Below are 57,671 nucleotides of genomic sequence, written 5' to 3'. Positions count from 1 at the left end.
ATTCATCCGGCCCATAAACTGGCGGGCATAAGATGATAAACTTTCTACATACCTACGTTGTCCTTCTGCATATAACGTATCGAAAGCCAGCGACGATTTGCCCGAACCCGACATACCCGTAACCACCACAAGTTTATTTTTGGGAATGGCAACATCGATATTTTTTAGGTTGTGCACGCGGGCACCTTTTATGATAATATTTTTATGCGGATCTTTTTCGGCCTCTTTTTTGCTCATGTATTGTAAAGAATATATTGTATAACCCCAGAATGTGGTTAGGGTTTTTGGAATTACAAAAATAGGGTACTCAAACGGTTAATTTATTTTTTAACATTTTATTTTTTGTTTTTTGATAAAAAAATAACTTTCTTTGGATATTAACAACCTCAAAACCAAACTGACACATTCAAAAAACATAGGAGAAGAGCTATAGAAATTAAACATCTACAAATTAATTTTTGGCAAATAGTAAGGGATTTAGTGTAGGTAAACCTATGAATTTACAATCATATAACGATCAGGACCTGGTAAAGGTATATATTACCGGGAACGAGAATGGATTGCAGGAACTTTTAAGAAGACATAAAAGTAAAATTTATACTTCTATCTACTTATTGGTTAAAGACCAATATCTGGCGGAGGATATTTTTCAGGATGCTTTTATAAAAGTAATCAATACCCTGCGATCAGGAAGATATAACGAAGAAGGTAAGTTTTTACCCTGGGTAATGCGTATTGCGCACAACCTGGTTATCGATTATTTCAGAAAAGAAAAAAGAACACCCATCATCACCAGTTCCGACGGAATGGATGTATTCAATATGCTACACTTTTATGATGAGAGTGCAGAAGACAGAATGCTCCGCGATCAGACCCATAAAGATTTAAAGGCAATGATCCATTTATTGCCCGATGAACAGAAAGAAGTGCTTTTAATGCGCCACTACGCTGATTTGAGCTTTAAAGAGATCGCCGATTTAACTGATGTAAGCATTAATACAGCCCTTGGGCGTATGCGTTATGCATTGAGTAACCTGCGTAAAATGCTCAAGACGAAGGAGATGACCTATAAAGGGTAGCGAAATTGTTACATAAAATGTTTTAGGGGTTGAAATAAAGCATCTGAACAATCGTTAAGTTTATAAAACTTATCACATTCAGTTGCTTATGACAAAAACCTCTACATCAAAAAACAATGTAAATTTACCTACACCTAACATGTTTCAGCCTAAAACTGATATTGAATCTGACGCAGAAATCGACTTATTTTATGATCAAATAAAAGGTAAGTTAGATAGACTGGCTAAAAATCCTCAAGATGAAACCATCAATAAGATTTTAGCTTACAGCAGAGCGAAGTAGTAAAACTTTACAAAGACAAAAAAGCTTGTTTCACAGGGTGGGGCAAGCTTTTTTTTATGGACGGAAAATGGAAGAGGTAAGATGGATGATGGTTAGGTAATTCAGTTGCTCATTCGGCATTGGTTCATCGGTAGCTGCAATGTTGGTTAATCGGTTAATTGTTCGAATTTGTTAACTGTGACTGCCACCGGATTGTTTTATTGCTGGATGGCTAAATTGCTAAAGCAAACTGTTAATTAAAACTGTAGTGTTGATTAATCGGTTAATTGTTTAAACTGGTTAACTGTATTATGATGACAATTGTTCAATTGTGGGATTGTTAAATTGTTAACCGCAAATTGCCAAAGAGAAATAATTCATAATTTATTCGGCACTAGTTTATTGGTAATTGCAATTTGATTATTGGTTGTTGCATATCATCCATCAGCTATGAACCATCCAACTATCAACCATAAAACAATTTAGCAATAAAGCAATCTAACAACAAACTACTCTGCTTTGAACTACAAACAATCCAACAATAAAGCAATCGAACAGTAACAGCCATCATCCATAATCCATCCCACATCTTCCATCCCTCCATAAATGTCCTAATTTTTACAATCCCCTAATTAAAAAGCCTTACCTTTGCATAGTGTAATTTTAACACTAAGGACGCTATGAACAAGAACTTACTACCACTCACTTTAGGCGGTTTAGGCATCGGAATCACTGAATTTGTAATGATGGGCTTATTGCCTGATATCTCAAAAGATTTAGCCGTAACCATCCCGCAAGCCGGACATTTAATTTCTGCTTATGCCCTGGGTGTGGTAATCGGTGCCCCTTTGCTGATCATGATTGCAGGTAAATATCCACCAAAATTGATATTGATTGCCTTAATGATCATGTTCACTGTTTTTAATGCCTTTTCGGCCTTTGCCCCTACTTTTAATACCTTATTTATTGCCAGGTTACTTTCTGGTCTGCCCCATGGTGCATTTTTTGGCGTAGGCTCGGTAGTGGCCAGCCGAATTGCAGAAAAAGGAAAAGCTGCCCAGGCCGTATCGTTAATGTTTATGGGTTTAACCATTGCCAATATTGTAGGCGTGCCGCTGGGTACTTTTATCGGCCATAATTTCTCATGGCGTATCTCGTTCGCGGTGGTGGTATTTGTGGGCCTGGTTACTTTACTGGGTTTAAAATTATGGTTACCTGCTTTAGAAGCTACCAAAAACCGCGATTTAAAAGCCGAGTTAAGTTTCTTCAAAAAACGCGATGCATGGATCATTATTTTTATGATTTCTATCGGAACCGGTGGACTATTCACCTGGTATAGCTACATCGCCCCATTAATGACAGATGTTGCAGGTTTTTCTTCAAATGCTGTAACCTATATATTAATGCTGGCAGGTTTGGGCATGATGTTCGGCAACTATGTTGGTGGCCGTTTGGCTGATAAATTTTCGCCTGCAAAGGCTTCTGCGGCTTTGCTATTAACCATGGTGGTTACCCTAACCATTGTACATTTTGTATCGGCCAATCAGCCACTGGCATTAATCATGACTTTTGTTACCGGTGCAGTTGCCTTCTCATTGGCTGCCCCTATCCAGATGTTAATGATCCAAAGCGCCAAAGGTTCCGAAATGCTGGCCGCATCGGCAAGTCAGGCGAGTTTTAACATTGGCAATGCTCTTGGTGCTTTCTTCGGCGGACTTCCGCTGGTTTATGGTTTCGATTATACTTCGCCAGCTTATGTGGGTGCAGCAATGGCCTTGGTTGGTGCTTTCTTCGCATTTTGGTTAATTAAGAGTAATCAGGGCGTAGCAGAAGAAGTTAAAGTACCAGTTACCTCTTTTCATTAAAGAAATGATTGAATGAGAGAATTTTTAATGATTGAATTAAAGTCCTCGTCATTCACTCATTCAAAATTCAATCATTAAAACTAGGTACCAGTTAACTTTGTAGAAAACAAAGGTCTGTGCAATTAAAAATGTTCAGTCCTGCTGTTTGCTGTAGTCCCTCCTGAAGTCGGGAGCTGCCGCGTCCATCAGGTTTACAATGAAAGGTCTGTGCTGTTAACAAAACCCACCGTATTAAAATAAACTTATCCTTTTGAAACTATTTTGGGCTTAACCTTATCTTTCAACCGGCCAACCACCATTCCTAATGATATTCCATAAAAAGATTGCACACTGTTCAGATTTGCGGAAAAACCGGCAGTAACAGCTGCTGTTCTATCCAGATAAATGCCGTACTTTATTTCGAGCGGCAAACCGATCGGCTTTTTCCTTATGGTTTCATATACATTATTGCTAAAAAGGCACCCACCTGGCTTATTACAATCGTTGTATAGAAATGCGCCACGGCTTATCTGGTTCACCAATGATAAACCGGCACCGAACTTTAAATAATGATAACGGCTAAAAGTATAATTCTTGCCCACTAAAATACCGATGTCGGAAACACGTGGCTCTGGCAAACCGCCAAAATAAAAGATCCTGATGTGCTCTACTTCCGATACTTTAAGCGAAATATAACTGTTCTTTTTCTGCAGATAAAAATCAAGATCAGCATACAGGCCGTTTTCGCCCCCATTGCCCAAACTAAAACCAATTCCAAAATAGGTTTTACGTTTTTGGTGCAGGGTATCCTGCTGTGCCCTGGCGTCTGTAAAGAAGAACATGCTAAAGCATAATATCAAATATTTCATAACTTTTATATTTACTTTTAGGCAGCCTCCCCCATTTTTTTGAGCAATCTTAAATGCGATTTTATCCCACCAATATAGCTGGTACAATTTGGCGCTATTCCCTTTTCAGTTAACATTTCGTACAATATCCTGCTGATTTTAGGATAATACAAATGGTGGTAATGCGGAAATAAATGATGTGCAATATGGTTATTAAAACCACCTAAAATAAAATTCGCCGTTCTGCTGAAAGGATGCATATCATTCGAACTTTTTACCTGGTTCATCAACCACGATGCATTGATATATCCCTGATCATCTGTTTTCGGATACTGCGTTTCTTCCACATGGTGCGTCATAAAAAAGGTAAACAATAAAAAAAGCGATTGGCTTAAATGCATTAACAAAAAGCCAATTGCTATTACGTACCATGGCTGCACAGAAAAAAGCATGAGCAATACCAAAAGTAAAATGATATATACTGCTTTCTGGATCGCGAAAGAGAGGTAATATTTAAAGTCTTTTTTAACCTGATAACCATCGTCGCTAAATAGAATTACAAAATCCTTTACGAAAATCCAGAAAAGCGAATAAGTGGTGTAAGCCAACGGTGCATACAGGTGCTGGTAAGCGTGGAACCAATAATGTTTGCTATCGGGTACTACGCGGATGAGCTTTGATATTTTAAGGTCCGAATCATAGTCTTCTACATTGGGTGCATAATGGTGCGAATTAACGTGCCGCAGTTTCCACGCCTCCGCATGTGCGCCAACTATGGTATAAATGGCCACAAAACAGATGTGGTTAAGTTGTTTACGCTTAAAAATCGTATTATGCGAGAAATCGTGGGAGAAGTTGAAAGCAAAGAGCAACGATATAAAACCATAACCCATAAAACAAAGAACAAATACCAGAGGATCGTTAGTTTTATATAGCGCCAGGTAAAGCAGTAATGTAAGCGAGAAATACACTAAGAATTTGAATAAAATCTGCAACACAAAACGCTGCTTGTCCATAATCAGTTCCTGATCTACCCGTTTATATATCGCTTTTAGCAACTCACTATGAGCCGCTACATGAATATGTTTATCTTTCATATCTCATCGGGATTAAATGTTCATTTCTGCCCATTATTTTTAAAAACCTGAAGTGCGAGGCGAGCGACTCGCCGTACGACATCTCCATATAGATAAGCTTATGTTTTTTGGCCAATTGTTTAAAAATCGGGATAATTTTAAGGTAATGTACATGGCAAACATTCGGCAGCAGGTGATGCACCGCATGGGCATTAAAGCCACCAAGTGTCCAGTTTAAAAACTTACTTTCAGCATGGAAATCTATAGAAGTAAGCAACTGTAACTTTGGCCAGCTCACATTCAGTTTATCGTCTACATCTGGTACCGGGTGTAATACATAATCGGATAAATGTGCTACACCCAACACTGCTACAAACAATATCGAAATGATAAAATGGTTTAGCAGAAAGGCCAGTAAAACCACCGGCCAGCCGAATGGCAGCAGGTAAACCGGTAAAATAATCATATAGCCTATATATAAGAGCTTGTAAACAACCAGTTTTACAGCTTCGATGCGCGGGATCTCAATTTTAATGGTACGACTTGATAAATTGAATAACATCAGGCTTTCCCTAAAAAAGAACCAGTTAATAGAGTAAAACAGGTATAAAAACGGCGCATAAATAAACTGGTAGCGGTGATACCATTTCAGTGGCTGCGATTCAGTCATCCTGAACAGCGGATTATTCAGCACATCTATATCACTGCCTTCAATATTCGTATATAAATGGTGCGATTCGTTATGGTTTTTGCCCCAAACGTAGGCATTGTTGCCCTGCAGATTAAAACTGAGCGAAAATAACAGTTGATTCCAGAATTTACTTTTTACTGCAACCCCATGAGCTGCATCATGCGAAACATTAAATGCGGTTAGCAGAACAGAAAGCCCCATGAGCAGGTAAAACATATAGAATGTAAATACCGAATGGCTGGTAATCATTAAACTGTAAAACAGGATATCCAGTCCGAAGTAAAATAAAATTTTGAAAAACATTTTTCTGTTCCCTGTTTTCTGCAAGCCGTTTTCGGCAAAATACTGTTCTATCTGCTCGTTCAGTTCTTTATAGAATATCGAGCCTTCATCTTTAATAAATCTTAATTTGTTCATAGCGATATTGATTTAAAATGATGAGAAGTGTTTTCAACTATATGATTGCCATATTTCATAATATTTTGGATTAAGTTTATACCCAAATATCGCCAGTCACAAAAAATAAAATAATCTCAAAAGATTCTATAAATACCTATATTTAATCTTTAAAGAATATTTTCCGAATAATATATTCTTTAAAGCGAATTATTAAGGCATAAATAATTTCGTAATACTTAATTGATGAGAGATTTTTATTAAATTGAACTCATAAATTAATCTTTATGGAGAATCAGCAGGTATTATTTTTTCAGGCGATTAAAGCTACACTACCCGATTACCAGAATTTGGCCCTTAGCGTGGCCGAAGAACTCGGCATCAGTACCAACGAAGCATATAAAAAAATACGGGGCGACAGCAGTCTCACTTTTCAACAGATTATTAAACTGTCCGACTGTTTTGATGTACCTTTTCTCTATAGCCCGAAGAAATCATTATCGGTAACCTTTAGTTATTTGAGTGTAAATGAAGATCTCGACATGGTAAATTACCTGCGTAATCTCTTAGATAACCTCAAAGCCATTAAAAACAGTAAAGAGAAACACATTACCATTACTACAGATGATATTCCGGTATTCCATTTCTTTAAATATCCTGAATTAACCAGTTTCAAACTCTTTTTCTGGGCAAACAGCGCCAATAATATCGAGGTACCTTTTAATTCGGCTTTTCTTTCTGATGAAATCATTGAAATTTCGAAACAACTTCATAATACCTACCTCGAAATACCAAGCACCGAAATATGGTCGAAAGACACCATTACAGGCACACTCGAGCAAATCAGGTATGCATTCGAAGCCGGGCACCTAGCCGATACCGAGCTGGCCGTAAAAATTGTAGAGCAGGTAAGGTATTGCCTTACGGATATGAATATGTATGCCATCAGCAGCAAAAAAACCATCGATCCGGCACACACTTTTAATTGGTACAACTGCGACGTTTTGGGAAGCATTTCCTATCTGGTCGATTTTAAAGACCGCATGAGCTGCTACAACAGATTCAACACTTTCAACTATTTAAGAACAGAAGACCAGCCTTATTGCAAGCAAACCAAACAGTGGATGCAGGGCCTGATCATGAAATCGGTTTCCTTTAGCGGCCAGGGTGAAAAACACCGTAATAAATACCTGTATCATGCTTTTGCCGAATGTGATAAGCTATTGAGGGAAATGAATGGAGGTTAGTCATGAGTCCGTAGTCCCGAATGGATTAATCACTAATAGTGGATTAATCACCGATAATCAAATTACAATGTTCAAACCCAAACAATCGGCCAATCTAGCAATTTACCTATACACAAGTTCAGTATTGCCGTTTGGAGCTTAGCGTCAATTAATCCAATTGGCTGTTTACAATTTTCAGTTAATCAAAAGTCAATGCACCTCCGCTCGAGTTACCGTCATTTCGAGCGAAGTGCAACGCAGCCGAGAAATCTATCGAAGCAGATCTCTCCATTCCACTGCGTTCCAGTCGAGATGACGGCTCGTTTATTAAGTTGTAATCCTGAACGTAGTGGAAGTTTCTCGATTCCACTGCGTTTCTTCCGATAGTTATCGAAACTAGATGACGATACGTTTTATTGGAATCTATTAAGTACAAATTCTGCATTTCGGTATTCGAAATCAACTACATCAATCTTAACAATAAAACAATTAAGCAATGAAACAATGTAGCAATTACAAATGAACGAATGACGAATGACCAATATACGAATGACCAATAAACAAATGAACGAATTACCTATATTTGCGCATGCTTAAAAAAGAACGCTACAAACTTTTTGTAGAACATTTTTCGGCCAAGCAGCCAGATGCAGAAACCGAGTTACATTACAACAATCCATACCAGTTATTGGTTGCCGTAATCCTTTCTGCACAATGCACCGATAAAAGGGTAAACATGGTTACCCCTGCCCTTTTTCAACGTTTTCCTAATGCAAAAGCTTTGGCAGAAGCCACTCCGGATATTGTGTTCGATTACATCAGGAGCATCAGCTATCCTAACAATAAAGCCAAACACTTGGTGGGCATGGCCAATATCCTCTTGAACGAATTTAATGATGTAGTACCTTCGAGCGTTGATGACTTGCAAAAAATGCCTGGTGTTGGACGTAAAACGGCTAATGTTATTGCTTCTGTAATTTATAATGCACCAGCAATGGCTGTTGATACCCACGTTTTCCGCGTGGCCAACCGTTTAGGGTTAACCAATGGAAAAACACCCCTCGCGGTAGAGAAAGACCTGGTTAAACACCTGCCTGAACACGATATTCATATTGCTCACCACTGGTTGATTTTGCACGGCCGCTATGTTTGCGTGGCACGTAATCCTAAATGTGATGTTTGCGAAATCACTTACATGTGCAGGTACTTCGAACGCTTAACCGCACAAAATGAGCGTGATAAATTAAAAGCTTAAAAAAATATTTCAATTTACTATTGACATTAGCTAAAAAACATTTACCTTAGCTAAATATATTAGTATTATAAATATCAACATTTGAGCATATTAGCCGATAATCGATTATATTTACGAAATCAATGAAAAAAGAAATGAGTACAGCAAATCCAGATAAATTAAAAGCCTTACAACTTACTTTAGATAAGCTAGAGAAATCGTACGGTAAAGGTACCATCATGAAACTTGGCGATACCGCTATCGAACCTATAGATTTTATTTCTACAGGATCAATTAGCTTAGATATTGCTTTAGGTATTGGTGGTATTCCAAAAGGACGTGTGATCGAAATCTATGGACCGGAATCTTCTGGTAAAACAACTTTGGCTACCCATATTATTGCCGAAGCACAGAAAAAAGGCGGTATTGCAGCATTTATTGATGCGGAGCATGCTTTCGATCAGTTTTATGCAAAAAAATTAGGTGTTGATACCGATAATCTTTTGATCTCTCAGCCAGATAATGGTGAGCAGGCATTAGAAATTGCTGATAACCTGATCCGTTCAGGAGCGATTGATGTAATTGTAATTGACTCTGTTGCGGCTTTGGTTCCTAAGAGTGAGATTGAAGGCGAAATGGGCGACAGTAAAATGGGTTTACATGCCCGTTTAATGAGTCAGGCGCTACGTAAATTAACCGGAACCATTTCAAAAACAGGATGTTGCTGTATCTTCATTAACCAGTTACGTGATAAAATTGGTGTAATGTTCGGTAACCCTGAAACCACAACAGGTGGTAACGCCCTTAAATTCTACGCTTCAGTACGTTTAGATATCCGCCGTATTTCGCAGATCAAAGATTCTGACGAAGTTTCTGGTAACCGTGTGAAGGTAAAAATCGTTAAAAATAAAGTGGCCCCTCCTTTCCGTATTGCGGAATTTGATGTAATGTTTGGTGAAGGTATTTCTAAAAATGGCGAAATCATCGACTTAGGTGTTGATTTCGGCATCATCAAAAAAGCAGGGTCATGGTTCTCTTACGGAGATACTAAACTTGGCCAGGGTAGAGATGCCGTAAAACAGTTGTTGAGCGACAATCCTGAATTGGCAGAAGAGCTTGAAATTAAAATCAAAGCAGAAGTAACCGGCGAGCATTTAGCAGAAAAATAAACCGGATCAATTCCGTTTGAACATAAAAAAAGCGTCCCGATTTAAAAATTGGGACGCTTTTCTATTTTAGAATCTGGTTAATAACTAACCGAAATGCCAAAGTTTACCGAAGTTCCCCTTCCTTTCGAATAAAAACCCGGTTGCATAAACCATTGTGCCCTTGCAGGGAAATAATCCTGGTTAAAAATATTGTCGATACCTAGCGTAAGTTTGGTATTCTTTTTCACCTGATAAATTCCGGCAAAGCTGAATAAATGATATGCCTTTACGGCACCTTCATTTCCATTATATACGCCACTGGCATTTTTCTCAAACCTGTTACGCGAATTGATGCCGGTATAATTCAATGTCAAGTCTAATACCTTTAACGGACTATAGGTAACTGATCCTGTAATCTTTGGGGCAGAAATGCGGCGTCCGTTAAGGTAAAGATCTACCGGGTCGTTAAATTTACCGTTTTTGTCAATATCACGTTTTCCTTCGGTATAGCTATAACTCGCCGATAAACTCAAGGCATCAAGCAAACGGTAATCGGCAGCAAGTTCAAAACCATATATTTTTTCAGGGTTTCTGGCGGTATTAAACAAACCCGTAGCCGGATCGTAAACCACTTCGATCCCTAGTTTAGAAGTGCTGATGTAAGCCGAAGCGGAGAAAGTTAATCCAGCAATCCTGCTTTCGAAACCCGCTTCATAATTATTAACTTTTACGGCATCGGTATTAATCTTATCGATGCTGTTCACTTTAGCATCACGTAAGGCCAGGCCTATATCCATTACAGAAAAGCCCTGAGAGAAGCTCACGAAAGGACTAAAAACATTAAATTTATTATACCTTAAACCTGCATTAAAAAGGTAGGTACTGTATTTCAAATTTCCTCCTGTTACATCAAAAGATGGCGTAATGGTGGTATTGTTGGTACCGGTAGTCCGCAGGGTACGGTAATCATCAACTGCAATATTTACGTTTTCGTAGCGCAAACCGGTTTTAAATACCAGGTTGTTTAAAATATTAAAGTTCGCCTGTGCAAAAGGAGCAATATTGGTCATATCCATAGTTGGTACCCACACCCTGCCATCAACCAAAGGTTGTGCCGTTTTATCCTTCATAAAATCAGCTCCGTAGGCAATCCTGGCTTTTAAAAAGTCGAGGTTCAGCAATGGCGTTTCCAAAAATAACCTTGCGCCTTTTTTATCGTTTTTAGCCAAAGATTGTCCGTCGCCACCATCAAAGCGCCCCAAAGAAACATAAAATACATCTTTACGGGTTTCGTAATAAACGTCAGCATTTAAACTCGAATTAAGGAAAGTGCTGTCTATCTTATACGATAGGTTTAAATTGTGGTTGTAATTAACCCCTGTTGGGATACCAAGTGGTTTACCCAATACACCGGTCGCTTTTTGGCCCGTTGCCAGATTACCGTTTACCAGAGTAAAGTTACTGTTCTGCAAGCTGCTGTAAGTATTATAGGTAAGCTGTATACGCTGATTTTTGGCAGGTGCATAACCCAGTTTGGCAAAAGCATTATAGCTGTCTGTTTCGCCTAAGCTATAGTTAGGCCCAACCACATCGCCCTTTGCATCCTTATATTCACCGGTTTGCTCATACATTCCACTCACCACATAATCAAACTTACCAAGCTTTCCATAAAACATCTGGTTAATCCGGCCGCCTTCGGAGTTTTTAACCTTCACCAGCGATCCGTTCAGGTTGATCTGGGTTTTACCTGCAAATTTCGCAGCAGTATCAGGCACCATGGTGATGTAATTTACCAGTCCACCGGCAGCGCCGTTGCCGTAAATAGCAGTTGCCCCTTTTACCACTTCGATACGCTCCAGCACCGACGGGTCAATCGATCTTAAATCAACCTCCGCATTTCTTAATGGTGAAGATTGTGAAACCCCGTCTATCATGACCAGCATCGGACGGCCGCGCAAATTCTGGCCCACATTATTACCTGTTTGTGCAGTTGGTGCAAAACCCGGAACCTGGTTAGCCAGAATGGTACTTAAATCGGGTGTAATGGCAATTTCACGCTCCAATTTCTTCTTGTTTACGATACTTACCGAAGTGGTAACGTTTTTAATATCTTCGGGTTTTCTTGAAGTAGAAATCACCACATCACCAAGTGTATTGGCAACAGCTTCCAACGCGATATTGATGGTGGTATCGTTTTTTATGGCGGGAATATACTGTGAAAATGTTTTATGGCCAACAGCATTTACGCTGATACTAACAGGAACACCACTCCTGATATATAAAGAATAATAACCTCTGCTATCTGTCTGAACTTTTTGTCCCAACAGCGATAAAGTTGTGTAAGGAATTTCGCTTTTTTTGTCTTTAACATGCCCTTCTATCTTAATATTCTGTGCACGCACAATAAGAAGATTACAGAGCAAGACCGTAACGATTAGTATAATTTTTTTCATCTATCTTAAATTTTGGCAAAGATAGAAAATAGACACTAAATCGAATAGGTCTAAATAAGAATTAAAACAAGCTATTTAATTCTGGCTAAAAACAGTATCAAAGTCTTTGGTAACATATACAATTACCAAAAGTGCAGCAATAACCAGTGCGCCTAAAATAATCACGCCCCAACTTCCTTTGAGTTTGTTTTTATCTTTCCTGATTAACCAGTAAATGATACCGATAAGCGGTATCGCACAAACAATCCAAAATATTAACGATGCTCCAGTCATATATAATTTTTAATTCCGGTATCGGAGATCCGAAGCCGGAAGGTTTATTGGCAGTAATATCTGCCGGTTTTTATTTTTTTCGCCACGGAGGCACAGAGAACACAGAGAGGGATTCGCAATTTTCTTTCTCTCTATTTCATGCCCTCTCACTTCGCGATCGCAATCCTTTGCCACGGAGGCACAGATAACACGGAGAAGTATTTTCCGCAATTTTCTTGCTCCGCTACTTTACGCTCCCCTCGCGATCGCCATCCTTTGCCACGGAGGCACAGATAACACGGAGAAGTATTTTCCGCAATTTTCTTGCTCCGCTACTTTACGCTCCCCTCGCGATCGCCATCCTTTGCCACGGAGGCACAGATAACACGGAGAAGTATTTTCCGCAATCTTCTTACTCTGTTATTTTATACTCCCCTCATGATCGTCATCCTGAACTTGTTTCAGGATCTTTTCAGTGCCAGTTAGCTATTCAATTTTCTATCGTATTAGGATTGCTTCCTCGGCTGAAAAAGCCTCCTCGCAATGACGATTTGGCGAGAACAAATGACCAATTATCAATTTCCAACAAACCAATCATTACTGAATCAATACCAATTAATCAGTTTACAGTTGGCAATTTGCTTTAGCAATTTAACAATCCTTCAATTTAACAATTATCATCATAACACAGTCCTCCCCTGAGCGTAGTCGAAGGCGTGGGCTAACAGTTAACCGATTTAAACAATTAACCAGTTAACCACCTTATTAAAACTCCATTCTCGCCATCGGCGAAACGTCCTGTCCTACAAAATCCTCTTTCAAAAATTTATGGTATCCTGCAATGGCAATCATACCCGCATTATCAGTACAGTACTGAAAGGCAGGGATATAAATATTCCAGCCCAACTCATCAGCCGTTTTCTGCAATCCGTCTCTTAAGCCAGAGTTTGCCGAAACCCCACCGGCAATGGCAATTTCTTTTATATTATACTGTTTTGCAGCTTTCTTTAACTTGTTTAACAAAATCTGAACAATGCTATGCTGAACCGAGGCGCAGATATCATCCAGGTTTTCGGCAATAAAATCAGGATTCTGTTGTTCCTGTTTCCTGATGAAATACAGGATGGAAGTTTTAAAACCGCTGAAACTAAAATTCAGATCGGCAATTTGTGGCTCGGCAAATTTAAACGCCAAAGGATTGCCCATTTTAGCATGTTTATCAACCAATGGTCCGCCGGGATAAGGCAGGTTTAACAATTTAGCCGTTTTATCAAAAGCTTCGCCCGCGGCATCATCCAGGGTTTCGCCCACAATCTCCATGTCGAAATAATCTTTCACCAGTACAATCTGTGTGTGGCCGCCCGAAACGGTAAGGCACAGAAAAGGGAAACTAGGTTTAGGATCATCAATAAAATGCGCTAAAATATGCGCATGCATGTGATTCACAGAAATTAAAGGTACATTTAGGGCTAATGCAAAAGATTTTGCAAAAGAAACGCCAACCAATAACGATCCCAATAAACCAGGACCGCGTGTAAAGGCAACGGCATTTATGTCCTGTTTTGTTACATTGGCATTAATCAAGGCCTGTTGTACGGCAGGCACAATATTCTGTTGATGTACCCTCGATGCCAATTCGGGGATTACACCACCATAATTTTGATGAATTGTTTGGTTTGCAATAACATTGGCAGTAATTTTGCCGTTGTTACAAATAGCAACGGAAGTATCATCGCAAGAGGACTCAATAGCAAGTATAACAGACAAATTATTAATATTTAAGCTGCAAAATTATTAAAAAACTATTTAAAATACTCCTTTGGGTAATCGCATCAATAATTTTGCTGCTCGCGCTTATTATTTTCTCGCTGCAATTTAAGCCTGTTCAAACTTATTTTGCGCAGAAAGCTGCTGCATACTTATCAAAAGAGCTCAAAACTACCATAAAAATCAAGAGTCTTTACATCAAACCTTTTAAATCCGTAGTACTGGAAGATTTATTGGTGTTGGATTTACAAAAAGACACTCTACTCAGCACGCCACAATTTATGGTGGATATCAATCAATTATCAATTGATAAAAAGATTATCGATATCAATACCGTACAGATCAATAACGGGCAGTTTTTCCTAAAGGATTTCAAAGATAAGTCTTCTAACCTCGATTTCATCATTAACTACTTCGATTCTGGTAAACCTACTGTAAAGAAAAAGAAGAGCAAACCTTTTGATGTAAAATTGGGCCGTTTGATTTTAAACAAATTTGCTTTCAGGTATATCAATTACAATGCAAAAGACATCTCACAAGGCAAAAGTGTAAACTTTGATAATGTTGACGTTAAACAACTGAGCGGTATTTTTGAAGGGCTTGATATGAAAAACCACCTGGTTAAAACCAATATCAAAAACCTCACCTTTAAAGAGCGCAGCGGATTTTACCTGAAAAACCTTACCGCCCAAACCACCATCGATAGCAATGCAATAGAATTAAAAAACCTCCTGCTCGAAACCAACCAGAGCCGTTTAACGGATTATTACCAGATGCGGTTTAAAAGCTACAGGGATTTTAACCACTATGTTGATAATGTGAGGATGAAGGCTATTTTTAAAGATAGCCACATTACCTCCAGGGATGTTGCCTTTTTTGCCCCGGAGCTGAATACAATGAAGCTCGACCTGGATGTAGACGGACAAATTACGGGCTTGGTAAACAACCTTAAAGCCAAAAAACTATCCATCAGAACAGGAAAAGCCACACACATTAAAGGTGATTTCATTATAAAGGGACTACCAAAATGGAGAGAAACTTTTATGGACCTGAACATCGAAATGGCGGGCACGAATAAAACCGATCTTGATGAGGTACTGGGTGGTATTACCAATACGAAAAAGAAAATGATACCCGCTATTGTTAACAAATTCGGCAATATTAACTTTAACGGGAGTTTTACGGGTTTCCAGAACGATTTTATTGCTTACGGCGAATTTAAGACCAAACTGGGCCGTATTGTTTCGGATGTGAACATGAAGATCGACAAAAACGATGTGCCTTCGTACACCGGTAATGTAAAAACATACGATTTCAATATCGGCAACCTGCTTGATGAGAAAAGCCTGGGACGTATTAGTTCTTCATTATATGTAAAAGGCCGCGGAACGGAGCTTAAAGACCTCACCGAGAAAATAAATGGCGATGTAGATTATATCGATTTTAACAATTACCGTTACCACAATGTGAAGATTGATGGAACTTTTGATAAAAAGTATTTTGACGGCAAACTGAGCATTAACGACCGTAATGTAAAACTGGTTTTCGATGGTGGTGTAAACCTGAACCCTAAGTTACCGGTATTCAATTTTAATGCAACCATTTCTAAAGCGAAGTTGAAAGCCTTAAAACTGCTGAAAGATTCGCTGATGGTTGACGCCAAGTTTACCACCAACTTTTCGGGTACGAACCTCAATAACATTTCAGGCAAATTATTAATCGAAGAAATCAGTTTAAAAAACCCTAAGGGTACCTATAGTGTAGATTCGGTTCAGCTTACGGCCAATGGTACCGGTGCCAACCGTGTGCTGGATATCCGCTCAGATATTCTAGATGCGAACATTAAAGGCGAATACGACCTCAATTCTATTGTTTCGTATTACAAAGCGATTGCCAAAACCTATATCCCATCTTTACAGGCGGATATTATCAAATACAAAAATCAGATTTTTGAGTTTAACCTGATGGTTAAAAAGTTCGAACCGCTGGCACAGCTTTTCGCGCCTGGTTTAGAACTGGAAGAAGGCGCAACGCTAACCGGCGAATTTGATTCGAGGAACAATAAGGCCACCTTAAACGGGTTTGTGCGGAAACTGAAATACAACGGCATTGTGGTAAACAACATCATCCTGGATGAAAACACCACCACGCAACAGCTCCAGCTGATTGTAACTTCCGATCGAGTGCAGATTAACGACAGTTTATTTATTAAAGATGTCAACATTTCGAACATCCTGCGGAGCGATAGTCTGGCTTTTAACGTAAAGATGTCGAATTCGGATGAGGCCAATCAGCTCGATTTGAACGGTTTGGTAGAGTTTACGAAAAACCAGGATACTACGGCCCGCCTGAGCATATTGCCATCTATTCTGAAAATCAATAATGAAGAATGGCGTATCCAGGAGAAAGTGCGTATTGTGCTGAACAATGGTAAAACAGAAATCACCAACTTCGACCTCACCAACGGAAAACAGCAACTGATTATTGATGGATTGATTTCGGAAGACCCGAAAGACCTCATCAGCGTAGGTTTTAAAGATTTTAACCTCAAAACACTTAACCCTTTTACCAAAGGTTTTGGTGTTAAGCTGGGCGGAAATGCCAATGGAACAACGGATTTGTACGGCGTGTTAAAAGCCCCAAGGGTAACCGACGATTTAAAAATCGACTCCCTGAACTTTAATGATATTTACATCGGAACCTTAACCGATACCTCATCATACAATAACGAGAGCAAAAAAATAAATGTGTTTACCCGCGTGGTAGCAGACGATTCGGAAACTTTTAAACTTACGGGAAACCTCGACCTTAAAGAGAAAGAAATAGACCTCGGACTTAAAATGAGCGAGAGCAAACTCACCATCCTGGAGCCTTTTGTAAAAGAGCTGGTATCGAATTTAAAAGGAAACATCTCTGCTGATTTAACCGTTAAAGGGAAGTTTGATAAACCGGAGATTAACGGAAGTGTAGCCCTGGATAAGGGACAGCTGATGGTAAACTACCTGAAAACTACCTATGTAATTACCGATAAGGTAGAGGTAAACAACAGCGTAATCAAATTAAATAACTTTACAATAAACGACCTGGAAGGCCACGAAGCTACCGTAAAAGAAGGTACTGTTGATTTAAACGACATCAATTACCCTACTTTAAATGTAAAGGTGGAAGCCAATAATTTAATGGCCCTGAATACGACAGCTAAAGACAACTCGGTTTATTATGGCCGCGCTTATGGTACCGGGGTATTTACTTTTACGGGACCAACGAATAAGATGAAAATTGATATTAAGGCGAAAACCGAAAAAGGAACGGTTTTTAACCTGCCTTTAAACAGTTCGGAAACGATCTCCGATAAAGATTTCATCAATTTTGTGAGTCGCGATTCTTCTGTTGTTGTAAAGAAAAAGACCAATTTCGATGGTATTACGCTTACGTTCAAGCTCACCATCGACCCGAATACCACAGCAAATATTTATACCACACTGGGTAACCTGAGTGGCAAAGGTAATGCTGAACTGAACCTGAACATCAATAGTTTTGGCGATTTCGAGATGTCGGGCGATTACATTATTGAAACCGGAAGTTTTGATTTTACGGCCCAGGAGGTTATTAATAAGAAGTTCGACATCAGGCAGGGCGGAACCATCCGCTGGACGGGTAATCCTACGGCTGCACAGATCAATTTAAGGGCAGTATATGCTTTAAGGGCAAGTTTGAACGATTTATATAAAGCAGCTAACCGCGATGCGAGTAGCAATGCCAACCAGCGGGTAAATACCGAAGTAGAGATGGGATTAACCGGACTACTGCTAAAACCTGATATTAAACTGGACATCAATTTCCCTTCACAGCCATCGATCAAAGAGGAGCTTCAGACTTATTTCAGCGACCAGAACAACCTGAATTTACAGGCTTTCAGTTTAATTATCAGAAGGAGTTTTGCGCCTGGTAATGGTGGAGAATCGATCGGAAACCAGCTGAGTTCTACCGCAACCAGTACAGCTACCGAACTGGTATTTAACCAGTTTAACAATGTACTGTCGTCGTTAAATTTAAACTTTGTGGATTTAAACGTGCGCTCACTGAGCGAGGCAAATGCATCGTTCAAATTCTTTAACGACCGTTTAATTATCAACGCAGGTATTGTAGACAGGAACAGTGTAAACGATTTCACCCTGATCAACTTTGGCGATAATAACGTAGGTAGAGAGGTTGAGGCCTTATTTTTATTAAGGAAAGATGGTAGTTTAACAATCAAAGCGGCCAACAAACCACCCACCCAGCAAAGTATTTTCTTAAACAGCGGAATCAGTCCGACGGCGAATGTAACTTCGTTCGGTTTATTGTACACGCAACAGTTTGATACGTTTAAAGAGTTTATCCAGAAAATTTCGGGTGCGTACCGCCGTAATTTAAAGCGTAAACAAAGCGAAGCCCCTGTTAAAACGAATAAATCGATCAATAAGGACGCGATTATTAATCAGAGTAAAGGGAAAGAGAGAAGGTAGGTTTAGTTCACTGGGCATTGGTTCACTGGTCATTGGCCATTGGTCATTGGTTTACTACCGCTACACGTCATCCTGAATTTATTTCAGGATCTGATAAAGAAAGCTTTTAACCGGTTAATTGGTAATTGCTTACCCTTCGACTACGCTACAAATGGCAGACTCCAATAGAAAATTCGTCATCTCGACCGGAGCAAAGCGAAGCGGAGAGATCTATCTCGAGATAGATTTCTCGACTTCGTTGCACTCCGCTCGAAATTACGAATTGCGTGGGAGGATGACCCACACTGGGAGGTTGATTCGCGACGGACAAAATGGAACAGGTTTCGGAATTGCAATGGTTTACTCCCGCCACACGTCATCCTGAATTTATTTCAGGATCTGATAAAGAAAGCTTTTAACCGGTTAATTGTTTAAATTGGTTAATTGGTAATTGCTTACCCTTCGACTACGCTACAAATGGCAGACTCCAATAGAAAACTCGTCATCTCGACCGGAGCAAAGCGAAGCGGAGAGATCTATCTCGAGATAGATTTAGCTTCGCTGAGCACTTCGTGGTTCTCGACTTCGTTGCACTCCGCTCGAAATGACGACCGCGAGTGAGATGCCCCGCATGGGGAAAACCCCTACATAAAACCAAAAAAGCCAGTAACTGAACATCAATTCAATCACTGGCTTTTTTATTACTATCCTGATATTGGCATTATGTTTGGAAGCGCCTAACGCCAAACCCAATACGCCAGACTCAATCCTTATCCTTTCATAATCGAGTGCCCCATTTTGTCTCTTTTGGTGGCCAGGTAACGCTCGTTATGTTTGTTGCTTGCAATCTCGATCGGAATATTTTCTACCACCTCTAAACCATAACCTATTAAGCCGGCCCTTTTGGTTGGGTTGTTGCTCATTAAACGCATTTTGGTTACCCCTTCTGAGCGGAGGATCTGTGCACCTACGCCATAATCGCGTTCGTCGCCTTTAAAGCCTAACTTAATGTTTGCCTCTACCGTATCGAAACCGGCATCCTGTAAGTTGTACGAACGTAATTTATTAATCAGGCCAATACCCCTTCCCTCCTGGTTCATGTAAACCACAATACCTTTGCCTTCTTTCTCGATCATCTCTAAAGCTTTGTGTAACTGCGGACCACAATCGCAACGGCACGAACCGAAAATATCGCCGGTGACGCACGAGCTGTGTACACGGGCCAGAATCGGTTCATCGGCATTCCAGCTTCCTTTAGAAATCGCCAGGTGGGTTGCATTATTATCCAGCTGCGTATAAGCAGTCATTTTAAAATCGCCCCAGGCGGTAGGTAAATCGATGGTTACTTCCTGTTTGATTAAACTGTCTATCTTTAAACGGTAAGCAATCAGGTCTTCGATTGATATAATTTTTAACTGGTGTTGTTCTGCAATTTTGAAAAGATCCGGTAAACGGGCCATTTCGCCATCTTCCTTTAAAATCTCTACCAGTAAACCTGCAGGTTTCATTCCGGCCAAACGGGCTAAATCTACCGCAGCTTCGGTATGACCTGCACGACGGATTACACCACCATCTTTCGCAATTAATGGAAAAATATGTCCGGGTCTGCCCAGTTCTTCAGGATCGGTTTTAGGATCAACCAAAGCCAGCATGGTTTTAGAACGGTCGCTGGCCGAAATACCGGTAGTACAACCATGCCCAACAAGATCAACCGAAACCGTAAAATTGGTTTCGTAAGCCGCGGTATTCTTGCCCACCATCAGGTTCAGGTTTAACTCTTTGCAACGCTCTTCTGTTAAAGGGGCACAGATTAAACCACGACCATAAGTGGCCATAAAGTTGATGATCTCGGGGGTTGCATTTTCGGCAGCCGTTAAAAAATCACCTTCGTTTTCTCTATTCTCGTCATCTACAACAATAATCACTTTACCAGCTTTTATATCTGCGATGGCTTCTTCTATTGTGTTTAATTTTGTTTGCATTTTATATAGCATTATGGGGCAAAGCTTGCGTAAAGTACATTAAATGTAGTTTTACGTTGTTGCAAAAACCCATACAAATGTACAACCTTATTGAGCATTATTCGGATTAAAATATCATTTGTAAGTAAAGGAAATAGCGCTTATTTCGCCTTCTTTTTAAACACTTTAGTGATGAGTTCCTTGTAGTAATTTACATCAAAAAGTGCCGAATCAACCGTAGCCTTATAGGTTAAAAATGCGGCCAGTGGCGAGAGCACAATGATGGCGAGCCACATTCCGAATATCGGGTTTAAGTTGCCTTCGCGCGCCGATTTTTCGGCAACCGTGGTAATGATGTGGTATACGAGGAAGAAACAGATGGCCACTACTACGGGTAAACCCATGCCCCCTTTTCTGATAATAGCGCCTAAAGGTGCACCAATAAAAAACAAGAGGATACAGGAAGCCGCCAGGGTAAACTTACGCTGGTATTCTACCGTGGTAAAAATAATTTCGCCTGTTAAATCGGTTTGCCTTGGCCCCCAGTTGGGGATATGCTGCATCATACCCGCAACAACATTGGTAGCATTATCGAGCGCCAGTTTCCGCGATCCGTTAGGGATATCTTTCAGTATTACATCATCGATCTTTTTCGGTACGGCTTTTATCTTCGTATACCCCACAGCGGTATTAAACTGCTTAAAGTTACTGACCAGGTTAGCCATGGTCCTGGTTTGTATGGTATCGAGCTGTTTGGTAAGCGAATCGCGTTTTTTCACAATACCCTTTAAGTTAAGCATGGGTGTACTGTTGCCAAAAGCATTCGGGTCGGTACTGCTCTGGTTAAAAGAAGAAAGGTCGAAACGGGGTTCGGTTTCCTTAAAACGGTTCCGGGTGAAGATCTGTCTTGGGTTATACATCCCGTTTTTCGATGCCTGTTCTTCATACTGTACCCCGTTTTTAAGGTTCAGCACCAAAAATTTACCATCGGCAGTTTTACCCATTTTGCCTTCTTTCGCCAGGATAATTTTTGGAATGCCATTGTTTTCCCTGTGGTCGTAAATCATGATGTTATGCAGCGTACCATCTTCTTCTTTTGAATCGACACGGATGGCATAACCCGGGATGGCATTGTTAAACACACCCGGTTTAATCAGGAAAGAAAGTTTTTTATTACGGATATCGTAAAGCAGGGAGCCGAATTTTAAATTGGCCTTGGGCAGCATGTAATTGGCAAAAAAGAAGGAGCTTACGGTAAGGATCAAAATCACCACAAATAAAGGCCGCATGGCTTTTTGCAGTGAAATACCTGCTGATTTGATGGCCACCAGTTCGTAGTTTTCGCCCAGTGTACCAAAGGTCATGATAGACGAAAGCAGTACCGAAAGTGGCAAAGCCATAGATACATTTGCCGCCGAAGCATAATACATCAGCTCTAAAATGGTATACCATTCGAAACCTTTACCTATTAAATCATCAATCCATTTAAACAGGAAGAACATCAACAGGATGAACATCATAACAAAAAACGTTGCTATGAATGGCCTTATAAATGCTTTTACTAATAGAAGATGTATTTTTTTCACCCTACAAAGGTAAACAATGCCGAGTTAATATTATGCACCCAATACGCTAATCAGGTAATCGATCTGGTTGTCCCAGATTAATTTTTTCTCTGAAAGGAGTTCGTCTGTGGTAAAATCAGTGATCGAGAGGGCTACATCATTGGTTAGTTCGTCCTGAACAATTTCCATCTCAAAATAACATTGAGGTTCATCATCAAGCCATTTAAACTTTACCAGTTTATTTTCTTTCGCCAAAACCATTTTGGCCTTTAACTGCTCATCATCCCAGGTAAAAGTATATACCTGATCGCGGAAATTTACATCATCGGCAAACCATTGCGATAAGCCATTAGGTTCACTAATAAAACTATACAATATTCTTGGCGACGATCTAACTTCGTACTCGAGTGTAAATTTTTTCTTTTCTGCCATGTTAGTACTCTACCAGGATAATTTCCGGAATTTTTTAATATTATTTTTCTAAAGAAAGGTAATTTATTCTACATCTGCAACAGTTACTTAATTTGGTTGATTTATTCGCTCGTTGGTTCACTTGTCATTGGTTCATTGGTCATTGGTTTACCCCTCATTGGCTCACTTGTCATTCGTTCATTTGTCATTCGTTTACCGCTTATTGGTTCATTGTTTTATTGCCGGATTCCATTTCAAATGCCATTGGTTTGTTTGCTATTGTTTATTGGTTCACTTCTCATTGGTTAATTATCATTCTTTCATTGGTCTTTTGTTATCCTTCATTCGTTCATTGCTTAATTGTTTTATTGTTAAGATTGATGTAGTTGATTTCGAATACCGAAATGCAAAATTTGTACTTAATAGATTCCAATAAAACGTAATGTCATCTAGTTTCGATAACTATCGGAAGAAACGCAGTGGAATCGAGAAACTTCCACTACGTTCAGGATTACAACTTAATAAACGAGCCGTCATCTCGACTGGAACGCAGTGGAATGGAGAGATCTGCTCGATAGATTTAGCTTTGCTGAGCACTTACGTGGTTCTCGACTGCGTTGCACTTCGCTCGAAATGACGATAACTTGAGGGGGATGCATTGACTTTGATTAACTGCAAACTGTAAACCAGTTAATTAACGCGAAACGCTAAACGCCCGACGCCAAACCCATTCCCATTTTCTTTTTTCCTAAAAAACAATTATATTCACTTGTGTTTTACCGGGAATCACCGTAGAAAGCATTATCCCATTTTTTATCCCAGATAAATTTCAAATGCAGCATGGCCGTATAGTCGGTTTTGCTGAAGCTCCGTTTGAAGAATTTGTTAGCGTTTTTGGCGAAACCCTGCCGCCCTGGCCGCTATTGGTACCGTTTGCCTTAACATTTATTTATAACTTAAAAAACAGGATTATGAGTTCGAAAAACAGAATTTCGACGGTGATTACACCAGAGCAGGTACAAAAAAGCACAGATGCAATACTTGCATTTAAGGCCAACCTAAACAATGTATTAACGATTAGTTTGGCACCTGAAGAGCGCAGGAAGATGTTAAAAATGGGTAACAAAACCCTTAGTTTCGTCGAAAAAACGCTGGAATATGCCAGGCATAACCCAAGCCTGGTACCCATATTTATGGACCTGGAAGAACCCATAAAAGATTATGAACTGGCCGCCATCCTGTATGATATTTTTCAACAGTTAAATACGCTGATTACATCTGTAGAAGATGCAGGAATGGCGGCTGGCAGCGAAGCTTACGAAGCCGCCCTTATTTTCTATCATACGGTAAAGGGTGCAAGCCGGTCGAGCGTGCCAGGATCGCAGGCCATTTACGACGACCTTAGTCAACGTTTCCCTGGACAGCGAAAAGCAAAAACCTTTACGCCACCACAACCATAGTAAAATACATCCCCGGTGGCCTGTATGGTTTGCCGGGGAATATTTTTTATTGAACATCGCTTAAATCACCCTGATTACCGCTAAACGGCGCACTGCCAATCAAGCTATTTTAGGAAGGGTCTATTTCACCCTCGTTGACACATATTTCACCCTCGTTGATACTTATCTCACCCTCGTTGACACATATTTCACCCTTGTTGGTACTTATTGCACCCTCGTTGATACTTATTTCACCCCCGTTGATACTTATTTTACCCTCGTTGATACTTATTTCACCCTCGTTGGAACTAAACAAGCTCGGTTTCGAACTTATTTCACCCTCGTTGACACTTATTTCACCCTCGTTGGAACTAAATAAGTCCGGCGCCGACCTTTTGTCACCCCTCGTTGACACAAAATAAGCCCTGTTTGGAACTTATTTCACCCTCATTGACACTTATTTCACCCTCGTTGGAACTAAATAAGTCCGGCGCCGACCTTTTGTCACCCCTCGTTGACACAAAATAAGCCCTGTTTGGAACTTATTTCACCCTCATTGACACTTATTTCACCCTCGTTGGAACTAAATAAGTCCGGCGCCGACCTTTTGTCACCCCTCGTTGACACAAAATAAGCCCTGTTTGGAACTTATTTCACCCTCATTGACACTTATTTCACCCTCGTTGGAACTAAATAAGTCCGGCGCCGACCTTATTTTGTATCAAACAGACGTTCCAAAGCCTGAAACAGAACCTTTTTTACCCAAAACCATGCTTAAACTAACAGAAAACCTAATTATTGTAGTGTTAAATAACCCTGGTCACCAATATTCTGGCCTGATCTGCATTAAAAACCATATTGTGACCAACCGGTTAATTAGTTGAACGTTTTCCGCTTTGTTTAATTTAACCAATTGCAGAAAGCGACGTTTTACCCTACATTAAGAAGGAAACCTGTCACTATTTTAAGCGCGTATTTCAATTTTAAGCACTTCAAATTCATTTAAATTTACTGAGCATTAAGGCCTTAAAGTATTTTTCACATTTCTTTTTATTAAAATGTATATTTATTCTATATTTGCAGCTCTTAAAAATAACCACATCGGTATTTACGTTATTAAGTAAATATTTACCCGGCGGGGTAGCTCAGATGGTTAGAGCGCAGGATTCATAACCCTGAGGTCGGCAGTTCGATCCTGCTCCCCGCTACTAATTAAAAGCTCATCGAAAGATGGGCATTTACTATTTAAAGGCACTTTTACAGCATTTCATCCTCCCCCCTAACATCTTTTCTTTACTTTGAAAATCATCCCTGCTCTGCAAATGAGAAATTTTATTTCATTCTCTCGTGGGATTTTTAGAAAGAAAGATTAAATATTTTATATGCACAATCGACAACATCGTGTATACAACCCCACAAATTTCTGCTAATGACAACTTAGCTTCACGTTCATACGTGTATTTCTACTATAACAAAAAACATTATAAATTTTATAATGGCAACAAATTGAATTTACCAATATTCCCAAATCATGCCAAAACGATTAAAGAAAGAGCCAAGCTACTTCATAAGCTACAGCAGGAATACACGAAAGCCTTAAATAATAATTGGACTCCTACTGGACAAACCAATCTATTTGACCCCATCTTGCCAATTCAATAATATGCTGACTTTCAAAAAATTACGGCAAATCTAATTCCGGCGAGATGGGGTCAATTTATTCCGGTTTATCCAGGCTAAGGCTTCAATGAATAATTGTTGGGATCATATATCCCAAAAACTCAAAAGAGGTAATTAAGCTGATTGTAGGCTTCTGGGCAAGAATGTCCGGTTTGGTGCGGGATATGTGGCCGTTTTTGGGAGCATCTCATCTCTGCTTGAATACCTGGTGTGAAATTAAATGTTTATTTTTTTTTAAAGATTTAGACCCTTTCAGCCTCCATAGGACACTTTATTAAATTAGCCTTTAATAATCTGATTATTTGACAGTTAATATTATAACTTGGCACTATTCGTGAGGCTTTCTTAGTGGTGGAATTTTTGCCGCCGATAATCCTTAAATTACAAACAAAATGGAAAAATTAGCATTACTGGCCCGCCTGGAGGCCAAAGCTGGTAAAGAGCAACAAGTTGCAGATTTTATCAAAAGTGCCCTGCCTTTGGCCGAAGCTGAACCCGGAACTATCCGTTGGTATGCGCTGCAGATCTCGCCGTCTACCTTCGGTATATTCGATACCTTTGCGGATGAAGCTGGGCGGGATGCACATCTGGGTGGAGAAATTGCCAAGGCTTTGATGGCCCATGCGGATGAACTGCTGGCTACGCCGCCGGTAATCGAAAAGGTTGCCTTGCTGGCAGTTAAATAAGTGAAAAATAAAAAGGCTAGATCCCCTATGGATAACATCAGGGGATCTTGTCTTAGTTAAATTTATGTTTACATTTCTGCCCCTAGATGAAATCAAAAAAAACTAGCATCCCCTTTGCTTTGTTTAACAAGATATGCCTTCACATAAAAAATTACCCAGCATCGTTATCAGGGGTGCCAGGGAACATAACCTAAAGAATATCGATTTGGAAATACCAAGGGACCAGTTGGTAGTATTCACCGGGGTCTCTGGATCTGGAAAATCTTCGCTAGCCTTTGGTACCCTTTACGCAGAGGCACAGCGCAGATACCTGGAATCCGTATCTCCTTATGCGAGAAGGCTATTTAATCAGATGTCGATCCCTGAGGTAGACAGCATCACCGGACTTCCACCGGCGGTTGCGCTGCAGCAGCAGCGCGGAGGAGCCTCGACGCGCTCTACAGTGGGGAGCGTAACTACCCTTTCCAACTTGCTGCGAATGCTCTATTCCAGGGCCGGAGATTATCCAGGTGGACAGGGTATCATCTATGCAGAAGGCTTTTCGCCCAATACACCAGAAGGTGCTTGTGGGCACTGCCATGGACTGGGTAAAGTATATGAGGTGAGCGAAAGGAGCATGGTTCCCGACGAAACAAAAACTATCCGCGAGCGCGCGGTTGCCAGTTGGCCCACTGCGTGGCAGGGCCAGAACCTGCGGGATATCTTAACATCTATGGGTATTGATGTTGACATTCCCTGGAAACAGCTTTCTAAAAAGGACCGTGACTTTATCTTGTATACTGAAGAATCGCCTTCGGTTCCTGTCTACCCAGGGTATACCCTGCAAGAGGTGCAAAGGGCAATCAGGGCAAAAAAACAGTTCGATTATATGGGTACCTTTATTGGCGCACGGCGATATGTACTGCAGACTTTTGCGACCAGTCAGAGCCAGTTGATGAAAAAACGCGCGCTTTCGTTTATGATAGGAAGGGAATGCCCGGTCTGCGGGGGAAAGAGGCTGAAAAAACAGGCGCTGTCGGTAAAATTCGAGGGATTGGATATTGCCCAGATGAGCCGACAACCGCTCCAGGTGCTGCAAGATCTTTTCGGTCCTTATGCACGGCGATCAACTAGGGGGGATAATTCAAGTAGGCATCCTCTGGAAAAACAGCTGGTTACCCAGCGGATCGCAGCTGACCTGTATTCACGCATAGCGGTGATGCTGGAACTAGGGCTGGGTTATCTCAGTCTGGAACGGAGCACGCCGACGCTGTCTCCGGGAGAGCTGCAGCGGCTTAGGCTTGCTACCCAGGTACACTCTAATCTTTTCGGGGTTGTTTACGTATTGGACGAACCATCGGCAGGACTGCATCCTGCGGATACTCGGGCGCTCCTCAATATCCTTGACCGGCTAAAACAGGATGGCAACTCGATCTTTGTTGTCGAGCATGAGATTGAGGTCATCCGCTATGCCGACTGGATCGTGGACATTGGTCCCGGTGCGGGCGAAAATGGTGGCAGGGTGATCTATAACGGCCCGGCGGCAAAGATCAAGGACTGCAAAGCGTCCATCACAGCGGGTTATCTCTATCCTAAAACACCATCTGCTAAAGCCAATGCACAGGCGGAAAGGAAACCGGAACAGTGGCTGGAACTAGAAGGGGTACACAAGAATAACCTAAAGGATTTAGATGTTGCCATCCCGATTGGGATAATGACCAGCGTAACGGGCATTTCGGGATCGGGTAAGAGTAGTCTGATCTCCCAGGTTTTGGTTGAACTGGTGGGGGCTGCGCTGGGGCAAAAGCCAGAAGCTGCTGAAGCGGAAAGCGGAACGGACCTTTTGGAGCAGCAGACTGAGGACATGGTAAAGGGCGCGATTGCCGGAGGGCTCAAGGGGATCCGCCGTCTGGTGGTGGTAGACCAGAAACCCATCGGCCGAACGCCGAGGAGCAATCTGGCCACTTATACAGGTCTTTTCGATCCGGTAAGGAAGCTGTTCGCCAGCATGCCTGGGGCCAGGAAAAAGCGCTATGATGCAGGGCGGTTCTCTTTTAACGTGGCCAAGGGAAGGTGCGCCAACTGCCAGGGCGAAGGACAGGTAATGGTAGAGCTCCTGTTCCTGCCCAGCGTGTACACCCCCTGCCCTGTCTGCATGGGAACACGCTACAACGCGGATACCCTGAAGATCTTCTATAAGGATAAAAATATTGCCGATGTGCTGCAGCTCACCGTGGATGAGGCCGCCGATTTCTTTGATGAAGAACCTGGCATTTCAAGGGCGCTTGAAACGGTAAGGGAGGTCGGCCTTGGCTACCTTAGGCTTGGACAATCTGCCACAGAACTCTCTGGGGGCGAGGCGCAGCGGATTAAAATGGCTACTGAACTCCAGCGGGCGCAGAACGGAAGCACGCTTTATATCCTCGATGAACCAACGACGGGCCTTCACCCGAGCGACGTGGAGCGGCTGATGGCCCAACTTAATCGCCTGGTTGATGCTGGCAATACGGTTGTGCTGGTGGAGCACGATATGCACGTGGTGGCAGGAAGCGATCATATCATCGATATCGGCCCGGGCGCGGGATCCCAGGGAGGAAAGATTGTAGCCACCGGGAGCCCTGCCCAGGTAAGCAGAAATGCTACAAGCCGAACTGCCCCCTACCTGAGAGCCTATCTTTCGGGGAAAATTAGCGGATAGCAGCCTGGGCATGCAGTTTGATTGCAAAAACACCATCGTGAGAAAATTCGGGAGGAGTGATTGCTATCATTAAACGGGTGTTTCTTGAGAATACAAATAGTGGCTGGAATACTTGAGCAGCCCATCGATTGCAATTTCACAAACAAAAATTGCGCTGTAAACCTTGAAGTAATTTCTTTTTCCGATCACCTAGTCACAGAACTTATACCGGACAACTTTGGGTTGTAAAATTATTTTGACTAACTTGTCTTTATCCCTAAAAATTCCTGCCCGGACGAGGCAGAATTATCTTTTCGGTATTCTTCCATGAAAAGAATTATGTTATACGAACCGGATGTTTCCGTTTTTGAGGTGATTAGCCTAGTCTTTATGGAAACAAAATGCATCATTAAACCTTTCCCTTATTCGATATAGACCCAAGTAGCAAGATCACCAGTTTTAAGCCTGATTTGGTAATATTAGACTTATTCCAGGATTACTTGCGTCCATTAGCATTATCCAGACTTATCAGATCCCTTTTGCCAAGCACAGGTCTTATCGCCTCCAGCTGTAATCCTGACATAAGCCAAATTTTCAAAAAGTTGGGTTTTGACGACTATCTTTCGAAGCCTTTTGACATCGACCACCTTATAAATCTCGTTAACTCTTATTAGAAGCCATCTCTCAAATATTGAATTGGTCGAGCACATGTAAACTGCAAAAAATTTCACAGTTTAATCTCCCAAATCCAAGCGCGAAACAGATTCGAATTAATCTTGAAGTTTGTCCATTTTAGCTAGCTGGCAAAAATCTTCTATAAATTCATTCTTGGATCAAAGCTACTGATCAAAACTCATCGAAAGGTGGGCTTTTATTTTTAGTATTTTTGCTTTGTCTTTAAATGGCATGACAAGAATAGTTCATTGGTCAGAAACCCCTGATCAGTAAACCGGTTATGGCAGCCAACAATATGATATGAGGTTCTTTGATTTTCTTGCTGAAGATCAATAATAAGGCGGCAACAACAGCTATCAGTACAGTTGGTACATCAACAATTGCCCTGCTGGCAATAATGATCACCGCACCGACCAGCGCGCCAACTACCACTGCAGTTATCCCGTTCACAAACTCTTTAATGCTCGCGTTCCTGGCTATCTTTCTAAATGACGGAGCCAGAGCCACCGTAAACAGGTAACAGGGCAGGAAGGTAGCAAATGCTGCTACACAGGCACCTGTAAAGCCTGCCACCAGATAGCCGATAAAAGCAACTGTAATCACAACTGGACCGGGCGTAATCATTGCCACTGCTACCGCATCGACAAACTCCTGTTCATTCAGCCAGTGATATTGATCGACCGCACCGCTGTGTAAAAAAGGCACTATAGCAAGTCCGCTGCCAAAGACGAAAGCGCCAGCCTTCAAAAAGAACCAGCCAAGTTCCTGTAAAGTCTTGCCTTCATATTGCCAGAAACCTGTTCCTGTCCATACTAATACAGTCAATGCTGATGGTTTTCTGATCCACTTGGGAGGGGCTTTGACCAGCATATAGATGACACCACACCCCGTAAAGAGCAGTATATCCTCTTTTTGGGTAATTACAGTAAAAACAACACCGAGCAGATAAAACAGCCAGAGCAACCGTTTAGAACGTATTGCATTTATGCTTATCCCGCTAATGGATTTTATCGTCAGCTTGTATGAGCTAATGGCAATTATACCGATCACTGCTGCACTTACCCCATAAAAAACGGCCTGCATCCAATTTAGTCCGCTATAAAGTTTATAAGCCATCCCAAGTGCAACTACCATTAGAAAAGATGGCAGCACAAAAGCGAGACCAACCAGTGTTGCCCCCAAAAACCGATAGTGCACAAAACCGATATATATGCCGAGCTGTGCCGCAAGTGGACCCGGTGCAAGCTGTGCCAAAGCCAGACCTTCTTTATATTCCTCATCGGTAAGCCATCTCTTGTTTTCGACAAGATCTCGGTTCATGTATCCAACCAAGGCAACAGGGCCTCCAAAGCCCCAGGTGCCCAGCTTCAGAAAATAAATGACCAGATCAGCCAGATTATATTTACGTTGTTGTGTTTCCATGGTTTAGAAAGCTATACCGAACTGAAAACCAATACCAAAGGACCAGGGTTGACTATTTCCGAACCTTGCCGGAAGCGGAACAGCAACAAAATAACTGCTGCCCTTATTCTTTTTTACCGTCTTATTGATAACCGGGGTCAGCCCGTAACGTCCTGACGTTTCAAAAGCGGCACGTCCTGCAAAGGTAAAACCATTGCCCAGAGCAACGAGTATGCCCGGATGAAAAAGTACATTACTAACCTTACTGCTACTATTTGTTGCCTTTATTATTGGGACAATTTCGCTGGAGAAACCGATTTTGGCACTTTTCCAGATATTAATTCCAATAGGCATGCCAACGGTATAACTGTCTTTAAAGTTGGTGTGCGTGCCGTCTGAACTGAAAGTGACAATAGGATGCACGATACCAATATAGCCAGCTAATCTGGGATAGGTCTGCGTAGTCTGCCCAGAGCTGATGGAAGCATTTATGATAACCAGGACTAAGCAGGTAAGAATATTTTTTACTTGTGTTTGCATGCCACAAGATTATAGGTTTCTCCAGGTGTAAAATAGAACAGGATTTACTCTTGGTATGTAACTTACCTTTTGCTCCTGTTTTTCTTAAATTCAGATGGGGTAAAGCCGGTTTCCAGCTTAAAAATGCGTGTAAAGTGGCTCTGGTCGGAAAATCCGGTCAGATAGGCGATTTCAGATAAGGAATAATCTGAGGTCTGAATATATACAATAGCTTTCTCAATCCGTATTTTACGGATATATTCACCGAAAGAAAGATTATCAAAATATTTGGAAAATTCCCTCGAAACGTAGGCCGGGTTTATGTTGAGCTCACTGGAGATACCAGTTAGGGTCAATGCCAGATTGGTATCGATCTGATCCTGTATAATGGTTTTCAATTCTTTAGCCCACGCGGGAATCTTGGCCCCTCTGCCCTGTTTTAAAAACTTTTGATAGACATCCACCAGCAGCTGCTCCACCGGGCTTTCGGTGTGCCTCACATTCTGAAGGTGTTTGGCCCACGCGTACAATGCATCATAAATGACCATACCCGCTTTTAGCAATTCCTGATCGTTTTTGATATTATAAGCCATTCCCGCGGCAATTGCCCATAGTCCGGAAGCCTGGCTTGCAAGTCCATGCTGATCAGTATCTGCCCCCCTTATAATGGGAGCCATGATCTGCAAAGCCGGATCATCAAGCTTGTATTTCTCCATCAAAGCATCAAAAGTACAGAAGCCATTTTTATGGGTTAGTTCAACGCCTAAAACGTCAAATGGAGTTGCATCCAGTTCTTCTGCTTTTTCGATCACGGTATCAAAAGGAACATAAAAAAACTGCGCCTGTGGATCAATGAAATTCCTGATCAGCCAGGGACAGGCAATCCGGTCAATCTTCGGTCTTTCTCGGGTGATCCAATTCATAATTCAAAACTAATTAGAATTAATGATATATATATCCCGCCATTTAACGAGGTGATCTAAGATAAACACCAGAATTTAATTGATTTTCATTTGGATTAACCATAGAAATCATAAAGCATTAAACTAAGAATCGATTGATTCTAATTAACCGCTGAAAATTAATATTTATACACATTAAATATTTCTGACTACACTTCTAAAATGATCTTCATTAACAAGTCAACATATCTTTTTAGTTCAGCAGCATTAATGTTTTCACCTCTATCGGACGCGCTGGCATGGTGATAGCCCTTAGTATAATCATTGAGCTCAATCAAATCACTCCTCAATTCTTTCAATCTTAGTAATTTACTACCTGGCTGGGCTACCTTTATTGCATTAATAATATCGCCAAGCCATTTATCACGTGCAATTACATCGAAATATTTCGTTTTAATAACTCCTTCCAAAACTGGCCTTATACACCGTATCACTTCTCTTTTTACATATTCATCTGCCGAAGGCTTTTCTAAGTACTGTTTGATGACTTCAATATCCTTCTGTGTACTTGTTAAATATTCCTCTCCCAGATTATGACGTTGCAAACTACTTGTCTTACCGTCAGTTTCAATTTTCAAATTCAGAGGTTCTAAGTGACTGCATTTATCCGTGTAATCATTTGCAAAGTTCAAGTCATGCGTTAACAAAATAAACTGTTGTGCAGTATCAGCAATTCTAGCAAGCTGGAAGATGGTAGCATTCTTTCTTGCATAATCGAAACTAGACAACGGGTCATCAAAAACTATAATTTTATTACTATAGCCTTGAATTTCAAGTCTAGCAAGAAAAAACGATAGCGCTATTGCACTTTTGTCCCCCTCACTTAAAGCATACCTTGCATTTCCAATTCTCTTTTGCGGATCTGGAGCAGAGAAAATTATCTTCTCGCCATATACTTCAAAAACTGGATAGACGCGAAAATGCTCGTTCTCATTAGCGTTTTGAGCGGAGGTAAACTCGACAATTCGAACATAGGATGTAAACTTCGTCAGATATTTATTGACAATGGAAATATGATTTTCAAAAATTGGAGTAGAAAATTGCTGGTATTCCGCAATCACTAAGTCTATATCCTTCTGAAAATCAATCAACTTTAACTTCAGTTCTTCTGTCTCAAGAACAAATCCCACTTTTCGTTTTTGAAGATCAAGTAATAGCTTTTTCTGTCCGAAAAGGACCTTTAATCTATTTCGGTATTTTATTCCCTCATCACCTAAAATCAATTTAAAAAGATTGGTCTTACTTTGTTTGCGAAAAAAAGAACCTGCAAATAGATATTCCTCGATGTAATTAATATCAAATACTTCTATTTTCAGATCATTAGAACTCCAATTATTATTTTTAAACCTAATTAGACTACCAGAAGAAGAGGCTTTAATTTCAACTTCACTCTCTTCTTCTGAACCAAACGTCTTTTTAAAATCGATTAACTTGGGATCATTTGTCGCCAACGATTTTAATATAGTTGACAACGTCGTTTTACCAGATCCATTTGGAGCATAGACCACATTAACTTTCTTAAGTTGTCCATCCCATGCTTTTGTTGCGTCAAACTTATAATTTACAAAATGCCCAATATTGGAAATTTTGATTATTTTTTCTATAAAATTAGAGACCATTATATTTAGTTATGTAGAACTTTTACCAAATATATATATAAACAAAAAATAAACCGTCTATGAGGTAAGCCCAAAATTCCTCAGGAAGAGACAAAACATCCCCCAGCTAAGAATGAAATAAATTAATGCAGTTCGATCCTTTTAATCCAAGTGCGAAACAACTACGAATTATTCCTGAAGTTTGTCTAATCTGGCTAAACGGCGCAAATCTTCTATGAAATCATTCGTGAATCTATTCTCCAAGGCTACTGATTAAAAGCTCATCTAAAGATGGGCTTTTTTTGTTTCAGGTCCATTTATAAGTATATAGCTTTCGTCTTAGCGAGAAGCTTCGACGAGATGAGAACGCCGGAGGAGAACAAATTTTTGCCTGGATATTCATATTAATCACTAATTTGATTCTTTAATAATCAGCAATGAGCGACGAAGATTTTTTTGAGGATTTGATAAAATCATTTCCCATTCTAAAAACAGATATTGAGGAGGAAGATAGGTATATGATTTATATGCGTATGGAAGTGTTTGCGGGTTATACTAATAAGCTGATAGAGGAAAACAAGATCCCGGAAATAACTAAATGTTTTGATTTTCTTGAATCGAAGATTGATCTCATGAGTGATACCTTAAAAAACGCCTTGAATGTTTCATACTGCGAAGCATTATTACTGGGCAAAAATGCAAATATAATGGCACCAATAGTCCGAATAATGCCCACGAAGCTGTCAATTATATATGCAGAGTATGAACAGTATTATGAAGATATATGTAAAAGGCATCTCGACTCTGGTCAGTAGATTATTTCACCAGGATTTTGGACGACAAAAAAGTGCTCTTCAGGTCTGATGCGCACTTTTGGCAATGCTCCTTTGCAAACCGTTCGATGCCTTTTTACTGGCATTTTCAATCAACCCAAAATATACTATTGAAGAACTTTGGCTGAATGACGCAAATCTTATATAAATTCATTCGTGAATCTATATCCTAAGAATACAGATTAAAAGCTCATTGAAAGATGGGCTTTTTTTTGTAATAGGGATTTTTACCTAACCTCAAATATTTTCCATTGTTCACTAGCATAAAACCTATGCGATTAAATTGAACGACTGGCTCGTTTAAATGAAGCACGCGAAAGAATAAAACCAAAATAGTCATGCCTGTAAAGTAAATTTTACTTTTCGTAACTTTTAATTAGATTTGCTATTTTAAATTTTATAAACAAAACTTTTCTAAATTAATGATCAAAAAATTGAGCTCTCACCTCACACCTTTTAAGGTGTTCGGTTTCTGCTGCCTTCTGATAGCCTTCGCTATTGCAGCATGTAAAAAGAATAACACAGAACAGCCATGTCAACAAAAAGAATTGGAAGAATGGTTCAGTCAGAACAAACCACACGCGCGCGCTTCCTATTTCGATGATTTAAAGCCTAAATGGGAAACAGCTTATATCATCGAGCCGACAAGCGAGCTGACTGTTTATGAGATGCAGGTATCAAACCCAAAAAATATATATCAGAAACTAAGTGATGATACCCGGAAGGACTCGTCTCATTCTAGGAATAACATCCGGTTGCTGCTATTTAAGGACAAGGTAACTGGCAAAATCCTTACAGGCTGTTACATGTCTATCTTAAACGAAGGATCAGCCTCACAGGACTTAAAAAAAATCCATTACAAACAGGCAGGCGATCTAAGCGGCAAAATAATGTTTTTCAATATGCAGGGTACCCTTGAAAACGGCTGGGAGTATCTCGATGGCAAAATAACAATGAGGATCAACGGAAGCCTAGAGGGTTATTATTATGGTTCAAAAAAAAACCAACTTAAAGATTTAAAAAATCCTGCAATAGGCAGAATGGAGTCACGGTTTGAAAAATTAATGACCTATACACCAGAGACCTGCGCTTTTCCACAACCAGACTGGAGAACTTCTTGTGTTGGAGTTGATGGCTATATGGAATGTACTACATATTTAGCCGGATATTTTTGTGTAGACCAAACACCGGGGGGCGGAGGTGAAGGTGGATATAATCCATATCCTGTAAATCCTGGTCATGGTGGTGGCGGATCAAATCCACCGACCAATCCGCCAGTAAATAAGGATATCATTGATAGCTTGCAGGGTTATCCTTGCGCACAGGGACTTTTAATTGATATGCCTAACTTGAAGAATAAAATTGCTGACAGTATCCGTTCAGTTTTTGTTACAACTAATAGCTGTACTTACTATATGAGATTTACGGTTCAGGATTCTTTAAAAGGTACAGGCACTGATGGCACAACAAAATCCAGAACTGTTCCAACCAATGGCCTTAACTTTAATGACGGATATACGTTTCAAGCAAAGATTGATATGAATCCAGATATTTTAGATTATGCTACAAAAGAATACATACTGGTAACGATGTATCATGAAGCATTGCATGCATACATGGGAGCGGAATTAGATAGGCTAGGTGCGACTGACTTTAAAGAAAAGTATCCTGATGTTAATTCTGCATATATCACCGGGCCAAATGGCAGGATAGATTTAACAAAATCAATCTTCGTTTCTGAACACAGTGCAATGGCTAAGGCATTTTTAGATGACTTGGGAAAGGCGATAAGAAGTTTTAACCCGAATTTTACTGAAGAAAGAGCGAAAGCATTAGCAAAAGCAGGAATAGTTAATTTAACCCAAGCCGAAAAAAACATTAACGCAGCTGAAAGGGACACTCGAACAAACAATTATCATGGAAAAAAATGTTAAAAAAATGAAAAAAATAACCTTATATTTTCTTGGGTTTTTTATTGTACATATATCTGCTGCTAATGCAAATAAGCAGAATAGCCCTATTGATAATCCAAATAAGCAAAAATATTTCCTGCTTGATTTGGACGCGAAATCAAATCTTGAATATAAATTAGCTCATGTTGAGCTTAATGCAAGCAAACTATATGAAGTTGATAAAAAAATTGAATTATTTAATCTTCTTACAAAAAATGGAAATCTAATTTTATTTTCAGTCCTCCCCGGCAAAATTTCAGACAACATTTGGAAAGAAATAGATCCTGCCTCTTTAAAAGATAAAATAATGGACTGGGACCAATTGAAAGCGTTCCGCATTGAAGCTACCCGAGCTTATGGTTCTTCATGTAAAGGTTTATACGAGCATGTAAAAAGAAATGATATTAACTTGGTAAAAAAAGAAAACGGTAAATATTTTAGATCAAGCAGTTGCATCACAGAATTTTTCTCAGTGGAAAATAAGCCGAGAATGTTCACTAGCCAAAATGATATTGCTTCCATAAATATCTACTCACCTGCAGTTGCATTGAAGGACTTTGATAGCAGGTACAAAGAATTATATAATGAGCCATCCCCAAATTACCATGACCTTCCGAATGTTCTAAAATTCCCTATGAACAAACCATTACTGTTTCTTTCGGGGACATCAACCATTGATGGTAGGAAAGCTTATCATTTTTGGGGCTTTATGGACTGGGGTATCAGTGATTCTCCTAATTATAGACGGGGAATAGACCGATTTATTTTTATACCAGAACTTGGCATTGTAGGTGGTTCATTTGATTTTTTCTTTGATAACTTACTAGATAAAAGTAGAAAAAAAGAAAATTATCTAAATGAGAATGTAATGCAGCCTATCAAAATTAATGGCAAAGAAGTAAGTTAATATTTAAAAACTATGAATTAATATGTGTTAACACGCCATAACTTACCTAATGAATAATCGGTTTCAAAAAATTCAATCTTATGTTAGTTAAAAGATTTTTTTTATTGAGCATTGCTTTTATTACCGCCAGTACTGTTTTCTCACAAGTGGGGCCTAGAAAGTTATACTTTTTTGCAGACACAGCAAAAATAAATTCTTCTAATCCGAAAGCTTTGGAAATAGATTGGACGTCCCCTATACACTATTCATTTATTTTTTATTCCAAAGTGAAGGCACCTTATTACAATCAAATTGAATTTGCGAGTCAAATTGATAAAAATAATCCTAAGCCCACTATCGAAAATAAAAAGCCTAAATACAAATACATAAGTTTGCAGGAACTTGTAAAACTAGGAATTGAAAGCCCCCGTTATTTTAGTGAAATATACGACCTGTATATAATAGAACCATTGCCTAAAAATAAATTCAGGACTTACAAAGTGGTGATTATGGAACAAAAGGCTCCTATTACAGATGGAGTAATTTTAAATAACAAATGATCATGTATGGGGGTTATCTGAAAAGTGGTCACCCATATTCAACTAATGTGACCACCTTCTACGCTTCAAACTGACCACCGCATTTAACATAAAAGTGGCCAATCGACTTATTGTAAGCATTTTTTAGCTTAAAAAACAGTATTCTGGACCTTCCTTCATCTTTTGGCAGGAAAAACTACTTAAAGAGGTTTAGATGAACTTAAAAATGAAAATTATAATGCAAATATTGATAGTGCCTTCGGATTACCAAAATTCCAAAAGGAAGAACTCTTACTGAGAAGTTTTGGCTTCTGAATCTTGAAAAATGTTCGAACTTGAGATTAGTGGATATAAAACCCAGGGATAGTCATAAATCAGATCTTAGGATGGGAGTTCGAGACAAAGGTCCTGTTTATGAAATTGCTCTGGAAAAAATGGAGTCTTTAGTGGCCAGTTTGGAACGATAACTAGTGGCCAACTTTTACCGAAATCCCCAATCTACAGGCCTACACAAAAGATCAGGAATGTTGAAATGCGGTTAACAATAATATCTGATATGTATAGAATTCCCTTGATTAGCTGTAATACCGTATGTTTTAATTTTTTGTTGCATATATTTAAGCGTTAACAAACCTTATAAACCATGATTGAAATCCCGGTAGAAAAAAACGAAGAAGAAGAACTTCCGATACCACAAGTTTGGAGACCAATTTTTAAAAACATAGTTAAGGCATTTGTAAACAAGGATTACAACCTCAGTTCAGGAGTAAACCATGTAAATCCTGTTTCTGACCAAACTGCCGAACAAATACAAGAATACATTGAGGAATACGGAGCAGAACTTGTTGATTTACCTGAAGAAACCTGGGACACGTCTGTTTACATTTCTTATGGTGATTACTGGAACGTGCTGATTGACCTCTTTACTAAAAATGAGGGTTTAAGTGATTTAGTACTTAACGCTGAGGTAAGGGAAAAAGACAATAATTATGTTGTAGACATCAACTTGATTTACGTTCCGTAAAGCAAACAGAAACGGATAGCGACCATTACAATGAGACAATACCTCTATATCCTAATTTTTTTTCTTTCAGGCTGCGCATCCAGCGATCCGAAAACGGTTTTTGAAGAAAGAACAGGTTTATCAATTAGTGATTCTATTAGCAATATCAAGGTTACTCAATCTGACCAGGTGATAAAAAACGATGTGTAAAGTTTGGAATGAGAATCAGTGCACGGTTTAACAAAATCCCCAATTGCTCAAGAAACTTACGACAAGTGTTAACCTGAAAACCTTTTCAAAGGAATGTATGTTGTTTTCTTAATATCACAGAAAATAGCTCAGCCAACTTATGGATCAAAACGGAACACTTCTTTTAAAGGCTGCAGGTGATAGTCGTAAGAAGGTTTACCAAACATGATATAGCCATGTCCACCCACTGACGTAGCAGCACTCATTACCAACATCGATTTATCGATGATATTATCCTTTTTTACAAATGTATCTGCAATAGGGTCGTACTCATAAATAGATGAACTGATTACACCAGCAGGGCTCATTCCGCCACCAATGTAAGCCTTTCCGTTAACTTCAAAACTAAAACAGTTTACAGCATAAATATAAGATGGAACATCTTTGATCTTTTTCCAGGTTTCCGAAACCAGATCAAATGACCAGGAATCTGTAGGATATAAACTCTCGCCGGTTCCCCACATCGACTGGCCACCAAAAACGATCACATTATTGCCTACTTTAAAAGATTTAAAATCCCTTCTTGAAGTACCCGGAAAATCGGGCAATGTCTTCCACGTATCGGTAGCAGGATCATATCGCTTAAAAGATTTCACGGTATATATATAATTGGTAGAAGTAGCATACCCACCACCCAACATATAACCATAGTTATCGCTGGCAAAAAGGGTATAACTACTCAGCATTGTACCCGGATAAGAATTACTTTTTTTCCAGGAGTTATTTGCTATGTCGAACTGGTATACATCAGTTGCGAAGGTAGTACCAATGGCATTGGGAATAAAAACCAGCTTATTTTTTGCGGTAAAGCTCACGCCGGCACCGTAGAGGGTAGCCGGAAAATCTGCCAGTTTGCGCCAGGTTGAAGCGACCGGATTGTATTCATAAAAATCTGAAAGTCCGCGTGTATCTATATCAGAACCTAGGCCACAATAAATCTTGCCGTTAATATTTTCCATAATCCCCCTGTATCTGGCTACACCTGACTGCTCACTTACCTGCGTTAAAAACCTATAAACCTTCGAAACTGCTTTCGAAGTTGTAATCAGGTCCTTTCCCGTCTGTACAGAAAAATTACCACTATAAGAAAATTCGGCTAAAGGTAATTTTAGCTCCAGTGCTGTCCGTTCCGCTTTTAATACTTCCAGTTTTGTTGTCCCTATCATCACAATATTGCTATCAATGTTCGGGTTAAAATAATTGCCCGTAAGTTTCACGGTACCTCCAACTTTATCCACAATCAAAAAATCGGTTGGTAACTGCGGTTGCTGCAGAATAAAATAAGTATTTAAACCGGCCTGATTGTATAGTTCAAGGGAAACCGAATTCTGATAAGTGTAAAGTTCAGCGGGAACTTTAAAAAAAACGCTTCCCCCAATAGTTTTTGAAGGCTTTAAACGCATCTTACCATTAATAACGATTGTGGCTGAGGCCAAATCAGCGCCATTGGCATTGGTTACTTTAACCTCCACCTCATCTCCCCAGGTATAAGCCTGTTGTGGAAGTGAAATATTCAGACCCAAAGTATTCTTACCTTCAAAAGCTACCACTTCGCTGTAACGAAGCTGATGATCCTGATCAATGAAGTATGCCCTGACAAAATATCTTTTACCTTTCGTAAAACCTGCAACCACATCATAAGAAAAATTTGCGAGCGGAGTAGGGCTAAGATAGCTTAAAGCAGCACCTTTAACGAGGTTTTCGTTCTCACCCCAAACCAAGCCTGATTCAAGTATATCTTCAGTCTTTACATTAGAAATGGAGGTACTCAAGCGGAAACCGTTGCTAATGTCCTGTACCGAAACAGTGATAGCCGGATCGGGAATAGGATTTTTTTTGCATCCGAATAAGAATAATAAAACAGGAAGAATTACTGCAAAAGCATAATGATGAGCGCGTATAAGAAGCATGATTTAGATTTAAATGGGCTAAAAATACTGATTTTAATATCAATTGCAAATAATTCTTCAACATATAGAGCTTACTGCCACCTTTGTAATAACCCTCACCTAATTTTAATTACTAAGGCGCTCTGTTTTTTTAATATCCTCCAGTACCCAATCCAGTTCCAGATCTTTACCTGCTAAATAATCTTCAATCTGGTAAGTTATGGGAACATCGGGCATAATACCCCGGCCGTCGATATGGCTGAGATCACCAAAATAAGCGGGAATATTTCCATATTTGAGCAGTAACTGACTATGAGGCAGGGTAATGCTTTTGTGTACACCCGCTGTAAATATATTTTTACTGCCGCCGGTTTCTTCGCCCACAAGCGTTACGTTTTTTAGATTTTTCAGATTTGCTGCCAGGATGCTGCTTGATGAAAAAGATCCTCCATCAATCAACACATATATTTTGCCTTTAAATGTAAACGAATAAGGCTGGACCATCTGGTACTCGGATTTTGGTCTGTTGTCAACCCATTTTCTTATTTTCGGATTGTTGTAAAGCTGTTTCTGTTGTCTGATCTCTTCGGGCAGTCTGAAAAAATACCTGGGCATATCCAGCAGGTGGCTGTAAATCCTGGCCGCCCAGATGATTTCTCCGCCGGTATTCCCTCTTAAATCGAGAACCAGGTTTTTGGGTTTATGCTTTTCTATGTCCGCAAAAATACCCTCATAACCCTCAAAGTTAGGTCCATTGTAAAAAGTGCGGAGTTTAAGATAGGCAACATTTTGATCAGCAGTTAACAGGCTATATTCAGTAGTAGGCGGGAGCTTTATACCAATGCTGTCATAGCTTTTCGCCATACGTGCTTCCAGTTTAATTTTCCTGGAGTTTCCTGATGATTTGAGCCAAATGTCCAGTGGAACTTTTTCGGGAAACAAAAACCGGTAACGCTCTGCAAATAAAGCTGCATTATTCATCAGGTGTTTCTTGTAAGTGGTATTGTAACCATCACTGGTGATGTAACTATTCAGGCTGTCGATCAATCTCGCCGCAGGCACTTCATTAATGCTTATAATCTCAGTGCCTTTTAATATGGTAGAATCGGCAGATAAATTCTTTGCAACAAACAGTCTTTTTCCGTTCACATAATAGCCAAACTGATAAATGGGGTGTTGCAGTGATGGTTTTTTCAGAAAAGCAATGTCCTGCGGGGTGAATTTCGAATAGTCTATCTCTACCGTCAAATGCCCGTCGCCTATACTGCTGATTACCGGTTGCAACCTGATATACAGCGCAATTGGGGTAATTGGCTTGTCTATTGTTTTTCTTAAGCTGTCGAATTTATAGTTTAGCGCTTTTTTAGAGATGTACAGGTGTAAATTCGGATGTTCTTTTTCCAGTGTAGTTTGTATAAGGTCAATGTCTTTTTTAAGATCAGATGGTGCATACAATTGTTTGGAAATATTGTCCAGATACTGCGCATTTACACAGCATGGGATATAAAAAAATAGTACGAGAAGAAGGAGAGCTGAAAATTTCATATCACTAAGATAAACCAGGCAGGCGCAATTTAAAACAGATTAGCCCGATTTAACATTTTTTAAATCCTTCTTTTTACTACTTCTTAACAGATTTGCTCATATACAGGGTTTTATCGAAAGATGGGGTTGATTGACTTTTCCTTCACCCGGATAAGAACCGTTTCGGGTAAAAAAGCAGGAAGAAATAAGGGGAAAGTTTTATTTTTGAAAATCCTCCTTAATAAATTAAACATGCATAATTTTCAGGCGCTGTTCGGTTACATTGAAAAACTTTCAGGCAAAACGCTTTCAGCAGATGATAAGCAGGTATTGATTGCGCATTTTAAACCCAAAAGGATCCGGAAACGGCAATACTTTTTACAGGAAGGCGATGTATGCAAATATACCGGCTTCATTGTAAAAGGGGCTGCAAAAACCTTTACGGTAGATGAAAAAGGAAATGAACATATCTTAAAGCTGAGTATCGAAGACTGGTGGCTGGCTGATTTTGAAAGCTTTTACAAACTAACACCCAGCCGCTTTAATATTGAAGCGATAGAGGATCTGGAAATCTTACAAATTACCCATCAGGTAGTAGAAGAATTTATCAAACCTATTCCGGCTTTTTCGGCCATGCAAAACGTGTTGAGCCAGAATAATACCATAGCTGCACAAAAAAGAATGCAATCTTCTATCAGCCTTACCGGCGAAGAACGGTTTCAGGAACTCGCCGCCGATTATCCGCACTTTATCCAGCGGTTCCCCCAAAATTTAATCGCTTCTTACCTGGGTTTAACCCCCGAAAGCCTAAGCCGGATCAGAAAAAACGCCTTAAAATAGATTGATCTTTATCATGCGTATTTAATAACATTTGATAAGTTTCAGGTCGGCACGCTGCTGCATCTTTGGTGTATAATTTAACAACAAAGATCATGAGTAAATTAGAAAACAAAGTGACCGTAATTACAGGCGGCAATAGCGGAATCGGGTTTGGCATTGCAGAAGCATTTAAGAATGAAGGTGCTGCAGGCGCAGTAGTGGGTAGAAATACCCAAACTTTAGAACAGGCTGTTGCGCAGTTAGGCAACAATTTTATGGGCATTAATGCCGATGTAACCAATCTTGCCGATTTAGAACGCACATTTAAAGATACAGCCGAAAAATTTGGCAAAATAGATATCCTGGTTGCCAATGCCGGTGCCGGAACAACCGGAACGGTAGCAGATGTAAGCGAAGCAGATTATGATAAAACAATGGATCTTAACCTGAAAAGCGTTTACTTCACGGTGCAAAAAGCGCTCCCTTACCTGAACGATGGGGCATCTGTAATCCTGATCGGTTCAAATGCCGCACACCGTGCCTATCCATCATTCGGACTTTACGGCGCTGCAAAGGCTGCGGTAATCTTTCTGGCAAAAAGCTTTTCAAACGACCTGCTGGAAAGAAAGATCAGGGTAAATATAATTACGCCGGGCACTACAGACACCCCTGCATTTGATAAGTTTGTTCCGGCCGAACACATTGAAGCCGTGAAAGCGCAGTTTGCCGGCGCAATGCCAATTGGCAGAATCGGGCAACCTTCGGATATTGGCAAAACAGCCGTTTTTCTTGCTTCTGATGATTCTTCGTTTCTGCTTGGCACCGAAATCCTGGTTGATGGCGGCATGACCTACCTGGCTAAGTAATTTCTTACCGGAATAGGGAAAGATATAAAGTCATTCGAAAATTACCCAATAAAGCCTGGGGATTAAAAGCTCATCAAAAGATGGGCTTTTTTGGTTAGATATAGGTATCATTAGTTCGCTTTCGCCCTATCGAAACGCTAAGATGAGATAAACATCAATACATAAGCAAAAGCACCTGAAACAAAAAATCAGTTTTTGACACTTTATATTGATATATCAATTATATTTGCATCAACATAATTGATATGAATCACAAAAACCCAACTGCAACAGTACTTTATTTGATTGAACAAGCCATTAAGGAGTACAGAAAAATATCACAGCGGAATATCTCAAAAATTGTAAAGGATATTACAGTAGATCAATGTCTGGTCCTAATCATCCTGAACAAGGACGACAAAATTTCTCAGAATGAATTGGCAAATCTTGTATTTAAGGATAATGCATCCATTACGAGAATGATAGAATTAATGGTTAAAAAAGATTACCTGAACAGAACTATACATCAGCAAGATAGAAGGAAATTTAATCTTGAAATAACCGAAAAAGGGAAAAAAACACTGGAATTAATAAACCCAATTGCAAAACTAAACAGAGAAACGGCACTAAATGGTTTGTCGTTGGAAGAGATTAGTTTACTCGAAAAAACATTAAATAAAATAATTACCAATTGTAAAATCTGAGAAATGAAAAAAGTATTTAATCTATTACTAATCTACGTTGCAATCTGCCTCAACTCAAAAGCGAATGCCCAGGATTTTACAGAACGAAATAAACAAATATTGGAAATAGCAGATAAGATTAATGAATATTACGTTTTTGAAGATGTTGCAAATCAACTTACTGAAAAATTAAAATCAGAAATAGCTCTTAAAACTTTTGACAATCTTACTGATGCAGAATTTGCAAAATCTCTTTCAAAATATTTAACCAAAAACGGGAATGATTTGCATTTCAATGTATTATACCGGCCAGGTAAAGAAGAAGAAAAAGCAGTTGATGAAAAAGAATTATTAAAAAAATACGATGCTATTAATAAACAGTGGAATTATGGTTTTGAAAAAGTGATGAGATTAGACGGAAATATCGGTTATATAGAATATACCGGATTTCCTGAAGGAAATAAATCTGCAGAACAAATTTTAGTGGCAACAATGAATTTTGTTTCAAATACGAATGCTTTGATTATAGATTTAAGAAACAACCGGGGCGGTGACGGCAAAATGGTAAGGCTATTTTTAAGTTATTTTTTTAATGAAAGAACTAAATTAAGTGAGGTTTACACCAGATATAACCATAAAACCGAAGAGAAGTACACATTTAAAAAAGTAAATGGCAAAAAGTATTTAAATAAACCTGTATACCTCCTTGTAAACAATTATACCATTTCTGCCGCTGAAGCATTAGCATATAATTTACAGCAAAATAAAATTGCAAAAGTAATTGGAGATAAAACCTATGGAGCAGCAAATCCGGTAAAAGTATTTTTTATTGGCAAAAAATATCAGTTGTTCATCCCCATATCAGTTGAAAAAAATGCGGTCACCAAAACGAATTGGGAGCATACAGGTATTAATGTGGATGAAAAAGTAAATGCTGAAAAAGCATTAATAAAAGCGCAAATTATCGCACTCGAAAATCTGTTAAAATCAAACACAATAACAGAATTAACGGAAAGTGAGACTAAAGAGAAGATTTTGAAATTAGAAAAACAATTGTAGGCAAATTTTTTTCTTATTGTTAACCAGGGTTCGGCAAAATGGGGGCAGAATTGGGCATTTCGGCAATAATGGCCAGTCGTTTCGCATTTAAACTATCATCCCATTTGCTTAAAAGTTTACCGAAATACACAATTCAGCTAAGCAAAGAGCGATTAAGTTTCTTTAATACGAAATCTGAATGCAGTTGCTAGTTTATTAGAAAAGAGTCGTAAATAAAAATGAACCTTTCAATAAAGCAATTTGGACTTTTCAATAAACCCACTACTAAAGTTAATTCTTGAGATTTGCATAAGATTTATTCTTAAAAAGAAAAAGATGGAAAACAAGGAAATGGTTTTAGTAACAGGCGGAACCGGATTTGTGGGAATACAAATTGTTTATCAATTGCTAAAAAAAGGATATTCAGTTAGAACAACTGTCCGAAATCTGAAAAGTGCCGACAAAATAAAAGAGACCTTAAAATACAATGGCATCACATCGTTTGAAAACCTCTCGTTTGCAGAGGCCGAACTCACCAAAGATGAAAATTGGGCACAAGCGATGGAGGGTTGCAAATATGTGTTAAGTGTTGCATCACCTGTATTTTTCGACAAACCTAAAAATGAGGAAGAAGCTATTCTTCCTGCAAGAGATGGAATTTTACGGGTTTTGAAATTCGCAAAAAATGCAGGCGTTAAAAGAGTGGTAATGACCTCCAACTTTGGTGCGGTTGGTTTTACTCAAACGGACAAGAAAAGAACCACAACCGAAGAGGATTGGACGGATACCAACAATAAAAGTGTTTCCATTTACGAAAAATCAAAAACCCTGGCAGAAAAGGCCGCGTGGAACTTTATAAAATTGGAAGGCGGAGATCTTGAATTCGCAACCATAAATCCTGTAGCCATTCTGGGCCCATCATTAGATGCACACGTTTCGGGAAGCTTTTTCTTGCTTGAAAATTTACTGACGGGAAAATTTAAAGTGGTGCCCAATATTCCGTTAAACATTGTAGACGTCAGGGATGTTGCCGATTTGCATATTCGTGCTATGGAAATACCAGAAGCCAACCGACATCGATTTATCGCCACTGCAGAAGGGCAGATTTCTTTGCCGGAAATCGCAACACTCTTAAAAAACAAGCGTAAGGAAATTTCAGAAAAAGTATCTATAAAAAAGCTCCCCAATTGGATTTTGGGCATTTCATCAATCTTTAACCACCAGGCAAAAGAAGGTCTTTTGTTCACCAAAATGAACCGTAATATAAGCAATTTAAAAGCTAAAGAAATTTTGGGCTGGAAACCTATAGCCACACAAGAAGCTACCATTTTGGAAGCTGTAGACACCATGATAAAATACAATCTAATCGAAAAATGATATCAAGAATAATTAGCGGAATTTTGCTTTTAGCAACAGTTTATTTTGGCATAAGCCACGGTTCAAGGGTATTTCAAAAGCCAACACAACAGTATTTGGAAATGATGAATGCGCTGGGAATTTCAAACCCTATGCGCATTGCATTCGGTATTTTATCCATAAGTTCGGCATTACTCATTCTTATCCCCAATACTTTTTTCGCAGGAAACGCGGCAAGGGCTGTACTCCTGGTGTTGATGATGGCTTTGGCCTTAAAAGCAGGAAATTATAAATTTGCACTAATTGAAATACCATTTGTAATGATGCCATTGATCCTGATTTATTTGGGTCATCCATTAAAAAACACCACATTTAACTTTTAAAACATAAATTATTGAGATCGATTGCAGAAAATACTGCCACCAATATCCTGAAGGAACAGTTTATTCCTGATCATGTATTTATATATGTGGTAAAGGGTGCTTTACGGATTTTTGATGGCGATACCAACTATATTTTCAAATCGGGCGATGCATTTTTGGCAAGAAAAAACAGGTTGGCGAAATATGAATTGTTGGAAAACAAAGATCCTTTCGAACCCATATTATTTTGTTTCGACGAAGCATTTCTAAAAGAGTTTAAAGAAAAACATACGTATAAAAAATCAGGTTTCAAAACCAATAAGGCTTTAATCAACATTAAAAAGAGTGCATTCATAACCAGTTTTATAAAATCTGTAAAACCCTATTATAAGGATATTATGGAATTAGATGCTGATTTTGAGGATTTGAAATATGAAGAACTTTTAATCATTTTACTTAAGCAACAACCTGAACTTGTTGATTTATTATTTGATTTTGCCCCGCAACAGAAAATAAATCTCGAAGCATATATGAACAAAAATTATACTTTCAATGTGAATTTAGAGCGCTTTGCAATTTTAACAGGAAGAAGTTTGTCGGCATTTAAAAGAGATTTTCAATCCATATTTAATGAAACGCCCAATAGATGGTTGGTAAAAAAACGGCTGGAAGAAGCACATTTGCTCATTTCTCAAAAAAAGCAAAAACCAATCGATATTTATCTCGATCTGGGTTTTGAAAGTTTATCTCATTTTTCAGTTGCTTTCAAAAAGTTATTTGGAATAACACCAACTAAATTGAGGTGAAGACGAATTGTAACTAACATTTTCAATATTTTTTCCATGTATTATTTAAGGATTATAATGGATTATTGCAACCGTATTTCTTCTTCTTTCTATATTGTCCTTTAACCTTACAAAATTTACCACTGCCTCGAAAGGTTTCGAACTTTCGCGTATTGACGCTACTGATTAAAAGCTCATCGAAAGATGGGCTTTTTTTGTTATATACTCTCACCTGTTCATTCCTGGCATCACTTTTCACAAACCTGATCATCAAAAAAAACTCTTACAAGGCAAAAATCCCTGCTATTTATCCCTTTATAATTTTCAATTTGAGCTTCTATTTGGATTTATTCTTAATAAACTTAACTTTGCAAAAAAAATGCCACACGGATCCGACCCCGTGTGGCGATACGGGCGCTAAGCCCTTACACCTTTAACATCAAATTAAAAGTAAATGCAATTTAAGAAATTTTTACGCTTAGGTGTGTGCTGCACCGGAATATTTGCAGCTCATGCCAGTTCTGCCCATGATCTGACCGGAAGTTATACAAATCCTGCAGATAGTCTTGTTCAAAGCCGGAATGATGAGCAAACCGGGATAGTGAGAGGAAGGATCACCACTGCTGATGGTAGCGTAGCTGCTAATGTAACTGTAGTATTGAAAGGCACCCGCTTTGGCTCAGTTACCGACGAGGATGGTTTATACCAGATCCGTCGTGTTCCGGTTGGCGATTATACACTGGTAGTTTCGGCGGTTGGCCTTTATCCAAAAGAAAAACAGATACATGTTTCATTCCGTGGTACCGTAATTGCTGATTTTTCTTTAAAAGAAAATCGTTCGGAGTTAGATGAGGTGCAGGTAAGCACGAATAAGAAAAAATATAAAGTGGATAAGGTATCTCCTTCATTGCGCTTACAATCTCCACTGATCGAAGTACCACAGAACATCCAGGTGGTAACCAGTAAGGTACTGGCAGATCAGCAGGTGTTTGATATTGTGGATGGTGTAACCAGAAATGTGAGCGGTACCATGCGCGTAGGTCATTGGGATGCACAATATGCCAATATTTTTATGCGCGGCACGAGTATTCCTGCCTTCCGAAACGGCATGAACCAAAAAATGCCATGGGGCCCGTTAGCTGATGATGCAGCAACTATTGATCGCATTGAGTTTGTAAAAGGTCCTTCCGGCTTTATGATGGCCAACGGCGAACCCGGCGGTATTTATAATGTGGTAACCAAGAAACCTACCGGCCAAAACCAAAGTTCGGTAAGTGTAGCTGCCGGAGGTTATAACCTGGGTCGCGCTGCTGTTGACCTGGATGGTAAATTAAGCCGCGACGGCAAATTGCTGTTTCGCCTCAATGTGGCTGCACAAACTAAAGACAGTTACAACAAATACAATTACACGGATAAATACATTATTGCACCTGTAATTAGCTACCAGGTAGACAGCAATACTTTAATCACCGCTGAATATACTACCCAGCACGTAGAAGCGCAGGCACTGGGCTCTTATGGTTTTTCGCCAAAAGGTTTCGGCGATACCGATCCGAGCTTCTTTCTGGGCGACCCGGCACTTGACCCGGCAAAGCTGTATGACCATAATGCCACGCTTTATGTGAGCCACCGTTTAAATAACGACTGGAAGATTAATGCCCAGGCAGCTTATCTGCGTTATGGTTTGGATGGAGGTACACCATGGCCCTCAACCATTGCACCAAATGGCGATATGAAACGTTACCTGAATATTAGTGAGGAGCTGGCCATTAACAAAAACATACAGGTTAGTTTGATGGGCGATGTTGCTACTGGAGCTGTTGTGCACCGTATTTTAGGCGGACTCGATATGGGTAACCTTAAAACCTGGGGTGATTTTTCGAGCGTAACGCAGTCTGATCTTCAGCTGGCAAACGGTACTAAATTCAATATTTACAACCCGGTTTACGGGATTCCTTTTGACAAGATTCCTTTCTTCGATCGTTCGCGAAGCATTCAGAACCGTTCGGGATCAAATGTATACGCCACTAACCTCACTTATACCGGCGCTTACTTACAGGATGAACTTCGCATGCTGGATGGACGTGTGCGTTTAACTTTAGCCGGCCGTTTCACACATGCGGTAACCGTGGGCAAAACCAACCTTACACAGATCTCTGATAATGTTTTCAGTCCGAGGGCTGGTTTGAGTGTAACCCTGGCGAAAGATTTCAGCGCCTATACACTTTATGATCAGAGTTTCCTTCCTGTTGCGGGCCAGGACTATGCCGGAGAACCTTTCAAACCGATCCGCGGTAATAACATCGAACTGGGTTTGAAAAAGGATTTCTTTGATGGCAGATGGAACGTTACGGCTGCAGCTTTCCGCATCAAAAAGAAAAATGTATTAACTGCCGACCTGGATCCGGCTCACCTGGCTGCGAATCCAAATGCGCAGATCCAACTGGGAGGTGTTATCTCAAAAGGTATTGAACTGGATATAAACGGGGAAATTACCCGTGGATTAAACCTGGTACTAAATTATGCGCTCACCGATGCTACGGTAAGTGAAGATGCTAAACCAGAACTGGTAGGCAGGCACACCCCTAACTCTGCCAAGCACATTACCAATGGCTGGTTATCTTACCGCTACCAGAAACAAGGGGCTTTGTTAAACGGTTTCGGATTGAGCGCGGGTTACCAGATTCAACTTGACCGTTATGCGGGATCAACTTCTGTTCCATTGATGTTACCTGCTTATTACCGTTTTGATGCAGGTGTTTCTTATGAAAAAGGTAAAATAACTGTTTCAGCGGTAGTTAACAACCTATTGGATCGCAGGTTGCTGACTCAGGGATCATATACCAAGCTGGCAACTGAAACGGCAACATCTGTTTCGTACTATACCTATATCTATGAGGTTCCGCGCAATGCACGATTGAGCATTACCTACAGGTTTAAATAAGCATAGCTGATCAATAAAAACAGGTACAATGACGAAGAAGCAAAATACGGGAAAGAAGAAGCAAAAGGACACGCCTTTTAAGCGCATTAATAACTGGCTGCACTTGTGGTTAGGTTTGATATCGGGTGTCATTGTGCTGGTGGTGTGCCTTACCGGCTGCATTTGGGTATTTAATGAAGAAATTACCGGTTTGCTGGAACCTGAAACCAAAATAGCCTGGCAGGACAAACCTGTGGTTAAACCCTCCGAGTTGATTCACATAGCTGCGAAGCTGTACCCGGAGAAAGTGCCGTCGTACGCCAATTATCAGCAAGGCAGGGCCATCAACTTAAATTTAAGGGCGGCCAATGCGGGCCCGCGGGATCGCCGTACCGGAAATACCATCCTGAAAGTGAATCCTTACACGGGCGAGGTGGTTAGTACCGAGGAGCATAAACCGGGTGAATCAGATTTCTTCAGGTTTATTTTAAATGGGCACCGTTTTCTATGGATGCCTTCAGCAATAGGGCGACCAATTGTTAACTACGGTACTATGATTTTCGTAGTTCTGCTCATCACCGGGTTGATCTGGTGGTACCCTAAGAAATGGAATAAATCAACCCGTGATAAGAGTTTTAAGATTAAATGGGGTGCATCTTTTAAACGGGTAAACCTCGACCTGCACAACGTACTTGGCTTTTATGCCTTACTGTTCCTGGCGGCAATAGCCCTTACGGGAATGGTGTATGGTATTAAATGGTATAGTGAGGGCATGTACTGGGTTACATCAGGTGGCGATAAGCTGGCAGAATACAAGCGTTTAGATTCAGACTCCACCTTAAAAGGAAAGGGTTATGCGCCTGAAAAAGCGATGGACATGGCCTGGGAACAGGTAATTGCCCGCCACCCTAAATCGATGGGTTTTTATTACAGTTTTGCCGATACGGCAGACGCTAAAGCCGCCATCAACATCACCGTTTATCCCAATAAAGGGCAGTTTTATAATAGCCAGGGTTACACTTTTGATCAACATAGCCTGAAAGAGTTAAAGCGACAGGATGCCTATTCGGTAGAATATGCACAAGCCTCGTTTGGCCAGAAACTGCGAAAAATGAATTACGATATCCATGTAGGCAGTATCCTGGGGTTTCCGGGTAAGGTGCTGGCTTTCCTGGCTTCACTTATTGGCGCCAGTTTACCAATTACAGGATTCCTGGTATGGTATGGCCGGAAGTTTAAGAAAAAGAGTAAAAAGCCGGAGAAAAGTCTGGCGAAACAACCTGCTACCATCCCTTCCAGATCAGCAGAAAAAATACTCGCAGAAATATAAACACAAAGCCCCGGACCTGAAAAGCCGGGGCTTTGTGTTAAAAATCCGCGGAGGCAACGTTTTTTATAGTCCGGTAAACCGTTAAATTACCTCCAAACTACCCGGAATAATAAGTCTCTAAATTTTAAAAAGGACTTTTATACCCGTAGTAGCAATCTGCAGGCCTACGCAAAAGATCAGGAATGCTGAAATGCGGTTAACAATATTTTCTCCGTTTGTTCCCAGAAAATGAATGATAGATTTTGTGTTGAGGTAAAATATATAAATCAGCAGGCACATCACCAATACCGAAACCAGTATGGCTACCATGTTAAGGTAATAATCCGGTCTGCTTACGGATTCACTGTGGGCACTCAGGGTAAAGAGCACGGAAATAGTACCGGCACCAGTGGTAACGGGAAAGGTGATGGGGTAAAAAAGCTTTCCTGCTATATGGCGGTAACCCGAAGAGGGCTGTTCAGTATCCATAACCTGCGAAGAATCTGCTGTTTTTTGATCAGATGAAAGAAACTCCCATCCCATTTTACAGATCATAATTCCGCCGGCCAGCTGGATAACGGGAATGGAAATACCAAAAAGCGCGAGGATCCAATGACCGGCAAACAGGGAAACCGAACAGATCAGAAATGCATATAAAGTGATCTTGCCTACTGCCCGGCGTTTTTCAGCCCTGCTGAGTCCCGAAAAATAAGGACTTGTGATAAAGGCAGAACCGATTGGATTTACTACCGGAAAAAGGGCAATGATGCCGATAAAAACCAGATTAAGAAAAGAATGGTAAAATGCCGGCATAAATGGGTATCTGTGGACTGAATTATATAGTATAACAAGGCTCTTAACAGACTAATTTATCAAATTTTGCCGATTTCTGCTAATTACCTCTGGTAAAAACACTATTTCAACCCCCACTCCAGCGCGTGCCTTAGCGCTATCGGACACTCATGCTTTCCATAAATCAACAGCTAAATTTCTTCATAAAAATTACTATCTTGTTAAACTAAATTAACAGGAGACTAGCTCCGAAGCACTTAAATTCAAATTAAATGACATACAACAATCCAAATGAATTAAGTAATGAAGAATTACTTAAAACAGAAAAAAAGTTGAAGGTAGTCCTCTCTATTGTAATTGCGATATTTATTTTATCGTTTGCAGTCATATTTTTGATGAATAAAAGTTATCCTCATTATGCTGGCTTTATTATTCCGATGATCTTGATTTCACCTATATATTTTAATTTCAGGAGTTTAAGTAACATCAAAAAAGAATTAAAACTAAGAAACTTAGATTTATAACGCGAAGAAGATCAGAACGTTTAACAGACTGAATTTTTTCAGATAATGTTTCGTTATCACTTGTTTCAATTAATTGTAGTAGCCTATTTCTGCTCGCGCATTAAATTTCAAATTCGAAATGTACATTAATTATTTAAATTAATTTAAGTGTCTAGGAACAGAAGAATCCGTAATGTTCTCTAAAGTAATTTTTTCGCATTACAGTTCAAAATTATCTCTTTTTAAGAGTGTAAATGCAAGGGGCGTATTGATGCATATGTTCATAAAATGGTCGTTTATTTACTTTTCGACAGATAAACACGATCAGTCACGGCTTCCAGCCAAACCGTTGGTCCCTTTTGCCTGCTGGTAATGGCCACCTGAACAAACATGGTATCCTGGCTTGCACCATGCCAGTGCGGCACATTTGGCGGGCATTTGATCACATCTCCTTTGCGCAGTATCTTTTTGGGCTGTCCTTTTTCCTGATAATAGCCTACCCCATCTGTTACCAAAAGTATTTGCCCTGCCGGATGGGAATGCCATTTACTCCTCGCTCCGGGACTAAAAGTAACATTGCCGACTGCGTTGTCATTTAAACTGTCTGCATCAATCAGCGACTTTACCCACACCTCACCTTCAAAATTATCACTAGTATTTTTATCGCCCTTCGGAAAAATGAGCTGCTTAACTGGCGGGGATTGTACGCTTTCTATTTTTTGATTGTTGCCGCATGCCGTAAAAAGGAAAACCAGTGCCACTAACGTATAGTTAACATAATATTTCATCATGCTGGTTTTTAAAGGTTAGTTTGATAAAAATCCACTAATTTATTTACGGCCTGCGATACGTATTCAGGTTTCCAATAGGTTTGGATATGCGTTGCCCCGTCGATCACAAATAGTTCTTTATTTTTTGCCCTGGTGGCTTTGGGGAATGCTTCATCTGTCATATATTTTGTGTCGGCCTTGCTTCCGGCAATCATCAATAATGGCTGTTCAATTAAATCCATGTTGGTAGTGGCATCCCAGGTCATTAAGTCGAGTAAGCTGCCCATGGTATACAGGAAAGTTGAGTTTGGGTGTGCATGGCTTCTGTAATAATATTCAAATCCTTCGCGGTACAAATCGGTCGAAGTTTTGACAATCTCTTCATCTGTGATGCTGGCTACACCGGCATAGATTATTTTGCCCCCGGCAGCTTCCTGTGCACGGGAATCCGAAGCCTGCTTTAAGCGGTCCTGAATGGTTGCAAGCTGGGCATTCTGAAAACCATTGCGCCTTACCTCGCCAGAGTTGAACATACTTAAAGTGGCCACGGCTTTAAATCTTTTATCTGACTGTGCTGCTTTTAAAGTATAACCACCGCCGCCGCAAATGCCCAAAACCCCTAAACGGTTTGCATCAACTCCTGCAAATTGCGTAATAAAGTCGGCCATGCCATGGATGTCTTCGATACGGTTTGCCGGTTTATCAGTATGACGGGGCTCGCCACCACTGCCACCCTGATAGGCTGCATCTGCCGTAATGGTGATATAACCCGCTTCTGCCAAACGCTGCGCATATAATCCTGCCGTTTGTTCCTTTATGCCACCATTAGGATGCGCTACGGCAACGGCCGGATATTTTTTTGTAGCATCGTAATTTGCCGGGGTATAAACATTGGCTGCAATATCTATCCCGTTGAGTTTATAAGTAACGGGATGAATATTTACTTTTCCATGCTCATTTTTGGTTATGGCACCTCCGTAAACTAAAGTATAAGGGTTTTGCGAAACTGCTTTTTTATGGCTTTGTGCTTCTGCACCATCTACACCTACCATGGTTATGGTTAATGCAATTATTGATGTGAGTTTTTTCATTCTTCTATTTGATTACTTTTTACTTTTCAGCACCTCATTTAAAACGTGCTGTGCTTCATCAGCTTCTTTTGTGCCGGTTGATTGACGGATAATTTCCACAAACTGTTGTAACTTGCCGGACGATAAACCAACATTGAGGCAAATGTTTAAATGCGACCGCAACATAGGTGCTACACCACCAATACTTGCCAGTACTGATACTGTTACCAGTTCGCGCTCTGCGTAGGTTAATACATCCCGCTCAAAAATATCGGCGAATAAATGTTCTTTTAAAAAAATCTCTATTTCGGGGGCAAATGCAGCATAACCTGTTTTCGGACCTGTTTCGGGTACGCCGGTCAGTTTTTCCAGTATGGCTTTCCCCCTATCGTATTTGCTGCGGCCGCTATTAATTGGTTTTGCCACCGGGCCCTGCTTATCGGTAATTCCCCTTGCCTTGCGTTCTTCGAGCACGCCCATCAATGTTTGAAGTCCGCGGATACTGCGCGGAAAGCCGCAATAAGCATATAGCTGAACGATAGCTTCTTTAATTTCGTTTACGGTGAGGCCCGATGTTAATGCCGCATCAAGCGCTGGCTTTAAACCATCTAGATTTCCTTTTGCTGTTATTGACGAAATGACCACCAGTTTTTGTTGCCTAAGCGTTAATGCCAGGCTATCTTTTTGCTCTTCACTTGCATTGATATCGGGGCTTAGCCCAAATACCATAGCCAGGGCTATAATCACTTTCTTCATTTTAAATGCTCCTTTTATTTATCCAGTTTTTTCTCTTTAAGCCATTTTGTAATTACATCTGCTATCTCGTTACTGTTTAAATCAGACATGATGAAGTGTGTATTGCCTTTGATGCCAATTTCGGGCAGGTGAACAATGCTCACATCACCACCATGTGCATTTACCACTTTGGCCCATTGCCTGCCTGTGGCCAGTACTTTACGCCAGAAGTTTAACGATGCAGCATTGGTTTCGTCTTTTGGGATAAAGTCGCCGAAATAAACCACTATAGGGATTTTAGTCAACTTCATAAATTCATTAAGGGGTATTCCCCTGCCACCACGGTTTCCTTCGGGTACTTCGCCCTCAGGAAAAGCAAATCCACCAGGTTCGATGGCAACAATTGCCTTTACATGATCATTTTTGATGGCTGTTTTCCAGCCGGGAGCACCACCGGCAGAATGTGTAAATAAAATACCATCACCTGATT

Annotated in this window: 46 protein-coding genes and 1 tRNA gene (2 of these 47 cut by a window edge); 26 read left to right on the top strand and 21 right to left on the bottom strand. The window is 40.0% G+C overall.

The window, feature by feature from the left end; all coding sequences use genetic code 11:
• Window positions 1-237, bottom strand: partial view of an excinuclease ABC subunit UvrA gene (gene uvrA, locus DRW42_RS19170; protein ID WP_113950443.1) — the 5' end (the start) only. 2,577 nt of this gene lie to the left of the window's left edge; the window shows 237 of its 2,814 coding nt (coding positions 1-237); its start codon is at window positions 235-237; the stop codon falls past the left edge of the window.
• Window positions 238-494: 257 nt separating this feature from the next.
• Here uvrA (DRW42_RS19170) and DRW42_RS19165 point away from each other — a divergent pair, with 257 nt between their 5' ends.
• From DRW42_RS19165 to DRW42_RS19155, 3 genes are all read left to right on the top strand, one after another.
• Window positions 495-1,079, top strand: coding sequence for an RNA polymerase sigma factor (locus DRW42_RS19165; protein WP_113950442.1), 585 nt, complete (start codon window positions 495-497; stop codon window positions 1,077-1,079).
• 88 nt (window positions 1,080-1,167) lie between these two features.
• Entirely contained in the window at window positions 1,168-1,362 is a 195-nt protein-coding gene (locus tag DRW42_RS19160; protein WP_113950441.1) for a hypothetical protein, read from the top strand.
• A gap of 659 nt (window positions 1,363-2,021) precedes the next feature.
• Entirely contained in the window at window positions 2,022-3,206 is a 1,185-nt protein-coding gene (locus tag DRW42_RS19155; protein WP_113950440.1) for an MFS transporter, read from the top strand.
• A gap of 242 nt (window positions 3,207-3,448) precedes the next feature.
• Here the strand turns inward: DRW42_RS19155 and DRW42_RS19150 are convergent, their stop codons facing one another.
• Genes DRW42_RS19150 through DRW42_RS19140 form a run of 3 tightly spaced genes read right to left on the bottom strand, consistent with a single transcriptional unit; the run spans window position 3,449 to window position 6,217 of the window.
• The gene (locus tag DRW42_RS19150; protein ID WP_147243781.1) at window positions 3,449-4,054 is read right to left on the bottom strand and encodes a hypothetical protein; all 606 of its coding nucleotides are present in this window, start codon (window positions 4,052-4,054) and stop codon (window positions 3,449-3,451) included.
• Window positions 4,055-4,071: 17 nt separating this feature from the next.
• The gene (locus DRW42_RS19145; RefSeq protein WP_113950438.1) at window positions 4,072-5,130 is read right to left on the bottom strand and encodes a fatty acid desaturase family protein; all 1,059 of its coding nucleotides are present in this window, start codon (window positions 5,128-5,130) and stop codon (window positions 4,072-4,074) included.
• On the bottom strand, window positions 5,120-6,217 hold the full coding sequence (locus DRW42_RS19140; protein WP_113950437.1) for a fatty acid desaturase family protein: 1,098 nt from the start codon (window positions 6,215-6,217) through the stop codon (window positions 5,120-5,122). Before DRW42_RS19140 ends, DRW42_RS19145 begins: the two co-directional genes overlap by 11 nt.
• Window positions 6,218-6,483: 266 nt before the next feature.
• Between DRW42_RS19140 and DRW42_RS19135 the strand changes: the two genes are divergently transcribed.
• The 3 genes from DRW42_RS19135 (at window position 6,484) to recA (ending at window position 9,825) form a co-directional block, all read left to right on the top strand.
• Entirely contained in the window at window positions 6,484-7,443 is a 960-nt protein-coding gene (locus DRW42_RS19135; RefSeq protein ID WP_113950436.1) for a hypothetical protein, read from the top strand.
• Window positions 7,444-8,011: 568 nt separating this feature from the next.
• A complete protein-coding gene (nth, locus tag DRW42_RS19130; protein WP_113950435.1) occupies window positions 8,012-8,677 on the top strand; it encodes an endonuclease III in 666 nt (221 codons plus the stop codon).
• Window positions 8,678-8,811: 134 nt separating this feature from the next.
• Window positions 8,812-9,825, top strand: a complete 1,014-nt coding sequence (gene recA, locus DRW42_RS19125) for a recombinase RecA (protein ID WP_113950465.1) — start codon at window positions 8,812-8,814, stop codon at window positions 9,823-9,825.
• A 77-nt stretch (window positions 9,826-9,902) separates the two neighbouring features.
• Here the strand turns inward: recA and DRW42_RS19120 are convergent, their stop codons facing one another.
• From DRW42_RS19120 to tsaD, 3 genes are all read right to left on the bottom strand, one after another.
• Complete coding sequence (locus tag DRW42_RS19120; RefSeq protein WP_113950434.1) at window positions 9,903-12,257, bottom strand: TonB-dependent receptor; 2,355 nt, start codon at window positions 12,255-12,257, stop codon at window positions 9,903-9,905.
• A gap of 75 nt (window positions 12,258-12,332) precedes the next feature.
• Window positions 12,333-12,530: a hypothetical protein gene (locus tag DRW42_RS19115; RefSeq protein WP_113950433.1), complete on the bottom strand. Its 198-nt coding sequence runs from the start codon at window positions 12,528-12,530 to the stop codon at window positions 12,333-12,335.
• 744 nt (window positions 12,531-13,274) lie between these two features.
• Complete coding sequence (gene tsaD, locus DRW42_RS19110; RefSeq protein ID WP_113950432.1) at window positions 13,275-14,276, bottom strand: tRNA (adenosine(37)-N6)-threonylcarbamoyltransferase complex transferase subunit TsaD; 1,002 nt, start codon at window positions 14,274-14,276, stop codon at window positions 13,275-13,277.
• 74 nt (window positions 14,277-14,350) lie between these two features.
• On the opposite strand from tsaD, the gene DRW42_RS19105 reads away from it, so the two are divergent.
• A complete protein-coding gene (locus DRW42_RS19105) occupies window positions 14,351-18,784 on the top strand; it encodes a translocation/assembly module TamB domain-containing protein (protein ID WP_113950431.1) in 4,434 nt (1,477 codons plus the stop codon).
• Between the two features lie 749 nt (window positions 18,785-19,533).
• Here the strand turns inward: DRW42_RS19105 and DRW42_RS19100 are convergent.
• The 3 genes from DRW42_RS19100 to DRW42_RS19090 form a co-directional block, all read right to left on the bottom strand.
• Window positions 19,534-20,745 (bottom strand): bifunctional 3,4-dihydroxy-2-butanone-4-phosphate synthase/GTP cyclohydrolase II, encoded by a 1,212-nt coding sequence (locus tag DRW42_RS19100; RefSeq protein ID WP_113950430.1) that lies wholly within the window; start codon window positions 20,743-20,745, stop codon window positions 19,534-19,536.
• 140 nt (window positions 20,746-20,885) lie between these two features.
• Entirely contained in the window at window positions 20,886-22,310 is a 1,425-nt protein-coding gene (locus DRW42_RS19095) for an LptF/LptG family permease (protein ID WP_113950429.1), read from the bottom strand.
• Between the two features lie 30 nt (window positions 22,311-22,340).
• Window positions 22,341-22,721 (bottom strand): START-like domain-containing protein, encoded by a 381-nt coding sequence (locus DRW42_RS19090; RefSeq protein ID WP_113950428.1) that lies wholly within the window; start codon window positions 22,719-22,721, stop codon window positions 22,341-22,343.
• Between the two features lie 812 nt (window positions 22,722-23,533).
• On the opposite strand from DRW42_RS19090, the gene DRW42_RS19085 reads away from it, so the two are divergent.
• From DRW42_RS19085 to uvrA (DRW42_RS19055), 4 genes are all read left to right on the top strand, one after another.
• On the top strand, window positions 23,534-24,160 hold the full coding sequence (locus DRW42_RS19085) for a hypothetical protein (protein WP_113950427.1): 627 nt from the start codon (window positions 23,534-23,536) through the stop codon (window positions 24,158-24,160).
• A gap of 1,113 nt (window positions 24,161-25,273) precedes the next feature.
• A tRNA-Met gene (locus DRW42_RS19070) sits at window positions 25,274-25,347 on the top strand.
• Window positions 25,348-26,211: 864 nt separating this feature from the next.
• Window positions 26,212-26,505 (top strand): putative quinol monooxygenase, encoded by a 294-nt coding sequence (locus DRW42_RS19060; RefSeq protein WP_088300351.1) that lies wholly within the window; start codon window positions 26,212-26,214, stop codon window positions 26,503-26,505.
• A 352-nt stretch (window positions 26,506-26,857) separates the two neighbouring features.
• Complete coding sequence (uvrA, locus tag DRW42_RS19055) at window positions 26,858-29,182, top strand: excinuclease ABC subunit UvrA (RefSeq protein ID WP_244215318.1); 2,325 nt, start codon at window positions 26,858-26,860, stop codon at window positions 29,180-29,182.
• 906 nt (window positions 29,183-30,088) lie between these two features.
• On the opposite strand, the gene DRW42_RS19045 is transcribed toward uvrA (DRW42_RS19055), so the two are convergent.
• The 4 genes from DRW42_RS19045 to DRW42_RS19030 all read right to left on the bottom strand — a co-directional run bounded on the left by DRW42_RS19045 (window position 30,089) and on the right by DRW42_RS19030 (window position 34,337).
• On the bottom strand, window positions 30,089-31,258 hold the full coding sequence (locus tag DRW42_RS19045; protein WP_113950421.1) for a chromate transporter: 1,170 nt from the start codon (window positions 31,256-31,258) through the stop codon (window positions 30,089-30,091).
• A 3-nt stretch (window positions 31,259-31,261) separates the two neighbouring features.
• A complete protein-coding gene (locus DRW42_RS19040) occupies window positions 31,262-31,777 on the bottom strand; it encodes a hypothetical protein (protein WP_113950420.1) in 516 nt (171 codons plus the stop codon).
• Window positions 31,778-31,839: 62 nt separating this feature from the next.
• Window positions 31,840-32,679 (bottom strand): chromate resistance protein ChrB domain-containing protein, encoded by an 840-nt coding sequence (locus tag DRW42_RS19035; RefSeq protein ID WP_113950419.1) that lies wholly within the window; start codon window positions 32,677-32,679, stop codon window positions 31,840-31,842.
• A 188-nt stretch (window positions 32,680-32,867) separates the two neighbouring features.
• Window positions 32,868-34,337 (bottom strand): AAA family ATPase, encoded by a 1,470-nt coding sequence (locus tag DRW42_RS19030; RefSeq protein WP_113950418.1) that lies wholly within the window; start codon window positions 34,335-34,337, stop codon window positions 32,868-32,870.
• Window positions 34,338-34,753: 416 nt separating this feature from the next.
• On the opposite strand from DRW42_RS19030, the gene DRW42_RS19025 reads away from it, so the two are divergent.
• The 5 genes from DRW42_RS19025 to DRW42_RS19005 all read left to right on the top strand — a co-directional run bounded on the left by DRW42_RS19025 (window position 34,754) and on the right by DRW42_RS19005 (window position 39,550).
• Window positions 34,754-35,131, top strand: a complete 378-nt coding sequence (locus DRW42_RS19025) for a DUF7674 family protein (protein WP_113950417.1) — start codon at window positions 34,754-34,756, stop codon at window positions 35,129-35,131.
• A gap of 440 nt (window positions 35,132-35,571) precedes the next feature.
• On the top strand, window positions 35,572-37,083 hold the full coding sequence (locus DRW42_RS19020; RefSeq protein ID WP_113950416.1) for a hypothetical protein: 1,512 nt from the start codon (window positions 35,572-35,574) through the stop codon (window positions 37,081-37,083).
• Between the two features lie 4 nt (window positions 37,084-37,087).
• Window positions 37,088-38,008, top strand: coding sequence for a hypothetical protein (locus DRW42_RS19015; protein ID WP_158544369.1), 921 nt, complete (start codon window positions 37,088-37,090; stop codon window positions 38,006-38,008).
• Between the two features lie 80 nt (window positions 38,009-38,088).
• Complete coding sequence (locus DRW42_RS19010) at window positions 38,089-38,547, top strand: hypothetical protein (RefSeq protein ID WP_113950414.1); 459 nt, start codon at window positions 38,089-38,091, stop codon at window positions 38,545-38,547.
• Window positions 38,548-39,169: 622 nt separating this feature from the next.
• Window positions 39,170-39,550 carry a DUF7668 domain-containing protein gene (locus DRW42_RS19005; protein WP_113950413.1) on the top strand — a complete coding sequence of 127 codons (381 nt, stop codon included), beginning with the start codon at window positions 39,170-39,172 and terminating at the stop codon, window positions 39,548-39,550.
• A 326-nt stretch (window positions 39,551-39,876) separates the two neighbouring features.
• Here the strand turns inward: DRW42_RS19005 and DRW42_RS19000 are convergent, their stop codons facing one another.
• Both DRW42_RS19000 and DRW42_RS18995 read right to left on the bottom strand, forming a co-directional pair.
• The gene (locus tag DRW42_RS19000; RefSeq protein ID WP_113950412.1) at window positions 39,877-41,688 is read right to left on the bottom strand and encodes a Kelch repeat-containing protein; all 1,812 of its coding nucleotides are present in this window, start codon (window positions 41,686-41,688) and stop codon (window positions 39,877-39,879) included.
• A 105-nt stretch (window positions 41,689-41,793) separates the two neighbouring features.
• Window positions 41,794-43,212 carry a S41 family peptidase gene (locus DRW42_RS18995; RefSeq protein WP_113950411.1) on the bottom strand — a complete coding sequence of 473 codons (1,419 nt, stop codon included), beginning with the start codon at window positions 43,210-43,212 and terminating at the stop codon, window positions 41,794-41,796.
• 231 nt (window positions 43,213-43,443) lie between these two features.
• Here DRW42_RS18995 and DRW42_RS18990 point away from each other — a divergent pair, with 231 nt between their 5' ends.
• The 9 genes from DRW42_RS18990 to DRW42_RS18945 all read left to right on the top strand — a co-directional run bounded on the left by DRW42_RS18990 (window position 43,444) and on the right by DRW42_RS18945 (window position 53,332).
• The gene (locus DRW42_RS18990) at window positions 43,444-44,031 is read left to right on the top strand and encodes a Crp/Fnr family transcriptional regulator (RefSeq protein ID WP_113950464.1); all 588 of its coding nucleotides are present in this window, start codon (window positions 43,444-43,446) and stop codon (window positions 44,029-44,031) included.
• 92 nt (window positions 44,032-44,123) lie between these two features.
• Window positions 44,124-44,876: a glucose 1-dehydrogenase gene (locus DRW42_RS18985; protein WP_113950410.1), complete on the top strand. Its 753-nt coding sequence runs from the start codon at window positions 44,124-44,126 to the stop codon at window positions 44,874-44,876.
• A gap of 245 nt (window positions 44,877-45,121) precedes the next feature.
• The gene (locus tag DRW42_RS18980; RefSeq protein WP_113950409.1) at window positions 45,122-45,559 is read left to right on the top strand and encodes a MarR family winged helix-turn-helix transcriptional regulator; all 438 of its coding nucleotides are present in this window, start codon (window positions 45,122-45,124) and stop codon (window positions 45,557-45,559) included.
• Window positions 45,560-45,562: 3 nt separating this feature from the next.
• The gene (locus DRW42_RS18975) at window positions 45,563-46,597 is read left to right on the top strand and encodes a S41 family peptidase (protein ID WP_113950408.1); all 1,035 of its coding nucleotides are present in this window, start codon (window positions 45,563-45,565) and stop codon (window positions 46,595-46,597) included.
• 315 nt (window positions 46,598-46,912) lie between these two features.
• Complete coding sequence (locus tag DRW42_RS18970) at window positions 46,913-47,953, top strand: NAD-dependent epimerase/dehydratase family protein (protein ID WP_113950407.1); 1,041 nt, start codon at window positions 46,913-46,915, stop codon at window positions 47,951-47,953.
• A complete protein-coding gene (locus tag DRW42_RS18965; RefSeq protein WP_113950406.1) occupies window positions 47,950-48,315 on the top strand; it encodes a hypothetical protein in 366 nt (121 codons plus the stop codon). The genes DRW42_RS18970 and DRW42_RS18965 overlap by 4 nt, the downstream gene beginning before the upstream one ends.
• 11 nt (window positions 48,316-48,326) lie before the next feature.
• Window positions 48,327-49,100 (top strand): helix-turn-helix domain-containing protein, encoded by a 774-nt coding sequence (locus DRW42_RS18960; RefSeq protein ID WP_113950405.1) that lies wholly within the window; start codon window positions 48,327-48,329, stop codon window positions 49,098-49,100.
• A 433-nt stretch (window positions 49,101-49,533) separates the two neighbouring features.
• Window positions 49,534-52,023 (top strand): TonB-dependent receptor, encoded by a 2,490-nt coding sequence (locus tag DRW42_RS18950; RefSeq protein WP_113950403.1) that lies wholly within the window; start codon window positions 49,534-49,536, stop codon window positions 52,021-52,023.
• 28 nt (window positions 52,024-52,051) lie between these two features.
• Window positions 52,052-53,332 carry a PepSY-associated TM helix domain-containing protein gene (locus DRW42_RS18945; RefSeq protein WP_113950402.1) on the top strand — a complete coding sequence of 427 codons (1,281 nt, stop codon included), beginning with the start codon at window positions 52,052-52,054 and terminating at the stop codon, window positions 53,330-53,332.
• Window positions 53,333-53,449: 117 nt separating this feature from the next.
• On the opposite strand, the gene DRW42_RS18940 is transcribed toward DRW42_RS18945, so the two are convergent.
• The gene (locus DRW42_RS18940; RefSeq protein WP_113950401.1) at window positions 53,450-54,124 is read right to left on the bottom strand and encodes a MarC family protein; all 675 of its coding nucleotides are present in this window, start codon (window positions 54,122-54,124) and stop codon (window positions 53,450-53,452) included.
• A gap of 251 nt (window positions 54,125-54,375) precedes the next feature.
• Here DRW42_RS18940 and DRW42_RS18935 point away from each other — a divergent pair, with 251 nt between their 5' ends.
• Window positions 54,376-54,627 (top strand): hypothetical protein, encoded by a 252-nt coding sequence (locus tag DRW42_RS18935; protein WP_113950400.1) that lies wholly within the window; start codon window positions 54,376-54,378, stop codon window positions 54,625-54,627.
• A 275-nt stretch (window positions 54,628-54,902) separates the two neighbouring features.
• On the opposite strand, the gene DRW42_RS18930 is transcribed toward DRW42_RS18935, so the two are convergent.
• The 4 genes in view from DRW42_RS18930 to DRW42_RS18915 are tightly spaced (at most 14 nt apart) and all read right to left on the bottom strand, a layout consistent with a single transcriptional unit that may run on beyond the window.
• Complete coding sequence (locus tag DRW42_RS18930) at window positions 54,903-55,397, bottom strand: cupin domain-containing protein (protein WP_244215317.1); 495 nt, start codon at window positions 55,395-55,397, stop codon at window positions 54,903-54,905.
• A gap of 8 nt (window positions 55,398-55,405) precedes the next feature.
• Window positions 55,406-56,467, bottom strand: a complete 1,062-nt coding sequence (locus DRW42_RS18925; protein ID WP_113950398.1) for an alpha/beta hydrolase — start codon at window positions 56,465-56,467, stop codon at window positions 55,406-55,408.
• A 12-nt stretch (window positions 56,468-56,479) separates the two neighbouring features.
• Entirely contained in the window at window positions 56,480-57,202 is a 723-nt protein-coding gene (locus tag DRW42_RS18920; protein WP_113950397.1) for a carboxymuconolactone decarboxylase family protein, read from the bottom strand.
• A 14-nt stretch (window positions 57,203-57,216) separates the two neighbouring features.
• Window positions 57,217-57,671: the 3' end of an alpha/beta hydrolase gene (locus tag DRW42_RS18915; RefSeq protein WP_113950396.1), read on the bottom strand. It continues 616 nt past the right edge of the window; 455 of the gene's 1,071 nt are visible here — the last part of the coding sequence; the start codon falls outside the window, past its right edge — the gene reads right to left on this strand; the stop codon is at window positions 57,217-57,219.

The organism is Pedobacter miscanthi, assembly GCF_003315595.1.
In the GTDB taxonomy this organism is placed as follows: domain Bacteria; phylum Bacteroidota; class Bacteroidia; order Sphingobacteriales; family Sphingobacteriaceae; genus Pedobacter; species Pedobacter miscanthi.
This window is presented reverse-complemented; position numbering and strand designations above follow the sequence as displayed.

Bases quoted from the DNA above. Each gene is read 5' to 3' on its own strand.
- DRW42_RS19030 (WP_113950418.1), bottom strand. From the start codon at position 34,337: ATGGTCTCTAATTTTATAGAAAAAATAATCAAAATTTCCAATATTGGG.
- uvrA (WP_244215318.1), top strand. From the start codon at position 26,858: ATGTCGATCCCTGAGGTAGACAGCATCACCGGACTTCCACCGGCGGTT.
- DRW42_RS18945 (WP_113950402.1), top strand. From the start codon at position 52,052: ATGACGAAGAAGCAAAATACGGGAAAGAAGAAGCAAAAGGACACGCCT.
- DRW42_RS18935 (WP_113950400.1), top strand. From the start codon at position 54,376: ATGACATACAACAATCCAAATGAATTAAGTAATGAAGAATTACTTAAA.
- DRW42_RS18920 (WP_113950397.1), bottom strand. From the start codon at position 57,202: ATGAAGAAAGTGATTATAGCCCTGGCTATGGTATTTGGGCTAAGCCCC.
- DRW42_RS19100 (WP_113950430.1), bottom strand. From the start codon at position 20,745: ATGCAAACAAAATTAAACACAATAGAAGAAGCCATCGCAGATATAAAA.
- nth (WP_113950435.1), top strand. From the start codon at position 8,012: ATGCTTAAAAAAGAACGCTACAAACTTTTTGTAGAACATTTTTCGGCC.
- DRW42_RS18925 (WP_113950398.1), bottom strand. From the start codon at position 56,467: ATGAAAAAACTCACATCAATAATTGCATTAACCATAACCATGGTAGGT.
- DRW42_RS19060 (WP_088300351.1), top strand. From the start codon at position 26,212: ATGGAAAAATTAGCATTACTGGCCCGCCTGGAGGCCAAAGCTGGTAAA.
- DRW42_RS19085 (WP_113950427.1), top strand. From the start codon at position 23,534: ATGCAGCATGGCCGTATAGTCGGTTTTGCTGAAGCTCCGTTTGAAGAA.
- DRW42_RS18930 (WP_244215317.1), bottom strand. From the start codon at position 55,397: ATGATGAAATATTATGTTAACTATACGTTAGTGGCACTGGTTTTCCTT.
- DRW42_RS18985 (WP_113950410.1), top strand. From the start codon at position 44,124: ATGAGTAAATTAGAAAACAAAGTGACCGTAATTACAGGCGGCAATAGC.
- DRW42_RS19010 (WP_113950414.1), top strand. From the start codon at position 38,089: ATGTTAGTTAAAAGATTTTTTTTATTGAGCATTGCTTTTATTACCGCC.
- DRW42_RS19025 (WP_113950417.1), top strand. From the start codon at position 34,754: ATGAGCGACGAAGATTTTTTTGAGGATTTGATAAAATCATTTCCCATT.
- DRW42_RS19000 (WP_113950412.1), bottom strand. From the start codon at position 41,688: ATGCTTCTTATACGCGCTCATCATTATGCTTTTGCAGTAATTCTTCCT.
- DRW42_RS18995 (WP_113950411.1), bottom strand. From the start codon at position 43,212: ATGAAATTTTCAGCTCTCCTTCTTCTCGTACTATTTTTTTATATCCCA.
- DRW42_RS18965 (WP_113950406.1), top strand. From the start codon at position 47,950: ATGATATCAAGAATAATTAGCGGAATTTTGCTTTTAGCAACAGTTTAT.
- DRW42_RS19165 (WP_113950442.1), top strand. From the start codon at position 495: ATGAATTTACAATCATATAACGATCAGGACCTGGTAAAGGTATATATT.
- DRW42_RS19040 (WP_113950420.1), bottom strand. From the start codon at position 31,777: ATGCAAACACAAGTAAAAAATATTCTTACCTGCTTAGTCCTGGTTATC.
- DRW42_RS19135 (WP_113950436.1), top strand. From the start codon at position 6,484: ATGGAGAATCAGCAGGTATTATTTTTTCAGGCGATTAAAGCTACACTA.
- DRW42_RS18990 (WP_113950464.1), top strand. From the start codon at position 43,444: ATGCATAATTTTCAGGCGCTGTTCGGTTACATTGAAAAACTTTCAGGC.
- DRW42_RS18970 (WP_113950407.1), top strand. From the start codon at position 46,913: ATGGAAAACAAGGAAATGGTTTTAGTAACAGGCGGAACCGGATTTGTG.
- DRW42_RS19140 (WP_113950437.1), bottom strand. From the start codon at position 6,217: ATGAACAAATTAAGATTTATTAAAGATGAAGGCTCGATATTCTATAAA.
- DRW42_RS18940 (WP_113950401.1), bottom strand. From the start codon at position 54,124: ATGCCGGCATTTTACCATTCTTTTCTTAATCTGGTTTTTATCGGCATC.
- DRW42_RS19090 (WP_113950428.1), bottom strand. From the start codon at position 22,721: ATGGCAGAAAAGAAAAAATTTACACTCGAGTACGAAGTTAGATCGTCG.
- DRW42_RS19120 (WP_113950434.1), bottom strand. From the start codon at position 12,257: ATGAAAAAAATTATACTAATCGTTACGGTCTTGCTCTGTAATCTTCTT.
- DRW42_RS19115 (WP_113950433.1), bottom strand. From the start codon at position 12,530: ATGACTGGAGCATCGTTAATATTTTGGATTGTTTGTGCGATACCGCTT.
- DRW42_RS19020 (WP_113950416.1), top strand. From the start codon at position 35,572: ATGATCAAAAAATTGAGCTCTCACCTCACACCTTTTAAGGTGTTCGGT.
- DRW42_RS19150 (WP_147243781.1), bottom strand. From the start codon at position 4,054: ATGAAATATTTGATATTATGCTTTAGCATGTTCTTCTTTACAGACGCC.
- DRW42_RS19045 (WP_113950421.1), bottom strand. From the start codon at position 31,258: ATGGAAACACAACAACGTAAATATAATCTGGCTGATCTGGTCATTTAT.
- DRW42_RS18975 (WP_113950408.1), top strand. From the start codon at position 45,563: ATGAAAAAAGTATTTAATCTATTACTAATCTACGTTGCAATCTGCCTC.
- DRW42_RS19015 (WP_158544369.1), top strand. From the start codon at position 37,088: ATGAAAAAAATAACCTTATATTTTCTTGGGTTTTTTATTGTACATATA.
- DRW42_RS18950 (WP_113950403.1), top strand. From the start codon at position 49,534: ATGCAATTTAAGAAATTTTTACGCTTAGGTGTGTGCTGCACCGGAATA.
- DRW42_RS19155 (WP_113950440.1), top strand. From the start codon at position 2,022: ATGAACAAGAACTTACTACCACTCACTTTAGGCGGTTTAGGCATCGGA.
- DRW42_RS19035 (WP_113950419.1), bottom strand. From the start codon at position 32,679: ATGAATTGGATCACCCGAGAAAGACCGAAGATTGACCGGATTGCCTGT.
- recA (WP_113950465.1), top strand. From the start codon at position 8,812: ATGAGTACAGCAAATCCAGATAAATTAAAAGCCTTACAACTTACTTTA.
- DRW42_RS19145 (WP_113950438.1), bottom strand. From the start codon at position 5,130: ATGAAAGATAAACATATTCATGTAGCGGCTCATAGTGAGTTGCTAAAA.
- DRW42_RS19005 (WP_113950413.1), top strand. From the start codon at position 39,170: ATGATTGAAATCCCGGTAGAAAAAAACGAAGAAGAAGAACTTCCGATA.
- DRW42_RS18980 (WP_113950409.1), top strand. From the start codon at position 45,122: ATGAATCACAAAAACCCAACTGCAACAGTACTTTATTTGATTGAACAA.
- DRW42_RS19160 (WP_113950441.1), top strand. From the start codon at position 1,168: ATGACAAAAACCTCTACATCAAAAAACAATGTAAATTTACCTACACCT.